Source organism: Mucilaginibacter sp. (assembly GCF_025359345.1).
GTDB lineage: Bacteria > Bacteroidota > Bacteroidia > Sphingobacteriales > Sphingobacteriaceae > Mucilaginibacter.
The window spans coordinates 1-57,671 of record NZ_JANYGQ010000014.1 but is presented as its reverse complement, the minus strand read 5'-3'; the positions used below and the strand labels follow the sequence as shown (position 1 = coordinate 57,671).

The 57,671-nt window shown below is 44.9% G+C and carries 47 protein-coding genes and 1 pseudogene (1 of these 48 running past the window's edge); 22 read left to right on the top strand and 26 right to left on the bottom strand.

The genetic code is table 11. The features are described 5' to 3' along the window. On the bottom strand, window positions 1–1,082 hold the start of the coding sequence (locus tag Q0R52_RS07770) for a TonB-dependent receptor (protein ID WP_295793686.1). Its footprint begins 1,471 nt before the window's first position; 1,082 of the gene's 2,553 nt are visible here — the first part of the coding sequence; its start codon is at window positions 1,080–1,082; the stop codon falls past the left edge of the window. Window positions 1,083–1,679: 597 nt separating this feature from the next. Here Q0R52_RS07770 and Q0R52_RS07765 point away from each other — a divergent pair. Next, entirely contained in the window at window positions 1,680–5,246 is a 3,567-nt protein-coding gene (locus tag Q0R52_RS07765; protein WP_295793684.1) for a cadherin-like beta sandwich domain-containing protein, read from the top strand. A 464-nt stretch (window positions 5,247–5,710) separates the two neighbouring features. Next, entirely contained in the window at window positions 5,711–9,331 is a 3,621-nt protein-coding gene (locus Q0R52_RS07760; RefSeq protein WP_295793682.1) for a cadherin-like beta sandwich domain-containing protein, read from the top strand. 176 nt (window positions 9,332–9,507) lie between these two features. On the opposite strand, the gene Q0R52_RS07755 is transcribed toward Q0R52_RS07760, so the two are convergent. The 3 genes from Q0R52_RS07755 to Q0R52_RS07745 all read right to left on the bottom strand — a co-directional run bounded on the left by Q0R52_RS07755 (window position 9,508) and on the right by Q0R52_RS07745 (window position 13,617). After that, complete coding sequence (locus tag Q0R52_RS07755) at window positions 9,508–10,005, bottom strand: thioredoxin-like domain-containing protein (RefSeq protein ID WP_295793680.1); 498 nt, start codon at window positions 10,003–10,005, stop codon at window positions 9,508–9,510. 42 nt (window positions 10,006–10,047) lie between these two features. Next, on the bottom strand, window positions 10,048–11,064 hold the full coding sequence (locus Q0R52_RS07750; RefSeq protein ID WP_295793679.1) for a Gfo/Idh/MocA family oxidoreductase: 1,017 nt from the start codon (window positions 11,062–11,064) through the stop codon (window positions 10,048–10,050). Between the two features lie 138 nt (window positions 11,065–11,202). Further along, the gene (locus tag Q0R52_RS07745) at window positions 11,203–13,617 is read right to left on the bottom strand and encodes a zinc-dependent metalloprotease (protein WP_295793678.1); all 2,415 of its coding nucleotides are present in this window, start codon (window positions 13,615–13,617) and stop codon (window positions 11,203–11,205) included. A gap of 181 nt (window positions 13,618–13,798) precedes the next feature. Here Q0R52_RS07745 and Q0R52_RS07740 point away from each other — a divergent pair, with 181 nt between their 5' ends. Beyond that, window positions 13,799–14,218, top strand: a complete 420-nt coding sequence (locus Q0R52_RS07740) for a response regulator (protein WP_252787802.1) — start codon at window positions 13,799–13,801, stop codon at window positions 14,216–14,218. Here Q0R52_RS07740 and Q0R52_RS07735 read toward each other — a convergent pair. Beyond that, window positions 14,215–14,985: an MBL fold metallo-hydrolase gene (locus Q0R52_RS07735; protein ID WP_295793675.1), complete on the bottom strand. Its 771-nt coding sequence runs from the start codon at window positions 14,983–14,985 to the stop codon at window positions 14,215–14,217. The genes Q0R52_RS07740 and Q0R52_RS07735 overlap by 4 nt on opposite strands. A 213-nt stretch (window positions 14,986–15,198) precedes the next feature. On the opposite strand from Q0R52_RS07735, the gene recJ reads away from it, so the two are divergent. The 6 genes from recJ (at window position 15,199) to Q0R52_RS07705 (ending at window position 21,715) form a co-directional block, all read left to right on the top strand. After that, complete coding sequence (recJ, locus tag Q0R52_RS07730) at window positions 15,199–16,911, top strand: single-stranded-DNA-specific exonuclease RecJ (RefSeq protein ID WP_295793672.1); 1,713 nt, start codon at window positions 15,199–15,201, stop codon at window positions 16,909–16,911. A gap of 121 nt (window positions 16,912–17,032) precedes the next feature. Beyond that, a complete protein-coding gene (lptB, locus tag Q0R52_RS07725; RefSeq protein ID WP_295793671.1) occupies window positions 17,033–17,797 on the top strand; it encodes an LPS export ABC transporter ATP-binding protein in 765 nt (254 codons plus the stop codon). A 109-nt stretch (window positions 17,798–17,906) separates the two neighbouring features. Then, window positions 17,907–19,427 (top strand): GH3 auxin-responsive promoter family protein, encoded by a 1,521-nt coding sequence (locus tag Q0R52_RS07720; protein WP_295793669.1) that lies wholly within the window; start codon window positions 17,907–17,909, stop codon window positions 19,425–19,427. A gap of 271 nt (window positions 19,428–19,698) precedes the next feature. Then, window positions 19,699–20,763: a type I restriction endonuclease gene (locus tag Q0R52_RS07715; protein WP_295793667.1), complete on the top strand. Its 1,065-nt coding sequence runs from the start codon at window positions 19,699–19,701 to the stop codon at window positions 20,761–20,763. A 128-nt stretch (window positions 20,764–20,891) separates the two neighbouring features. Beyond that, window positions 20,892–21,284: a hypothetical protein gene (locus tag Q0R52_RS07710; protein ID WP_295793666.1), complete on the top strand. Its 393-nt coding sequence runs from the start codon at window positions 20,892–20,894 to the stop codon at window positions 21,282–21,284. Between the two features lie 11 nt (window positions 21,285–21,295). Continuing rightward, window positions 21,296–21,715 (top strand): hypothetical protein, encoded by a 420-nt coding sequence (locus Q0R52_RS07705; RefSeq protein ID WP_295793663.1) that lies wholly within the window; start codon window positions 21,296–21,298, stop codon window positions 21,713–21,715. On the opposite strand, the gene Q0R52_RS07700 is transcribed toward Q0R52_RS07705, so the two are convergent. Further along, the gene (locus Q0R52_RS07700; RefSeq protein WP_295793661.1) at window positions 21,716–22,210 is read right to left on the bottom strand and encodes a GNAT family N-acetyltransferase; all 495 of its coding nucleotides are present in this window, start codon (window positions 22,208–22,210) and stop codon (window positions 21,716–21,718) included. Window positions 22,211–22,214: 4 nt separating this feature from the next. Further along, window positions 22,215–23,066, bottom strand: coding sequence for a dihydropteroate synthase (gene folP, locus Q0R52_RS07695; RefSeq protein WP_295793659.1), 852 nt, complete (start codon window positions 23,064–23,066; stop codon window positions 22,215–22,217). Between the two features lie 103 nt (window positions 23,067–23,169). Here folP and Q0R52_RS07690 point away from each other — a divergent pair, with 103 nt between their 5' ends. From Q0R52_RS07690 to Q0R52_RS07680, 3 genes are all read left to right on the top strand, one after another. After that, window positions 23,170–24,339, top strand: a complete 1,170-nt coding sequence (locus Q0R52_RS07690; protein WP_295793656.1) for a BT_3928 family protein — start codon at window positions 23,170–23,172, stop codon at window positions 24,337–24,339. Beyond that, complete coding sequence (locus tag Q0R52_RS07685) at window positions 24,340–25,398, top strand: ABC transporter permease (RefSeq protein ID WP_295793653.1); 1,059 nt, start codon at window positions 24,340–24,342, stop codon at window positions 25,396–25,398. Between the two features lie 63 nt (window positions 25,399–25,461). Further along, entirely contained in the window at window positions 25,462–25,998 is a 537-nt protein-coding gene (locus Q0R52_RS07680; RefSeq protein WP_295793651.1) for a shikimate kinase, read from the top strand. A gap of 152 nt (window positions 25,999–26,150) precedes the next feature. Here Q0R52_RS07680 and Q0R52_RS07675 read toward each other — a convergent pair whose 3' ends face one another. The 12 genes from Q0R52_RS07675 to Q0R52_RS07620 all read right to left on the bottom strand — a co-directional run bounded on the left by Q0R52_RS07675 (window position 26,151) and on the right by Q0R52_RS07620 (window position 34,775). Continuing rightward, complete coding sequence (locus Q0R52_RS07675) at window positions 26,151–26,660, bottom strand: phosphoribosyltransferase family protein (protein ID WP_295793650.1); 510 nt, start codon at window positions 26,658–26,660, stop codon at window positions 26,151–26,153. 157 nt (window positions 26,661–26,817) lie between these two features. Continuing rightward, window positions 26,818–27,216: a hypothetical protein gene (locus tag Q0R52_RS07670; protein WP_295793648.1), complete on the bottom strand. Its 399-nt coding sequence runs from the start codon at window positions 27,214–27,216 to the stop codon at window positions 26,818–26,820. A 138-nt stretch (window positions 27,217–27,354) separates the two neighbouring features. Next, window positions 27,355–28,761: a 23S rRNA (uracil(1939)-C(5))-methyltransferase RlmD gene (rlmD, locus tag Q0R52_RS07665; RefSeq protein ID WP_295793646.1), complete on the bottom strand. Its 1,407-nt coding sequence runs from the start codon at window positions 28,759–28,761 to the stop codon at window positions 27,355–27,357. Between the two features lie 395 nt (window positions 28,762–29,156). Further along, window positions 29,157–29,828 carry a hypothetical protein gene (locus Q0R52_RS07660; RefSeq protein ID WP_295793644.1) on the bottom strand — a complete coding sequence of 224 codons (672 nt, stop codon included), beginning with the start codon at window positions 29,826–29,828 and terminating at the stop codon, window positions 29,157–29,159. Window positions 29,829–29,838: 10 nt separating this feature from the next. After that, on the bottom strand, window positions 29,839–30,279 hold the full coding sequence (locus tag Q0R52_RS07655; RefSeq protein ID WP_295793642.1) for a hypothetical protein: 441 nt from the start codon (window positions 30,277–30,279) through the stop codon (window positions 29,839–29,841). A gap of 62 nt (window positions 30,280–30,341) precedes the next feature. Beyond that, a complete protein-coding gene (locus Q0R52_RS07650; protein WP_295793641.1) occupies window positions 30,342–30,803 on the bottom strand; it encodes a hypothetical protein in 462 nt (153 codons plus the stop codon). Between the two features lie 68 nt (window positions 30,804–30,871). Beyond that, window positions 30,872–31,306 carry a hypothetical protein gene (locus Q0R52_RS07645; protein ID WP_295793638.1) on the bottom strand — a complete coding sequence of 145 codons (435 nt, stop codon included), beginning with the start codon at window positions 31,304–31,306 and terminating at the stop codon, window positions 30,872–30,874. A 42-nt stretch (window positions 31,307–31,348) separates the two neighbouring features. Then, window positions 31,349–32,710: a cell envelope integrity protein CreD gene (gene creD / locus Q0R52_RS07640; protein ID WP_295793635.1), complete on the bottom strand. Its 1,362-nt coding sequence runs from the start codon at window positions 32,708–32,710 to the stop codon at window positions 31,349–31,351. Window positions 32,711–32,773: 63 nt separating this feature from the next. Continuing rightward, window positions 32,774–33,523: a ferritin-like domain-containing protein gene (locus tag Q0R52_RS07635; protein WP_295793633.1), complete on the bottom strand. Its 750-nt coding sequence runs from the start codon at window positions 33,521–33,523 to the stop codon at window positions 32,774–32,776. A gap of 51 nt (window positions 33,524–33,574) precedes the next feature. Next, window positions 33,575–33,796 (bottom strand): hypothetical protein, encoded by a 222-nt coding sequence (locus Q0R52_RS07630; RefSeq protein WP_295793631.1) that lies wholly within the window; start codon window positions 33,794–33,796, stop codon window positions 33,575–33,577. Window positions 33,797–33,819: 23 nt separating this feature from the next. Beyond that, on the bottom strand, window positions 33,820–34,125 hold the full coding sequence (locus Q0R52_RS07625; protein WP_252787777.1) for a transcriptional regulator: 306 nt from the start codon (window positions 34,123–34,125) through the stop codon (window positions 33,820–33,822). Beyond that, a complete protein-coding gene (locus tag Q0R52_RS07620; protein ID WP_295793627.1) occupies window positions 34,122–34,775 on the bottom strand; it encodes a hypothetical protein in 654 nt (217 codons plus the stop codon). Before Q0R52_RS07620 ends, Q0R52_RS07625 begins: the two co-directional genes overlap by 4 nt. Before the next feature lie 156 nt (window positions 34,776–34,931). Between Q0R52_RS07620 and Q0R52_RS07615 the strand changes: the two genes are divergently transcribed. Further along, window positions 34,932–35,705, top strand: coding sequence for a leucine-rich repeat domain-containing protein (locus tag Q0R52_RS07615; RefSeq protein ID WP_295793625.1), 774 nt, complete (start codon window positions 34,932–34,934; stop codon window positions 35,703–35,705). 231 nt (window positions 35,706–35,936) lie between these two features. Here Q0R52_RS07615 and Q0R52_RS07610 read toward each other — a convergent pair whose 3' ends face one another. The 4 genes from Q0R52_RS07610 to kbl all read right to left on the bottom strand — a co-directional run bounded on the left by Q0R52_RS07610 (window position 35,937) and on the right by kbl (window position 39,381). Next, the gene (locus Q0R52_RS07610; RefSeq protein ID WP_252787770.1) at window positions 35,937–36,518 is read right to left on the bottom strand and encodes a TetR/AcrR family transcriptional regulator; all 582 of its coding nucleotides are present in this window, start codon (window positions 36,516–36,518) and stop codon (window positions 35,937–35,939) included. Window positions 36,519–36,613: 95 nt separating this feature from the next. Beyond that, a complete protein-coding gene (locus Q0R52_RS07605; RefSeq protein ID WP_252787769.1) occupies window positions 36,614–37,027 on the bottom strand; it encodes a hypothetical protein in 414 nt (137 codons plus the stop codon). Next, window positions 37,024–38,058, bottom strand: coding sequence for a phenylalanine--tRNA ligase subunit alpha (gene pheS, locus Q0R52_RS07600; protein ID WP_295793622.1), 1,035 nt, complete (start codon window positions 38,056–38,058; stop codon window positions 37,024–37,026). The genes Q0R52_RS07605 and pheS overlap by 4 nt, the downstream gene beginning before the upstream one ends. A 132-nt stretch (window positions 38,059–38,190) precedes the next feature. After that, window positions 38,191–39,381, bottom strand: a complete 1,191-nt coding sequence (kbl, locus tag Q0R52_RS07595) for a glycine C-acetyltransferase (protein ID WP_295793621.1) — start codon at window positions 39,379–39,381, stop codon at window positions 38,191–38,193. Between the two features lie 229 nt (window positions 39,382–39,610). Here kbl and Q0R52_RS07590 point away from each other — a divergent pair, with 229 nt between their 5' ends. From Q0R52_RS07590 to Q0R52_RS07550, 9 genes are all read left to right on the top strand, one after another. Then, window positions 39,611–40,570 carry a rhodanese-related sulfurtransferase gene (locus Q0R52_RS07590; protein ID WP_295793619.1) on the top strand — a complete coding sequence of 320 codons (960 nt, stop codon included), beginning with the start codon at window positions 39,611–39,613 and terminating at the stop codon, window positions 40,568–40,570. 221 nt (window positions 40,571–40,791) lie between these two features. Beyond that, window positions 40,792–43,680, top strand: coding sequence for a triple tyrosine motif-containing protein (locus Q0R52_RS07585; protein ID WP_295793618.1), 2,889 nt, complete (start codon window positions 40,792–40,794; stop codon window positions 43,678–43,680). Between the two features lie 266 nt (window positions 43,681–43,946). Further along, complete coding sequence (locus Q0R52_RS07580; protein ID WP_295793616.1) at window positions 43,947–46,964, top strand: TonB-dependent receptor; 3,018 nt, start codon at window positions 43,947–43,949, stop codon at window positions 46,962–46,964. 12 nt (window positions 46,965–46,976) lie between these two features. Then, window positions 46,977–48,458: a RagB/SusD family nutrient uptake outer membrane protein gene (locus Q0R52_RS07575; protein ID WP_295793613.1), complete on the top strand. Its 1,482-nt coding sequence runs from the start codon at window positions 46,977–46,979 to the stop codon at window positions 48,456–48,458. A gap of 21 nt (window positions 48,459–48,479) precedes the next feature. Continuing rightward, on the top strand, window positions 48,480–49,313 hold the full coding sequence (locus tag Q0R52_RS07570) for a LamG domain-containing protein (protein ID WP_295793610.1): 834 nt from the start codon (window positions 48,480–48,482) through the stop codon (window positions 49,311–49,313). A 90-nt stretch (window positions 49,314–49,403) separates the two neighbouring features. Next, a complete protein-coding gene (locus Q0R52_RS07565; protein ID WP_295793607.1) occupies window positions 49,404–51,077 on the top strand; it encodes a glucoamylase family protein in 1,674 nt (557 codons plus the stop codon). Window positions 51,078–51,227: 150 nt separating this feature from the next. Beyond that, window positions 51,228–52,568: a glucoamylase family protein gene (locus Q0R52_RS07560; RefSeq protein ID WP_295793602.1), complete on the top strand. Its 1,341-nt coding sequence runs from the start codon at window positions 51,228–51,230 to the stop codon at window positions 52,566–52,568. A gap of 265 nt (window positions 52,569–52,833) precedes the next feature. Then, a complete protein-coding gene (locus Q0R52_RS07555; RefSeq protein ID WP_295793600.1) occupies window positions 52,834–54,579 on the top strand; it encodes a discoidin domain-containing protein in 1,746 nt (581 codons plus the stop codon). Window positions 54,580–54,844: 265 nt separating this feature from the next. Further along, window positions 54,845–55,639 carry a prolyl oligopeptidase family serine peptidase gene (locus tag Q0R52_RS07550; RefSeq protein ID WP_295793598.1) on the top strand — a complete coding sequence of 265 codons (795 nt, stop codon included), beginning with the start codon at window positions 54,845–54,847 and terminating at the stop codon, window positions 55,637–55,639. Between the two features lie 182 nt (window positions 55,640–55,821). On the opposite strand, the gene Q0R52_RS07545 is transcribed toward Q0R52_RS07550, so the two are convergent. From Q0R52_RS07545 to Q0R52_RS07535, 3 genes and pseudogenes are all read right to left on the bottom strand, one after another. Further along, entirely contained in the window at window positions 55,822–56,565 is a 744-nt protein-coding gene (locus tag Q0R52_RS07545) for a hypothetical protein (RefSeq protein ID WP_295793596.1), read from the bottom strand. Next, complete coding sequence (locus Q0R52_RS07540) at window positions 56,552–56,767, bottom strand: DUF2442 domain-containing protein (protein WP_295793595.1); 216 nt, start codon at window positions 56,765–56,767, stop codon at window positions 56,552–56,554. Before Q0R52_RS07540 ends, Q0R52_RS07545 begins: the two co-directional genes overlap by 14 nt. 187 nt (window positions 56,768–56,954) lie before the next feature. Then, window positions 56,955–57,671: pseudogene (locus Q0R52_RS07535) on the bottom strand (YebC/PmpR family DNA-binding transcriptional regulator); the annotation flags it as partial.

Genomic DNA, 57,671 nt, shown 5'->3' with positions numbered 1-57,671 from the left:
CGCTGCAACAGGCTATTGTTCTGGCTGATCAGCGTACCGCCGGTTTGCGTGCGGTCGCGGTCGCGGATGTTGATGTTATCCGAAAAGCCCAACGTGGTTTTATCATCAAGGTTGATATCAATGCCGCTGCGGATGTTATGCCCCGTAAACGTAAACGATTGGTTTTGAATTTGATTCTGGCTTTGCAGCAGGGTATCCCCCACGTTGGTCAGCTTGTTGGAGAAGCCATCGCCAATGCGCGTGCCCTTGCGGAAGCTGTAGTTGGCATATATGTTCACCTTGCTGTTTTGGTAAGCAATGGCGGCGTTAGTATTTACAGTGTTTTGCGTACCCACCGTTGCCGAAACCGACCCGGTAAAGCCCTTCTGCGCATTCTTTTTCAGCACAATATTGATGATCCCCGACTGCCCCTCCGCATCGTATTTCGACGACGGGTTGGTAATCACCTCAATGGTCTCTATCGCACTCGCCGGTATCGACTGCAAAATATCCGCAATATTCCCGCCCGTCAGCGCCGACGACTTCCCATTGATCAGCACCTTCACACTGGTCGACCCGCGCAGGCTCAAATTGCCATCCACATCCACCTGTACCGATGGCACATTCGCCAGCAGATCCGTAGCCGAGCCGCCCTGGCTCACAATGCTTTGTTCCACATTGAACGATTTTTTGTCGATACCCAGCTGTATCTGGCTTTTTTGGGCGGTAATGGTCACCTCTTTCAGCACACCTTTAGCCGGGCTTAGCTTTATGTTACCAAGATCAACCTGGCGATTGGCAGCTGATATATTAATGTTGCTGTTTAAATAGCTCAGGTAGCTTACATACGTGGCCCGTAGCAGGTATTGGCCGTCGTTGATGCCCGTAAGGCTGAAATTGCCCTGCAGGTCGGTTTGCATGCTTTTAACAGTATGGTTATCCACCTTGCTCACCAATGATACAGTAGCAAGCTCCAATGGCTGGCTATTAGTGGCATCAACCAGTTTACCGCTAACGGTGCCGCCGGTTTGCTGCGCTTTAACAGCTATAAATGAAAATATAAAAAGCGAAAAAAAGACTGTCTTTATCAAATTGGGGTTCATGCCGCAAAAGTGTGATTTTTACTTTTTACCACCCAGCAACCCATGTAACTTTGTTGTTGGGATGACGGAGATTTTGGTAAATTTTTGGTGACAGGGGGGGATGATTTGAAGATGTGTTGATTTGATGATTTGAAAATGAAGTAAGATTGGCGATGCAAGGGTTCTGAACGCCCGGCTACCAACTGCCAACTGATTATCATGGCGTTCCCGGCTGATATAAGCCGGGCCGTGCTATCCTTTCATACGCCTGCAGGCCTTAGGCGCGGCCTGCGCTGAGGCACTCGAAGCGGCCGGTATCCACTGCTATCACTAACGCAAGGGCATGGTGGCTGGCATTCAGCCATGCCGGAAATATTATCGTGTTATTGTAATTATTAAAAAAATTGAATAAATTTATTCGCCTTTTAATGAGTGTATTACGGGTGCTATTTACCCCGAATAGCAATGGCCTGTGCAAAAAGAATATAGTGGTAAGCGCGAATAAAAAATACACCCCGATATCAGGCGTATTTTATAGTTTATAAAAACAAGATGCCTGATTTTAGATGGCAGACAATATTTATACCGACAATTTTTTTCACATCAAAAAAATTCTGCATGAAAAACCTTTTTACAAAACTCACCCTTATTTTCATTTTTGCCGCCGGCGCCTTTTCGACGCTAAAAGCGCAAAATGTAACCGAAACATTCGACAGCTACTGGAGTACCGATCAGGTTGTCAGTAAGCCGCACACTTACGGTCCGTTTATATATGACACTGATGGCGATCTGGAACAACTCCCCGGCCCGAACGCACTCTCGCTGAGTTCCGGTAATCCAGGGTCGTTTTTTTCGATAAAAGCCGCGAGTGGAAACGCCTTTCAGCTGATTAGTTTAGGCCTGGACCGGGATGGCGGCTTATCCGGCGACGTAAATGCCATCGTTACCGGGTTTCGTGGCGGGTCGGCGGTAACCGGTGGAATACCCATCGCAATAAAAGGCAATGAAATTAGTTTCGATTTTTCCGGTCAATCTGGTTTTAACAACGTAGATGAGGTTAGGATTACCGGAACAAACATCTCTTTCTTTATAGAGGATTGGACATATGACCTGACTGTTCCCACAAGCATCAGCTCGATAGCCAGGGCAAATACATCGCCAACCAACGCATCGGGCGTAAACTATACGGTTACTTTTGCCGCCGGCATTGCGGGGCTTTCAGCAAGTAATTTCGCGCTGGCTGCCGGCAGCATAGGTGATGCAAGCATTACCAGTGTATCAGGTTCAGGAAATACCTGGACGGTGGCCGTAAGCACAGGAACAGGTGGTGGCACCATCGGTCTTAACTTTACAGATGCAACAGGCTCGTCGGGAGTAAGCAACAGCCTGCCGTTTGTTGGCGAAGTTTACACCATTGATAAAACTGCACCAACGGCAACTTCGCTATACTATCATTCAAACCACCCGGGTAATACCGACGTTGCTGTGACAGGCGATGTTGTTACGCTCGATTTCGGTACAAGCGAGGCGGTACAAACACCATCGGTAGTTATCGGCGGTCATGCAGTTACCCCCAGCTTCGTATCCGGCACAACCTGGACCGCAAGTTACACCATGACCTCGGGCGATGCAGAAGGCAGGATACATTTCACCGCCCAATACTCAGATTTAGCGGGCAATGCCAGCGTTGTTTATAACGATCTTTCAGCAGGCGACGACATCGAATTTGATAACACGCCTCCCGCTGTTACTTCAACGCCGGTAATGGCGGCGGCGAGCGACAGCGGCACGCCGGGCGACAACATTACCAATGTTACCACCCCAACATTTACCGGCACAGCAGAGCCGGAATCAACTGTAACGCTTTACGATACCGACGGTACAACCTCGTTAGGAAGCGCTACAGCCACAGGCGGCAACTGGTCAATAACAAGCTCGGCTTTGAGTCAAGGCAACCACACCATAACTGCAAAAGCCACAGATGCTGCCGGCAATACAAGTGGGGCATCAGGGGGGCTGGCTGTAACCATCAATACCACGCTTCCGCATGTAATACTATCGCCGGTGCCAAATGTCGAGGAAACATCAACCTCGTTCACTGTTAGCTACAGTGATGTAAGTGGCGCGCCCAATTTGTACTCGGTGGTGGTAGCGGCTACTAACCAAATGCCCGGCTTTAGCCCAATAAGTAATTTTTCGCTCAATTCGCCAAACCCGGTAACTATACCCATACCTGCAACCGTAGCCGGCACTTACGATTTTATTTTTAGCGTGCGCAACCAGGCTGCCGGCAACTCATCGGCCGATATACCATTTTCGGTAACAGTAAATGCGCCGCCGCTACCTGCAACGGTAACATTAACCGGCACGCTAAACGCATTCAACAGTTGCGCGGGGAGTCCCTCGACTGAACAGAGTTTCAAGGTATCAGGCACTAATTTAACAGCCGATATTGTGATTGATGCGCCATCGGGCTACGAAATAAGCAAAACAACAGGCAACGGGTTCGCCAGCCAGTTAACATTTACTGAAACCGCGGGCGTGGTGAGCCAGCAGGACGTTTTTGTTCGCATTGCCGGATCAGCAACAGGAACACCAGCCGGAGATATTACCGTAAAATCAACAGGTGTAACAGACCAGGCTGAAGCTGTTAGCGGCACGGTTAACGATTTGCCTACCATAACCGCGGGCGCAGTAACGCCTGTAACCACAACGGCTACTACTTTTGCGCTGCCTTACAGTGGAGTATCCGCAGGTAATTATATTTACTTCATAACAACCGGCACACGGGTAATGACAGGCTTCAGCACGGTAAATGGTTTTACGCTTGTGCCCAACATATCGGTTAATTTACCTTCGGGCCTTAAAGCAGGCACTTACGATTTTAATTTAACCATTCAAAATACAGCTACCGGGTGCATATCGGCGGTTTCTCCGTTTACTGTAACGGTTTTATCGAAAGACGCTCTTCTAACCACGCTCACTTACAGCCCTACCTTGGCAAAAACACAGGTAGCCGGCCCTGATTATAGGGATTATACCGCAACGGTGGCCAATAAGGTAACCACTATTACTGTAACCCCAACTACACAGGATGCAACTGCCACGGTTACCGTAAACGGCACAATCGTAGCATCTGGCTCGGCATCAAACCCAATAACGCTGAACGTTGGCCTCAATACCATTAACACCATAGTTACCGCGCAAAGCGGGGCAACTAAAACGTATAGCATAACCATAAGGCGACAGTCGTCGGCACTGCTAACCAGGTTAAATTACAGCCCGCCAATGGTACAAACACTGGTGGCCGGGCCCGATTACCAGGATTATACAGCAACGGTGGCAAATTCGTACAGCTACATTATAGTAAGGCCAACAGCGCAGGACGCCGCTGCTTCAATATCGGTTAACGGCACAACGGTAGTATCGGGCACCTCATCAACCCAAATACCATTAAACGTTGGCCCCAACACTATAACCACAATAGTCACCGCAGCCGACGGTCTTACATCAAAAACGTATAGACTGGTAGTGACCCGTCTTCCATCAAGCCTGTTAACCAGCCTTAAATATTACCCTGCTTTGGTGCAGACACCGGTAACCGGTCCCGACTATAAAGACTATACAGCAACGGTATCGAACAGCTTCACCATTGTTAAAGTAACCCCGACAACTGAAGGCGCCGGAGCAACAGTGAAAGTTAATGGCGCCACAGTAGCCCCAGGTGCGGATTCGGACCCGATAGCGCTGAACGTGGGTGCAAATACTATTACCACCGTGGTAACCGCCAGCGATGGTTCATCATCTTCAACCTATGTTTTAACCATAACCAGGCAACCTGCACCTCCGGTTGCTGTTGTAATGCAATATCAACAGCAGGAGCCGCCGATTGCAAACAGTGCAATTGTGGTGCACCAAAACGTTTCGCCTAATGGCGATGGCAAGGGCGACGCGCTGAAGATAGATGGCATAGCGGCTTATCCCAATAATACATTACAAATAATGAACCGCAACGGCGAACTGGTTTACCAGGTAAAAGGCTACGACAATGTCAACAAAGCATTCGACGGGCAGTCAAACATCAATGGCAAATTACAACAGGCGGGTACTTATTTTTACTCCTTAGAATACAAGGACGGGAATGAGACGAAGCATAAAACCGGATTTATTGTGTTGAAGTATTAGGGTTAATTGATCCCTGCGGCAAGAGGGAGAGAACCTGCAAACCTGCCTCTATATTAAAGCCTTATGAAGTTTATAAGCTTTGTGAGGCTTTTTGCTGTTTTCTGATATTTCTGAACAGGTTTTAGCTATAGAAGTCTTTGTCTATTTTAATATATTTCCAAAAAAACAATAACTAACTGGTGATCTATTACAAAAGCAACTTGCAATAACATTTTTTTTTAATACATTAGCCTACAGTTTTCTAACCAAGCTATATTATACCTACTATCCCCTGGTTTTCAGTTGGTTTATACTTTCAGTGATTTTAACAGCTATTGTTTAAAATAGACAAAAATTTAGGTTTTTGGCTAATATTTTGCCGGGATTGTATTTTGATTCGATAAAATCATAAAATATTATGCGCATTTAAAGCGTATAAAAACGTTCAAGGCTCCAATATATTCCCAATTTTAAAACTAAACCTTATGAGAAGATGCTTTACCACAATGTGTGCTGCAGTTTTCGCAATTATTTTGTTTGCAGCACTACCACTTCAATCCCGCGCCCGGGTTTACGGGTATTTTGAAGGCGCCATAGTCAACGCCACCATTAATTCAATTAGCCGGGCAACTACAAGCCCAACCAATGCAGCATCAGTAAACTTTACTGTTGTATTTGGAGTAGCTGTAACGGGGGTAACGGCAAGCAATTTTAGCTTAACAGCTACCGGCATAAACAACGCGATTATCGGCACGCCTGTAACCGGCGACAATATCACATGGACAGTGCCTGTAAGCACCGGCACAGGGGATGGCACTATTCAGCTAAACCTGGCTAACGACACAGGTTTATCAGTAACTATAAGCAATTCACTGCCATTTAACGGGCAAACTTATACCATTGATAAAACGGCGCCGTCAATTTCCATCAGTCACCCCTCTTTGAGTCTTACCAGGGGCGGCCCGATAACCTATAGGGTAACTTATGCCGACGCCAACTTTAACAGCAGCACATTGGCTGCTGGCAATATTACCTTAAAAGCCACAGGGTCGGCTAATGGCATCGTGACTGTTACGGGCTCTGGCCTGATACGTACGGTAACTATATCGGGTATCACCGGCGATGGTATTTTGCGTATATCAATTGCTGCAGGCACCGCCAGCGATCTTGCCGGTAACACGGCTGCTGCCACTGGCCTGTCACCAGCATTTACGGTTGATAACACTGCGCCTACAGTTGTTTCCACTGCCGTTTTTACCGGCAGTGACCTCTACGGTGTACAAACAGGGATTTATTACCAGTTCACCTTCAGCGAACCGATAACAGGCGCTGACACCAGCGATTTTACGGTGATTACAACAGGAGACGTTAAAAGGAGCGACATGGGAATAATTCCGGTAAATTCTACAACCTTTTACGTTGCTATAGATCTAACAGGTAACGACGGCACCATCAAGGTTAATCTGAATGGCTCAGGTGTGGGCATAATTGACGCGGCAGGTAATACTGCTCCGGGGTTTACCGGCGGCGTTGTTGATATCATCGACCATATTGCACCAACAATAATTTCAATAAAAAGGGTAGACCCTAACCCAACCAAGGCATTAGACCTTCACTATATAGTGACCTTCAGCGAACCCGTAACGGGCGTTGATCCCAGCGACTTTACACCTTACACGACAGGCCCTGTTTTCGGCCTGGTGTCCGGATTTGATGGTTCGGGAACTACCTACTATGTTACTGTTCATGTGTATAGATTCAACTATGGCGATGGCACCGTGGAGCTTGACGTGGTGCCTAACGACCCTAACCCTGACGACCCGACTGATCCCCGCGACGACCCCCACGACTTTGCCATCTTTGATGCTGCGGGCAATGCTTTTGACTCTGGTTTGACGGGGCAATATTATACTGTTGACTTTACAGCGCCGCAGTTTAAGTTCGGCAGTCGTATCTGGCAGTCGAACAATGCTGAGGTTAACTGGTCAAAAGTGGGTGACCAGCTGACATTGCAATTTGCCTATAGTGAGGCTGTTCAATCCAGCGCCGTTACCATAGCGGGACATTCTATAACACCGACCAGCAGTGACGGTGGCGTAACCTGGGTTGCAAACTATACGATGACCCCGGACGATACTGAAGGCAATGTGCCTTTCACATTTCAGGGCACTGATTTTGTAGGATATACCAGCCAGCAATATACTTCCAGTGGTGTCGGACACTTCCTTGGTTTCGACAAGACCAGGCCTTCAATAAATATTAGCACACCTTCACAAGCTTCAATTGGTACCGGTACAGCTGGCACGGTCACGTATAATGTTACTTATGCCGACGCATACTTTCACGCCAGCACCCTTTCCCCCGGCGACATTAAGCTGAACACCAGCGGTACAGCCACTGGTATATTGAGTTTAAGCGGTTCGGGCACCAGCTACGTTGTAACAGTATCGGGCATTACCGGTTTAGGTACCCTGGGCATATCGATAGCTCCGGGCACGGCAAACGACGTTGCAGGTAATATCGCCGATGCTACAGGCCCGTCAACAACGTTTTCAGTGTTCCCGGACGCTTCACTGGCCAGCCTTGCAACTTCTGCAGGTAAGGTTAGCCCGGCATTTAATACCAATACAACTACAGGCTATACCGTAAGTGTGCCAAACGCTATCACCACCATAGCGGTAACTCCAACTGCCACAGACCCCAACATCAGCGATTTGGAGGTACGTGTAAACGGTGGCGCCCCGGTATTTGTAGCAAGCGGCACCCAATCAGCAGCTTTGCCGTTGAACGCAGGCAGCAATACCATAGCGATACAGGTAACCGCCCACGATGGTATTACTACAAAAACTTACACCTTAACAGTTAACCGGTCCCTTTCTGCCAATAACGTGTTAACCACACTCAAGTACCTTCCCGGCATAACGCAAACCAAAGTGAGCGGCCCTGATTACTCAGACTATACAGCAACAGTGGCCAATACATTTACATCCATTACGGTAACCCCTGCGACGCAGGACCCAACAGCTGCCGTTAAAATAAATGGGATAACAGTAGCCTCTGGCGCCACATCGGCCCCGATAGCGCTGAATGTGGGTCTTAACATCATAACCACAGTGGTGACCGCACAGAATGGAGCGGCAAGAACTTATAAATTAACCCTAAGGCGCCAGTCGTCGGCATTCCTAACACAGCTTAACTACAGCCCGTCGATTACAAAAACAATAGTAACTGGCCCTGAATACCAGGATTATGTAGCAACAGTAGCTAATTCGTACAATTATATTATTGTAAACCCCGCTGCTGATGACCCGGCTGCTGCTATCGCGGTTAACGGCACGACGGTATCTTCAGGCGCGTCAACAGCCCAAATACCTTTAAATGTTGGCCCCAACACCATTGCTACAACGGTAACGGCAGCCGATGGCCTTACGTCAAAAACGTACAGCCTGATAGTGACCCGGCTGCCGTCGAGCCGGTTGGCTTCCCTTAAATATTCTCCAGCTTTAGTGCAAACACCGGTAGCCGGCCCCGACTATAAAGACTATACGGCAACGGTGGGCAACAACTATAACACCGTAAAAGTAACCCCGACAACTGAAAGTGCCGGAGCGACTGTGAAAGTTAATGGCGCCACGGTAGCTTCAGGTGCAAATTCAAACCCGATAGCGCTGAATGTGGGTGCAAATACCATTACCACGGTGGTAACAGCCATCGACGGTTCATCAACTTCAATCTATGTTTTAACCATAACCAGGCAACCTGCACCTCCGGTTGCTGTTGTTATGCAGTATCAACAGCAGGAGTCGCCGATTACAGGCAGCGCAATTGTGGTACATCAAAACGTTTCGCCCAATGGCGATGGCAAGGGCGATGCGCTGAAGATAGATGGTATAGCAGCTTATCCCAACAATACATTACAAATAATGAACCGCAGCGGCGAACTGGTTTACCAGGTAAAAGGGTACGACAATATCAACAAAGCATTCGACGGGCAGTCAAACATTAACGGCAAACTACAGCAGGCCGGTACTTATTTTTATTCGTTGGAATACAAGGACGGGAATGAGACGAAGCATAAGACGGGTTTCATTGTTCTGAAGTATTAACAATTATGATCCGCATCTAAATTTTTAACACTAAACCCGGTACACTGTTGAGTATACCGGGTTTATTTTTAACCTACAGTCGGCGCACACGTGCCGTTGCAATAGGTAGGATGGCTGGGCACAGCAATGGCAAGGTGAGTAAATTCACAAGCAATGTTAAAACCCAGTTGTCCCTTTTACAACTTTTTGGTTGCCGCTAATATATCCGCAACCTTAGGGTCTTTGTCAATATACTTTACAGGCTTACCATTTTTATCATAAATGGCAATGTACGGGGTAGTTGCTACATGGTAAAACTGCTGCACTTTATAGGTATAACCTTCGGTGCCAACGGTCCAGTTGGGCCATTTTTTTAGATCGAAATCGCGATAAAAAGTCTGGATAGCTTTTATCTGCTGTACAAATGTTATCATTTCTACCTGCACATTTTTAAGCTCCTTCATGTGTGGCTTTAACTCAAACATCAGGTGCTGACAATGGCTGCAATCAGGCGCGAAATAGATGATCATGGTAGCCTTATTCTTTTTCAGGTTGGCCGGGGTAATGGTTACACTGTCGGTAGTTAAAATACTATACGGAGGGATATAAGCCGGCGGGGTAAACGGCGTTTGTGTTTGCGCATTGGTGCAGCCAACCGCTGCTATAAAGCATAAAAAAAAGAATAGTTTTTTCATTGTGTTCAATTGCATTTTTTAGGGGACATATATACGATATTTTTAAGCTTCAAGCAATTCTAATTGCCAGGCAACATGCTCTTCAGTTACAGGGAATAACGCATTATTGCGGATTGTATGATAAACCGCTTCAAATAAACCCGGGTAATCGCCTTTTGGCGCGGTTAACCATTCTGTAATTTTTTTGTTATCAATATCCATGGTCACAAGTTTGCCATCGCAGCCTTCCGGCTCAATGCCATAGCCGGCGTCGGTTGGCAGCATCCCGCCGTCAAGCTGGGCTTCCTGTACATCGTTGCGGTCTTTTACAAAGCTGCCGAGGGTACCGTGTACCACAAAGCCGGGCAGGTGTTCGGCAATTAACAGGCACGATGTCAAATAAACATTCAGCTGGTTTGGATAGATGAGGTGGTAATTAAAATAGTCGTTCACCTCTGAACCTTCGCGGTAAATTCCGGTAGTTTTATGAAAGTTAAGCGGCCTGCCAAAAAGAGCGATAATGTTATCAATCAAATGTGGCCCAAGGTCGTAAACCAAACCGTTTGCCGGGTTTTCTTTTTTCTCCTTAAATGCTTTTACCCCTAACGCTGCTTTATAGCGGTCGAAACGCATATGCACCTCTATCAGCTGGCCCAGGCGGCCGCTTTCAATCACATCGCGGGTAAGCATAAAGCCGCTGTCGTACCGGCGGTTTTGGTACAGCATCAGGTGCAGGTTTTTGCTCCGCGCCAGGTCGAACATTTGCTTTACCTCGGCACTTGTCGCTGCTGCCGGTTTTTCGAGCAGTACATGTTTACCTGCGTTTAAGGCCCGCATGGTAAAATCAAAATGGGTATTGTTGGGCGTGTTTACAATAACCAGTTCAATTTCATCGTCAGCTAACAGTTCATCTATCGAGCCATAGCTTAGCACATCCGGGTAACGGGCGGCAGCTTTCTTTTCGTGCCGCTCCACAACGGCCTTAAACTTAAAGCCCGGGTTAGTAGTTATAAACGGCGCATGAAATATACGCCCCGACATTCCGTAGGCCATCAGGCCGGTTACTATTGGTTTTGACATAGGTTATGATGTAAAAATCATGTCATTGCGATCCGCTGGCCAGCAGAGGCAATCGCAAAACTATGCATGACCGTTTTGCAAAGTTCGCGATTGCTTCGTACCCCGCAATGACAATTGTTTATTTAAATCCGTTTTTTATTACTGGCCTATTGGCGAACCGTCCGGCATTCCCACTGGCGCAGCGGGCTTAAACTGTCCCGGTTCTTTTTCAAATGCAGCAATCTGCGATAAGCCAAACAACAAATTAGCCTTTTGATTAGTTACCGAAGTCTTAACTGCCGCCTGCATCCATGTTTTCAGCCCGCTTATCTCAAGCAGCGCAATGCCGCGTACACTCTCGGGTGCACTGCCATCAGCGGCTAAAGTTAGTAGTTGCTTCACGGTTAAATTATTCACCAGGCGTTGCAGTTCACCTTTGTAGCCGGTTGGCTGCGGGACCTTCCAGGTTTGGGCAATCAGCTTATCCAGCACAGCAATTAATCCCGGCTGGGTGTTATCGCGCGAGTTATATTCAACCAGGCGCGCACAGCGCTCAGGATTCAGCATAAACTCAAGCGTGGTGGCAGCGGCTCCTTCGGCAGCGCCAATCGGGTCGAACGTCAGCCCGGTCCGCGATTTAAACAGCTCCCTTGTTCTTGGGTAGCCATCGGGCCGCGGCGGTATTTTTGCTATCAGTTTTTCGGGCAATGCCAGCGCGTTGGGACTAATGGTTAACATCAGCGCATTAAACGCCTTCCATTGCTCGGCAGGGGGGATAAACCGGGTAACAGGCTGCCCATCGTTTTTAATAGCATAGGTGTAATACAAACCGCCCAGCATTTTTGATGCTGCCTCAACCTGGTAGCGGTGCAACAGGTAAATTGGCACCAACGGTTCTTCTATCATTGCCATTGGCGCATCCTGTCTGATGGCTTTTTCCGAAAAGTTATCCAACAGTTTTCTGCGGATATCCATCAGCCGGTTAAGCTCGTCGGCGGCATTTTTGCCGTTGTCCCAAAGGTGGGCGAGGGGATGGGCGCCGCTTGCGGGCCTTGCATCTTCGTCAGTGATAAATACCTGGCCTTGCTTAAGTGTTTCTGTTAATATTCCCTTTAAGGCCTCATCCTCGTTTGTTCCCGCCGGAAAGTCCTGGTAGCCGTATAATATGGCGCGTTTGTCCCATGTGCCAATTTCGGTGGTGTAGGCGTTCGATAGATCTACGGTGCCATCCGCAGCTAGAGTAAACGCAGGTGGCGGGTAATCCATTACCGATGCGCGGTTGTTGGTGCTGGCGGCAAAGTTATGCTGCAGGCCCAGTGTATGCCCAACTTCGTGCGCGGCAAGCTGGTGCAGGCGGGCAATGGCCATCTTCAGCATCTTATCGCTCGTTGGTTTGGCGTCTTCATAAGGTTGCAGTAAGCCCTCTGCAATCAAAAAATCCTGCCTGTCGCGCAGCGAACCTAGTGATACCTGGCCTTTAATAATTTCACCCGTACGCGGGTCGTTGATCGACGACCCATACGACCATCCCCTCGTCGAGCGGTGTATCCATTGGATAATATTGTAGCGTATATCCATCGGATCGGCGTCCTCGGGCAGCAGTTTTACCTGGAAGGCATTTTTATATCCTGCCGCCTCAAAGGCCTGGTTCCACCAGGCAGCGCCCTCCATCAGCGCGGTGCGCACAGGTTCCGGCGCGCCGCGGTCAACATAATAAACAATCGGTTTTACCGCCTCGCTCATAGCTGCCGACGGATCCTTTTTTTGCAGTCGATGACGGCTAAGCATACGTTTTACAATAGGCTGGTCGATAGGGGTGGCGTAGTCCATGTAGTCCACATCATAAAATCCAGAACGAGGGTCGAACTTGCGGACTTTATAATTATCATCAGGCAGTTTTATAAACGAGTGGTGCATGCGCACGGTAACAGCATTAGGGTCGGGTGTTACGGAGCTGATTTCGCTGCCTCTTCCGCGCCCCGCAAGCGTTATGGTAGCCTCAAATTCCGAATTATCCGGAAATGCTTTTGAGTTAGGCATATACACTGCCGAGCGCGATTCATCCAGGCTATAGTTTCCCTGGCTGCCCAGCCTGTCGGCAATATGATGGGCATCGCGCAGCAAAAATGGTGTAAAGTCAATTAAAATTTCACTGCCTTCCTGTGCTTCGGCCTTAAATCCCCATAAAACTGATTGCGCAAATGCTTCCTCTACCGATTTCTTTTCATCGGCATTATTGCTGACTGCGCGGTAGGCATAGTTGGGTTGTACCAACAGTATTTTGGGGCCGCTTTTTATAAACTTTACAATGCGGCTGTCACCGATCTGCCCGCGGTCGAGCCCCAGGTCGTTCGACCCGATGCCTGCTGGTAAGGAGTTTACGTATAAAAACTCGGTATTAAGCTTGTCAACCACCAATAATACCCGGCCGGTGCTTTCATCCCAATAAAAATTAAAATAACCGGTATACTTGGTAAGGTTCTTCGTTAGCGTTGCCATGTCGGCAGTTTTTTGGGCGTTGGCGACCATCAGTATGTTAACTGAAAGTAAAATTAACAGGCAAATTTTTTTCATATTAAGCTATTGGAATGTTCAGTCTAAAGTATTAATTTTAATCAATATTACCCAATTAACTGACGGCCCGGGCAATTCAACGTTACTTCTACCGTTTTAATCGCTCTGTTTAATTTATTCGTGCAAGGTGTATAACCTTTTAAATTTTTGTTGCGTATAAAGCATATCATAATTTAGTTATATGGAATTTAATAGCAGATCCGTTAGTATTTTACTTGTTGATGATGATGAAATTAACAACTTTATCTCCATTAAACTGATAAAGAAAGCGCTAATGAATACCGAGATCATGGCCTGCCTCAACGGTAAATATGCTATAGATCAGTTAATGGATATACAAAAGGTCGATCCTGAAAAACTACCGGACTACATCCTGCTCGATATAAATATGCCCATAATGAACGGATGGGAGTTTTTGGATGAATTTAAACGCCTTAACATCGACCCATTGGGCAAATGCAAAATTTATATCATTTCGTCATCAGTATTCAGTAACGATATCAACAAAGCGCGCTCATACCCGCTGGTAAAAGACTTTATCTCAAAACCTCTAAACGTTGAAAAAATAGTTGAACTTTTTAAAGTGGAAGATCCCGCTTAACCAGGTATTACCTGGAAATGCTCATCGTTATAAACAACCGTTCCTACACACGTCGATTTTGCATGGTAAAATAAACAGGTCCAGCCCTCTGTTGCCGCTATTTTACCATATTGTTCCCTTAGTTGCATAGCTTTTCGCCCGTCAAAATCATACTTCGCAATAAATTTCCGGATAAGTTGCTCTGGTTCAGGTAATTCATCGCCGCCAAAAAAACATTTGCCTTCACGGTCCTCAATCCAAATTACCATGTGGTAAGGTGAATGTCCGCCCGAATGCTCATAACGTATACCCGGCTTAAATTCGCCGCTGCCTTCAACAAGGGTTAGGTTGATATTACCCTGTAATGCTTCAAAAATTTCTTTGTGATAGGATGATGAGCCGCCGCTAAGTCCCTTTTCCCATTCCTGTTTTGCGATAACATGCTGCGCCTGCGGAAAGCTTGGCACCAGTTTGCCGCCACGCTCAACCACCAGTCCGCCCGAATGATCGTAATGCAGGTGCGACATAATAACCAGCGTAACTTCTTCCGGGTCGAAACCCGCATTGCGGATGTGCTGGTGTAAAAATAATTCGTCCCGGGTATCTTTATAACCCAGCCCGGTGTCCAGCAATATTAAGTCAGTATCGGTTTGCACCAAAAACGGGTTGACATGTATAAACAGCGAGGCCGGCCTGTCCTTCGGGCTATCCGTTTCGGGGTTAAACGGGATAAACTTTTTGGTAGCATCAACAGAGTAGGAGCCTTCGGCAAGGGTGAATATATTCATCGGATTAATAAAATTAAATAGTCCATTTTGTCATTGCGAGCGAGGAACGAGCGCGGCAATCGCAAACTATACAGGGCGGCCCTGCATGGCGACGAGATTGCTTTCCCGAAACAAAGTCGGGACAGGCTGTTCGTCGCAACGACAAATTGGGTTTACGCGATAAAGAAAATATAATTTCGTTTATCTTTATCGCCATTTACAGGTACAAAGATAATGAATAAACGGTGGGCTATAAGGGATAATGCTGATGAACAGCTGGTGAATGAACTGGCTGCCACATTAAAAATTGATACCGTTTTAAGTACCTTGCTGGTACTCAGGGGAATTAAAAGTTACGAAGAAGCCCGTCTTTTCTTCAGGCCCGATTACCGCCACCTGCACGACCCCTTCCTGATGGCGGATATGGAGAAAGCTGTTTTGCGAATTGAGGCAGCAATGGCCGCCGGCGAGAAGGTTTTAATTTATGGCGATTATGACGTGGATGGCACCACTGCTGTATCATTAGTTTACAGTTTTTTTAGTAAATTTTACAGCAACCTGGAATATTATGTGCCCGACCGTTACCTGGAAGGCTACGGTATATCGACCAAAGGAATTGACTACGCCGCCGAAAATGGTTTTACGCTGATTGTGGCTCTTGACTGCGGCATTAAATCTGTTGATAAAATTGCTTATGCCAATACGCTTAACGTCGACTTTATCATCTGCGACCACCACTTGCCCGGCGACGAACTGCCCGCCGCCGTCGCGGTGCTCGACCCAAAGCGCGCCGATTGCGGATATCCATTTAAAGAATTATCAGGCGCAGGTATAGGTTTTAAGCTGATACAAGCCTATGCCGAAAAGAACGATATCCCGTTTAGTGAGGTGGAATGCTACCTTGATTTGGTGGCCATCAGCATTGCCTGCGATATTGTACATATAACCGGCGAAAATCGGGTGCTGGCACATCTTGGACTAAGTAAAATAAACAGCAACCCCTGCATGGGCGTTAAAACCCTGATGGAAGTTGCCGGGCGGGGAACCTATTATACCATATCTGATGTGGTGTTCCTGCTCGGTCCGCGAATAAACGCTGCCGGGCGGATTGATCATGCCAAACACGCGGTGGAACTGCTAATAAATACAGAACACGCGGGCGCAACCGAAAAAAGCGAACTGATAAACATCCACAACACCGAACGAAAGGGGCACGACCTGCAGATAACCGAGGAAGCCCTGGGAATGATAGACGGCAACGAGGAGCTGATCAACCGGAACTCTACCGTGGTGTTTAACGAACAATGGAACAAAGGCGTTATCGGCATCGTGGCATCGCGCCTTACCGAAAAATATTACCGGCCCACAATCGTGTTAACCCGCTCTAACGGGCATGTGGCAGGTTCGGCACGGTCGGTGCTGGGGTTTGATCTGTACGAGGCCCTTTGCGAATGCAGCGATTTGCTCATACAGTTTGGCGGTCACCGCTATGCTGCCGGGCTAACTATGCATCCCGAGAACTTGCCGGCTTTTATCGATAGGTTTGAACAGGTAGTGAGTGCAACCATAAAACCCGAACAATTAATACAACAGATACAAATTGATGCAGAATTACGTTTAAGCCAGGTGGATGCGAAATTTTTTAGGGTGCTGAACCAGTTTGCGCCGTTCGGTCCAGAGAATATGGCGCCCGTGTTCATCAGTAAAAACGTGTATGTTTGTGGCGTGGCTAATATAGTTGGCCAAAACCATGTGAAGATGACGGTGATGCAAGCCGGATCGGCCATGTTCGATTGTATAGCCTTCGGTCACGGCGAATACCTGCCCAAACTGGTTGCAGGCGCACCGTTCGACATGTGCTACACCATCGAAGAAAACGTTTGGAAAGAACGACGGACGATACAATTAAATGTGAAGGGGATAAGGTTTAACGAGGGGAGTTCATAGTTAATGGGAAAAGACCATGGACGATAGACCATAGTAAGAATCACGAAAATCCTCAAATCAAGAAAATTAAGGTTCAGAGAATAATCAGCGAAATCAACGTAATCAAACAAATCAACGGTTAATGATACTTAGAGCAGAAAATCTATTAAAAAAATATAAACAGCGTACCGTTGTAAACGATGTGAGCTTTAACGTAGCACAAGGCGAAATTGTGGGTTTGCTGGGGCCGAATGGAGCCGGGAAAACTACTTCGTTTTATATGATTGTGGGCTTGATAAAGCCTAACGAGGGCCAGGTGTTTTTAGATGATGTGGATATTACCCAAGATCCGATGTATCGTAGAGCCCAAAAAGGCATTGGCTATTTAGCGCAGGAAGCATCGGTATTTCGTAAGCTTTCTGTCGAGGATAATATTAAAGCCGTTTTGGAAATGGGCACTATGCCTAAAGACAGGCAAAAGGACAAGCTGGAAGAACTGATTGACGAATTCAGCCTGCACAAAGTGCGCCGCAACCGGGGCGATTTATTGTCGGGTGGTGAGCGTCGCCGTACTGAAATTGCGCGCGCCCTGGCTGCTGAGCCTAACTTTATTTTGCTGGATGAGCCCTTTGCCGGTGTTGACCCTATTGCCGTGGAAGAAATACAAACCATGGTAGCCAAGCTAAAAACCCGCAACATCGGCATCCTGATTACCGACCACAACGTGCAGGAAACCCTGTCAATTACCGACCGCGCCTACCTGTTGTTCGAAGGCAAGCTGTTAGAATCGGGCGTGCCTGAGGTACTGGCCAATAATGAGATGGTGCGCAAAGTTTACCTGGGCTCAAATTTTGTATTGAAGAGAAAAGTTTTCAATTTTGATAAACCTGTGGTTAAAGTTGATTAAAGATTAGAGACCAGAGATTAGGGGAGGACTATTGATTTTAACTACCTTTAAGTAAATAACTTTTTAAAATCACTAACTCACTAAATCAGTAATTCACTAACTCCCCAACATGACCATTTTTAACTCCGTATTTACCTGGTTCATGAAAAAGCGTATCCACCAGATAGAGCTTTTTATGAAATATCCCAATGAAGTACAGGAGGAGTGGTTTGAGCAACTGATAAACGCAGCAGAAAATACCGAATGGGGCCGAAAATATGGCTACAAATCCATTACCCATTTAGAGCAGTTTAAAGAGCGCGTACCCATACAAACTTACGATACCTTAAAACCCTACATCGAGCGTATGCTGCGCGGAGAGCAAAACGTGCTTTGGCCGTCGGAGATACGATGGTTTGCTAAATCATCGGGCACCACCAGCGACCGCAGCAAATTTATCCCGGTAAGCGAAGAGGCACTGGAGGAGTGCCACTTTAAAGGCGGCAAAGATCTACTAACCATATACTTCAACAATACGCCCAACGCCCGGATGTTTACCGGCAAAATATTAACCCTTGGCGGCAGCTACCAGGTGAGTCAGTTGGGCGCCGATACATCATTTGGCGATCTTAGTGCAGTGCTGATGAAAAATCTCCCCCTCTGGGCAGAGCTGCACCGCACGCCCCACATGGATATTGCCCTGCTGGAGGATTTTGAAGAAAAGATTGAAAAGATAGCCCAAGCTACCATCGATGTTAATGTAACCAGCCTGAGCGGCGTACCCACATGGAACATTTTATTGTTTAAACGGATACTGGAAATAACCGGCAAAAAAAATCTGCTGGAGGTGTGGCCCAACCTCGAAATGTACTTTCATGGGGCGGTAAATTTTACACCTTATCGCGAGCAGTTTAAAAAGCTGATCCCGAACGATGACATGTACTACCTGGAAAACTATAATGCATCCGAAGGTTTTTTTGGCATACAGGATACCCGCGAACCCGGCGAAATGCTCCTGATGCTTGACTATGGTATATTTTACGAGTTTTTACCACTGGAGCACCTGCACGACGAAAACCCGCAGACGCTTACGTTAGATGAAGTGGTGCTTGATAAAAATTACGCGCTTATCATCAGCACCAATGCGGGTTTATGGCGCTATTTAATAGGGGATACTGTGAAATTTACTTCACTATCGCCTTTTCGTATCCAGGTTACCGGGCGCACCAAGCATTTTATAAACGCTTTCGGCGAAGAACTGATAATTGACAATGCCGAGCGCGCTTTAGAAGAAGCCTGTCAGCAAACCGGCGCTATCATCCGCGATTATACTGCAGCTCCGGTTTACTTTAACGGCGATGAGTGCGGCGCCCATGAGTGGGTAATAGAGTTTGAAAAAAAGCCTGCCGAGTTTGAACGCTTTGTTGATATTTTAGATGAAACCCTGCGCCGCATCAATTCCGACTACGACGCCAAGCGCTTTAAAGATATGGCCCTGCGCCGCCCCATAGTGCGCAAAGCCCCCGAGGGCACGTTTTTTAACTGGATGAAGGAAAAAGGCAAACTCGGTGGCCAGCACAAAGTGCCACGACTGGCCAACAACCGGGAATATATCGACGAGATTTTGAAGGTAATGGAGTTGGTGGGGTAGACTTTGGTTGGAGAGCTTGTAGTGGTTGTGGTATACTTGTCAATTGTTTAGCCATATTTGGCTACACTTGTAAGCATACTTGCTCCGTTAGGAGCAAAACATTGGTGGAAAAAATAAACAAACGATTTTTCGCTCCGTAGGTGCGTCACATCTTTTATTTAATAGTATTTATTCCGATATAATAGCATTCTGCACTGCACCAGCAAGGAATTAGGTTATTAAATATAAATTGGTTAGATTTAATATCTCATTAAACCAAACAAATTATCACATGGATTTTAAAGACCAAATTTTGCAACTCGCTTTGCGTGCGGAAAAAATGCTCCCGCAACTTCAAACCGAAGAAGCTACTAAAAATGCCTTAATTATGCCGTTCATCCAAATTATGGGTTACGATGTTTTTAATCCGTTTGAGGTGAATCCCGAGTATATCGCAGATATTGGCATAAAAAAAGGCGAAAAGGTCGACTACGCGATAATGAAGGATGGGGAACCGGCTATATTGATAGAATGTAAACATCACCTGGAAAACCTTGATCCGCACAATTCGCAGCTATTTAGATATTTCCACACAACCAAAGCCAAATTTGGTTTATTATCAAATGGGATGACCTACCGTTTTTACACGGATTTGGTTGAAAAAAATAAGATGGATACCACGCCATTTTTTGAGTTTAAGCTAACTGAAATAAAGGACGTCGAAATTGCAGAACTTCGGAAATTTCATAAATCTTATTTTGATGTTGAGAATATAACTAACACTGCAAGTGAGCTTAAATATCTAAATGAATTTAAAAATATCCTCACCAAGGAGATGGATTCTCCATCTGAAAACTTTGTGGCGTTTTTCACAAAACAGGTTTATCCGGGCGTATTAACTGCGAAAATTAAGGAGCAATTCCAACCAATCGTTAAGCGTTCATTTAACCAATTAATTAACGATACGATTAATGAACGGTTAAAATCGGCGCTGAACCAGGAGAAACAAAAAGATGCCCAGGAAGCAGCTAAAATAGAAGTTGTACCGGATAATCCCAGTGCAAATATTGTTACCACTGAAGAAGAATTGGAAGGGTTCTATATTGTGAAATCAATATTGAGGCAAATTATCGATGCAAAGAGGATTACTTATAGGGACGCCCAATCTTACTTTGCTATCTTACTTGATGATAATAATAGGAAAACAATTTGTCGTTTATATTTAAATACCAAGAAATTGCTGGTTGTGTTAGATGAAAATAAGAAAGAAATTAAACATGAAATCAGCGGGATAGATGAAATATTTAAATACAGTGATGTATTGGTGAAAACAGTTGAAAAATTGGATAAAAAATAAAAGACACTTAGATTTGACAACTTTTTAAAAGTTGTCAAATCTCCCCGGCAAACTCGCCAGATATAATTTTTATAACCTACTGTAGCGTTGCGTATTATCGCCCCGTAATACGTAATAAATAAACCGCCATGAAAGCATTTTTATTTATTTTTTGTATATCGGCGACAATTGTGGGCTGCACAAAAACCGGTGTTGCACCGGGCAATTTAGTTGGCACCTGGGAGTTGCGACATTACTCGGGCACCATAGCCGGGGTTAACAAGGACGTCCCCGCCGGGAATGGCAGCCTGTTGCAATTTAAAGCAGACAGCACCTTCCAGCACTTTACCAATTTTAAAGCTGATAACAACGGACGTTTCCGGATAATAAAAAACGGCGTTAACTGGGGCGATGAAAAGCATGATGCCATTTACCTGGGCGAAAATGACTCCCCCAATTTCTTAATCGTAAAGGCTGACTCGTTAATCATCGGCAACACCTTCCCGGATGGCGTAACGTCATTGTATTTACGAACTAAATAACTAAATACATCATGAGACTGATAAGGTTGTTTTTATTTGTTTTTTGCGCGGCGATTATGTCAACGGGCTGTAAAAAAGACTTGCAGGATACTGCTAAATTAAAGGCTGCGGCTAACAGCCCGTTATTTGCAAAATGGGAGCTTAGAATTGAACGGGGCGGACTTCAACCCGACAGGAATTTTGCAGCGGGTAACGGCAACATCGTACAATTTAACGCCGATAGCACTTATGCATTTTATGTAGCCGACGCCATTACAAAACAAGGCACATTTCACATAGCAACGCAAACTTATGCACAGGGGAGCGAAAAGTATTACCTTATTTACTACGATGGCAGCGCAAACGGCGAAGTAATTGATGTGCAAAACGATATGCTCACTTTAGGGACCAGCATTGCCGACGGCCCGTCGTATGTCTACGCAAAAAAATAGTCAGTCCTGCGTTATTTTACGCTGCAGCGCTTCAATATCATCCCAAAACATCCAGTGCGGGTTTAAATAGCCTGCGTCCTGTTTCAAATAGAACGCCTGGTAGGGATTAGTGCTGTCAATTCCCACGCAAAGGCTGGTAGCCCGCTGGGTTTGCAGCCAGCCTAAAAATTCAGTCAGCAATTTCGCACCGATCCCCTTTCGCTGGTACTCTTTTAAAATATAAAACGACTGAATTTCGGCATCCTTTTCATATCGTGTGGTAAGATGTCCCGCAATATAGCCCACTATTTTACCATCAATTATCGCCTTATAAACAACCCGCTGCTGCTTTGCACTGGCCGGCGATTGCCCGTTAAAATAAGTATTCCACCTGTAATAACGGGTATCATAGTCAATAGCGACCGGCTCATTATCCGTAAATGATCGCAGCTTGCTTTCAACTTCTACATTGGTAAGTTCATCAACATCTGCTATGGTTGCTATAACTATTTCCACTTTATCATTTACAAGCTTCCCAAATCTTTACCGCCTCAACCGCTTCCTTCACATCGTGCACCCTTAAAATATTGGCCCCCCTGGTTAAAGCGACAGTATTTAAAGCGGTTGTCCCATTCAAAGCCTCGGCAGCGGTAATATTTAGTAATCCGTATATCATTTTTTTGCGCGATATGCCTGCAAGTATGGGCAATCCCAGCATTTCAAAATCTCGCAGCCGGTTCATTAATGCATACCCGTTTTCCGGCTTTTTGGCGAAACCAAAGCCCGGGTCAATGATTACATCATGCACGCCTAACTGTTTTAGTTGGTGGTATTTGTCAGCAAAATAATCGTAAACCTCCGCAAATACATCATCATAAACAGCCAGCTGGTTCATGGTTTTTGGGTTGCCTTTCATATGCATCAATATGTACGGCACCTGCAGGCGGGCAACAGTTGCAAACATCGCATCATCCAGTTGTCCGCCACTTATATCGTTGATAATGTGAGCGCCCGCGTTTATGGCGGCTTCAGCAACCGGCGCGCGAAAAGTATCTATAGATAAAATTGCATCCGGGAAACGTTTTACTATCGCCTCAACTACAGGCTGTAACCGGTCGGTTTCTTCCTGCATGCTTATATCATCAGCACCCGGGCGGGATGAGTATGCGCCAAGGTCTAAAAAATCAGCGCCTTCATTCAGCATTTTTTCAGCCTGTTGCAGTGCCGCGTCAATACCTTGTTTGCGACTGCCTGCATAAAACGAATCGGGCGTGAGGTTGATAATGCCCATCACTTTGGGCCGGCTTAAATCAATAAGTTTACCCCCTGCATTCAGCGTTACCTTTTTCTGAAAAAATGTATCTTTAGCCACGCGTTGTTGTAATGTTTAAAAGTTGTAAAGTTGAAATGTTATTTAGCGGTTTCTCAACCTTCCAACGTTTCAACCTTACAACATTACAACTTCTAAATAACAAATGAAAAACAAAACTTCCGCATCACCTTTACTTTGGACAGCCCGCATTTTAGTGGGCTTGCTTTTTATATTCTCGGGCCTCGTTAAAATAAATGACCCGCTTGGTTTTTCGTACAAGCTTGAAGAATATTTCGAGGTGTTCCATATCACATTTTTAAACGGCTTTGCGCTCAGTATTTCCATCATACTTTGCTCGCTCGAAATTATACTGGGCTTTGCTTTGTTAATTGGCGTGCGCGCTGTATCGGTGGCATGGGGACTGCTTTTGTTGATTATTTTCTTCGCCTTTTTGACGTTTTATTCGGCTTATTTCCAGGTGGTGCAAACCTGTGGCTGCTTTGGCGATGCCATCCCGCTGACCCCTTGGCAATCATTCAGTAAGGATGTGGTATTGCTGCTGCTTATCATCGTAATATTCAAAAATAGAAGGGATATCAAACCATTATTTAGCGCCAAAACAAGTGATAATTTACTGATTGCTTCAGTAGTGATGTCAGTTGGATTTGGTTTATACACGTACAACTTCTCGCCGGTGGTTGATTTTCTCGCCTATAAGGTCGGTGCAAATATCCCCGAAGAGATGGCAACCCCGCCCGGCGCCAAGCCTGATGAATACGAAATTACTTACAACCTGAAAAATAAAAAGACGGGCGAAACCAAAACCATGACGAATACCGAATACATGAAAACCGGCATTTGGAAGGATAATAATTGGGAAGTGGTTCAGGGTAAGTCTGAAAGCCGTTTGGTAAAAAAAGGTTTCACTCCCAAAATTCGTGACCTCGCAATACAGGACGCGCAGGGCAATGATTATACAAAAGAGCTGGTATCAAATCCATACAATAACGTCATCATCGTGGCCAATGATTTAGCTAAAGCCGACGAGGAAGCCATTGGGCGACTGAATGCCATGGCGATAAACCTTGCGCAAAATTTTAATACGCGTACGGTAATGCTTACCTCAAACTCGCACCAATATACCGAAGCTTATGCTAAACAGCACAAGCTGATGTTCGAGATATTTTATGCTGATGGGGTGCCGTTAAAAACCATGGTGCGTGCTAACCCTGGCATCCTGTTGTTAAAAAATGGCGTGGTTTTAGGCAAGTGGCACTACCATTCCATGCCTAAGTACGATGATTTGGTAAAGAAATATTTTCAGCAACAATAAATGATCAGCTACCTCATCCGCAAGCTATTTTACGGGATTGCTGTGATGCTCGGCATTGTGGTGGTGGTATTTTTCCTGTTTAATATTTTGCCGGTGGACCCTGCCCGGATGACACAGGGCCAGCGCGCTGATGTGCAGTCGTTACAGGCTATCCGCAAAGAATTTGGGCTTGATAAACCTGTTCCGGTTCAGTTTGCATATTATTTGAATGATCTTTCGCCAATTGGGCTGCATGCCAATAATAAAGAGGAGCGGGAGCGCTATCATTACGTAAAACTATTTGGTGTGCCCGGTAACAATGTAATCGCCCTTAAATGGCCTTACCTGCGCCGTTCTTATCAAACGCATAAAGAAGTTGCCCGCTTGTTGATGGAAGTTATCCCCAACACGCTGGTGCTGGCTACCACGGCGATGATCTTTGCCATCATTATTGGTGTGTTTTTAGGGGTGATAAGCGCCGTAAATCAAAACACCTGGATTGATAAGCTGGCTATAGGTTTTTCCACGCTCGGCGTATCGGCACCGTCATTTTTTGCGGGAATAATTATTGCCTGGATATTCGGCTTTGAGTTGAGTAAATACACCGGCCTGAACATGTCTGGCAGTTTGTACAGTTATGACCCGTTCAAAGGCGAGGTAATAACGTGGAAAAACTTAATATTGCCCATGGTGACGCTGGGGCTGCGGCCGCTGGCGATAATAGTGCAGCTTACCCGCAACGCCATGCTGGATGTGCTGGGACAGGATTATATACGCACCGCTAAAGCAAAGGGTTTAAGCAATAATGCCATCATCTATCGGCATGCGTTAAAAAATGCTTTAAACCCGGTTATAACAGCTATTGCCAACTGGTTTGCGTCACTATTGGCAGGCTCGTTTTTTGTGGAGTATGTATTTGGCTACAATGGCTTGGGTAAAACCACTGTTGATGCGCTGGAAATGTCGGACTTCCCGGTGGTAATGGGTAGTATCCTGTTTATCGCTTTTATTTTTGTGGTGATAAACATTTTGGTGGATTTGATTTATGTTTGGGTCGACCCGAGGGTGAAATTGGCGTGAAGTTCGTAGAAGGTAGTAGCAGAGGGGAGTAGCAGTAGCAGTCTTCCGGGTAGAAAAATTGAAATGGATAATTTAGAAGAAGAAAATTCCGAAGGTTTAGGTTTGATATTCCTTATCGGCTTTATGGGTTGCGGTAAAACTACCTTGGGGCGCAAACTGGCTTCCAGGATGGGCTATATGTTTATCGACCTTGATCATGTGCTGGAAGCGCATGTTGGAATGACCATAGCCGAATATTTCAGCGCCCATGGAGAGGCTGCTTTCCGCAAGCTTGAATCTGAGATATTACAAACAACACCTTATCCCGACAATGCCGTTATTTCAACAGGTGGCGGACTGCCTTGTTTTTTTGATAATATGGAGTGGATAAATGAGCACGGCAGATCGATATATATCCAACTTGCCCCTAAAATACTTGCCGACAGGCTGGAGCACGAAAAAGTAACCCGCCCCGTGCTGCAAGGCAGGCATGGCGATGAGTTGATCGCGTTTATTGCTGATAAATTGGCTGAGCGGGAGGTGTTTTATAAACAGGCAACGATTGTCACCAATGGATTGAGCTTGACTGCAGAGAAGGTGGAGAAATTATTGCAGCCATGACCCCACTTTGTCTTTGCGAACGAGGAACAAGTGAACCAACCTCGTCGTTAGGTTTTCGAACTTACAGGTATTGAACTGATATGTTGTATACTTAGCAGGCGACGAAGTTGCCGCGCTGCTCTCGCAATTGACAAGATTTTATATTTATTCATCTACCTCAAATAAACCCCATCTTCTTCGCCTTCTTCGTCCAGAACCACATCAACAAACTCCTTTAATACGGTGGATAAGGCCATTCCGGCAAAATCTGTTATCATGGGGAAACGTTTGTGGTTACGGTCGATAAGTACAGCTGTGCGTAGTTTTTTTAGGGGGACATCGCGGAAAACGCCAAAGCCGTAAGCCAGGGTTTTGCCGCTATTGAGTACATCGTCAACCAAAATAACAACCTTGTTGCTGCAATCCTGCACATTAAAGTTAATGGTAGCTTTTAAACTGGTGCTTTGCTTATCCAACTCGATACCAATGAAAGTGCTTTTAAACGGCGCAATATCATCCAGGATGGCTTTTATGCGTCGCGCAATTTTATCGCCGCTGGGCAAAATGCCGGCAATTAAAATTTCCTCTTCCTCAAAGTTATCTTCCAGTATCTGGTAGGCAATACGGTCAATTTTTTGCTGTATTTGCTGGTGGTTTAATATCAGGAGGTGCTTGTCAGACATTGCTTTGTTGCTTTATTGTTGTATTGCTTTATTGTTGTATTGCAATGCAGTTGTTGGATTTATATCAGCGGTAAAATTAATCTTTTAACGTTACGACAATTTAAAAATAACAATATTAATAACCATTCAACAATTTAACAATAAAACTATCCCTTTCCTACTTCAAATACGGTACATATACAAAATTCGCCCCTTCAGGCACTACCACAAAAACGCACATATAATCGTGCGGGTTTTTGTAGCTGTTGATGAAGCGGTCCTTCAGTATTTCCTTTACCACACCTTTTTCAACAAACTCTTCCAGCGTGCTGGCGTGTATGCTCCATTCGGTGTTTAAATCGAAACGGTCGAGTATCAGCTCGCCTAATGCCAGTTCGTGCTGGTGGGCTATAAAAATGGGGTATTTGGAAAGCCCTTCCACCATAATCTCCACCGCCACCTCGCGGATTGATTCATTAAAGAATTTCAAATCCTTCTCCAAACTCAACAGTGGACTCTCTTTTTTTGGCCCATCGCTGTTTGTTCTGTCTTCGTTTAAAAGCTCTTCCGGTTCCATGTACTTATTCTTATTATTAACGTCATGCTGAACTTGTTTCAGCACCTCATTTGCTTGGTAGCCTTCATGCCGGCAACCTGTACTGTGGGTTCCCGAAATAAGTTCGGAATGACAGTTCTTTTAACAAACTTCTGGCCTCTAATCCCTCAAAACTAATAACACCACATTTTCCACATGCTGTGTGTGCGGAAACATATCCACCGGCTGAATTTTCACGGTATCATATTTCTCCTTCAATACCAGTAAATCGCGGGCCTGGGTTGCGGCGTTGCAGCTTACGTACACAATTTTTGGTGCTTCAATTTCCATCAGGCGGGCAACCACGTCGGGGTGCATGCCGGCGCGCGGCGGGTCGGTTATGATTACATCGGGCTTGCCGTGTTCGGCCACAAAATTGGCTACCAGTACATCCTTCATGTCGCCGGCAAAAAATTTGGTGTTGGTGATGTTGTTGATGGCCGAGTTTACTTTAGCATCCTCAATAGCCGTTGGCACATATTCAACACCTACAACCTCGCGTACATTACCGGCTATAAAATTGGCGATGGTGCCTGCGCCGGTATACAAATCATAAACCAGTTCGTTGCCGGCAAAACCTGCAAAATCGCGGGCTATTTCGTACAGCTTTAAGGCTTGTATTGAATTGGTCTGATAAAACGATTTTGGTCCGATGCGGAACTTTATGCCATTCATTTCCTCATGGATATACTCCGGTCCTTTAAAAGCAACCACATCCTGGTCAAAAATAGTGTCGTTCTTTTTTTGGTTGATGATATACAACAGCGAAGTTATATCAGGGAAATTGCTGTCGATATAACTCATCAGCTTATTCACTTCCTCTTCACTCGCGTAAGCAAAAACAACTATCACCATCACCTCGCCGGTCGAAGAGGTACGTACCACCAGGTTGCGTAGTGCCCCTTCATGGCGTTTTAAATCGTAAAAGCTGTAGCCTTCACGTATCGCAAACTCGCGGAGCGTATTGCGTAAAGTGTTTGATGGCTCGGCCTGCAGCCAGCAGTGGTTTACATCCAGTATTTTATCAAACCTGCCGGGGATATGGAAACCCAGCGCATTCATGTTCAGTTCTTCGTCTTCGCGGTTCTCGCCATCATACAGCCAGCGTTTGTTGCTGAAAGTATATTCCAGCTTGTTGCGGTAGTATTTATCGGCAGGCGAGGGGATAATGGCATCCATGTGGTCCACATCAATCTTTGCCAACCGACCAAGCGCATCAGCCACCGACTTTTGTTTAAATTTCAGCTGCGCTTCGTAGGTCATGTGCTGCCACTTGCAGCCGCCGCAGGTACCAAAGTGCTCACAAAATGGCTGCGTACGGTATTCGGATGCTTGTTTTAACGTAACTATTTTACCTTCGCCAAAGTTTTTCTTGCTGCGATAAACGGCCACGTCGGCTACATCGCCGGGCACAGCTTTTTCCACAAAAAGCACAAAATCATCGGCTTTGCCTACGCCTTTGCCTTCTTCGGCAATATCAATAATGGCAACATCTTCAAAAAACCTTTTTTTAGCAACTTGATTCATCAGGCTGCAAAGGTAATAGTTTTGTTGTAAGGTTGGAATGTTGTAAAGTTGGAACGTTAAGGAAGCCTGCTGTTGCTGTGCAAAGCGCTGGCGGACAATTATTCCGCCTCTTGCATAACACCATCAACTACGGAGATCACGGCGCAACAAGTTATGGGCGACCGTGCAAGGTCAGTCACCACGAGTAAAAGGGTCACAGCTAAATAAACATGTTTACTATCAATTGCCAGAAATTATCAGGCTCAATAGTGGGCATGTCAAACTGTGCATCAATCATTTCTGAAAATTCAAACAGCTCCCGGCTCATATAATAATGTCTTATTATTACAAATTAAGGTATTTATATACCAAAAACCAAATTGGTATTTCGTTTTTATTTTTTTCAATTTATTCACCTACTCAAATTCCAGGTCTGTTTTTAAACGCCTTAAACTGTAAATCGCGCGTGCTTTTATTTTAAATCCCTTAATTATATGCCCAACCGTATCTCCACTAATCTTTGATCGCGAGGTATCTGCAGGGGCGGGTAATTCTGTCCTTTCCAGTTGTTCCACCGTTATTTTATCGCCGTTGCACCTTGTAATTATCATCCCTTCTTCTTCGTCAAAAGTGCCCAGGTATTTTCTGAAACTGACGGAATCTTTCAAATACCTTGAATCTTCATCGCCACCCCATGCTCCTCCGCCAAATACCATGTAAGTTTCAAGGTATAATCTGCAATTACACCCTTTTTGATATTCGCTTAAATCGATAGTGTAGCCGTGGTAATGCTTGCTGAAATTGCTGGAAGGGAGGATACATATCAACAATGACGTAGCGACGTTAATACCTAAGGGAAAGTAAGGCCGGCGGCAAGTTTTGGCGTGGGTTACCCAAAAAACAATGCTTTTAAACAAAACCTTTATGTACAATAAAGATGCGCATAGGTTAACGCATATCAGCACAATCCACCATGCGGCGAAATAGTTAAAATTAAGAAGATAAACAACCATGGCAATTGCCATGGTTGCAAGCGGCCATTTATATGACGAGGTTCGGGTTATTTTATCTTTTTCAGAAAATTCCATGTGTTGTATCTTACGCCCAATTTAAATATTCCGGCGGGCGCAACTCATAAAACCAACTACCTGAACCGATAAAGAAGCAATTGGCAATCATTAAGTAAGCAAAGCCGCTGTTATCATTAAATAATCCGTCCTGCAATAAGGTGAGTTTAAACGTTATTATAGTTAACACAATGCCCGTGATGGAAATTGTTGATAACCGGGTGCGATGAATGTGTATGCGCTTTACAATCAGTAATATAATTACATAAAATACCAGCCATGTTGCTATTGAAAACAATAACTGGAATCCGGCAAAAAATAACCAGTCGGAAAAAAATGAGCCGGTGGCCTGCCAAAAGCTTTGTGAAAGGCTCGGCTCTTTAACCATGGTTATAAGCACGAAAGCCAACGCAGCGCCAACAACACTGGTTAGCCATACGCGTAAGGAGTATTGGAAGATATTTGAGTTCATGATTTACTTAGATTTTGAGTTTTTAAAATGAAGTGTATTGCAAATTTTATTGAGGGGACTTCCTAGGGAAAGACTGCACCTGACCGAATTTTCTCAACTTTTTTTTCAATTGCCCTTAATAATGGTAATTTATATACCCAAGACCCAATACAGACGCAAAAACAGTTGAGCAGCATGAGGTATATAAATTCATCATCAACAAATCCGTCATCATAAATAGCTAAACGGAACATGATGACTGTGAGAGTTACACTACCTACACAGTTTATGGCTTTTGCTATAGTAAGATTTGCAGAATACCGGGTCGAAAGCGTTACGATAATCCAAAATAAGAATGAAGATATAAATGAAAGTAGCGTGCCGATAATTACATATACTATATACCTAAAGATGATGGAATCGCCGTATGTCTCGTTGGGTAAATCATTGATTGTTTTGTAATTGGTGATGATGAGGAATAACGCCGGGGTTACTAATAAACCGGTAAGCCAAACTTTTAAACTATATTTAATATTACTTGCCATTAAATTCGTTATGATACTTATTAACCACTGCTTTAAATGATTGTCAAATACCAGCGGCCCTTCGTTATTTAATAGTTAAGCTTTTCGTTCGTCCCCAGTCGGTAAAACCAACTGAACCAAGCAATACACAGGCAACTTGCAATCATCGAATAAATGAACACATTTGGTGTGCCGCCACCCATAAGGAAAAAGAAAAGTTCGAATGTACCTGCGACCAGTGCGATGCCCAAAACAGATATTATACTCTTTATCCTGACTATTGAGTTGGCGTAATTGATCGTTATCTTTATAAACAGGAAAAAAAATATGTAGGTTGGTAACGAGCATATACCACTGAACAACACTATAGTCGGGTACGCTGGCAGCAGGTCGAAATTACCATGATATGGAGATGGCGGAAGAACGCTGTTTTCTGCGTAATCACAAATCATCACAATAACCGGCGCCACAACCATGCTTGTTACCCACACTTTTAAGCTGTATTTAAATTCGGTGCATTCCATTTGATAAGATTGAAGGGGCAGGGAGCGCCTGCCCCATATTTGCTATTGCCTGTCCCAACTAATTTTCCTTGAGAAATACATCAGCGTTGCTACGATCACAAACAATGCAACACTGCCAAACAACAGCGATAACTCTTCCAATTGGATAATGATAAAGATGAATCCGTAAAATATTCCGAGGATAAAGGAGAAGGTTACCGCCACCATCCGGTTGTTTAGTAACGATGCGGTGAAAATCGCGATTAGTGCTATAGTTGATACCGAACTGATAAAATACGCCCAGTTATAACCCACCTGTTCTGAAAACGAGAGCAGCAGCGTGTAATAAACCACCATTGCAGCGCCAATAAGTACGTAGTTAAATACATGCACACGTTGTTTTTTAACCATTTCAGCTAAAAACAGCGAGATGAAAGTAAGCAGGATAATGAGGGTTGAATACTTGGTGGTGCGCAATACTTTGCGGTACTGATCGATAGGTAATTGCAGTTTTACACCAAAAACTGCGTCGCTGCCACCGCGCTTTTTAACCAGTTCCTGGTTGTTGTTTACCCATTGCTGCGGAAAAGGCCGGTTATAATATACCATGTGCCATTTGGCGTTAAAACCCTGCGCGTTTATAGCCTTACTATCCGGCTCGTGGCTACTAAAATCGGGCGATTTCCAGTCACTGCTTATTTCAACATCGGTGGTTTTACCGGTATGCAAAAAGTTCAGTTGGTTGCTGCCTTTGAGGTTTAGCCGGTAGCTAAAAGCAAAGCCCTGCCCCGGCTGCAGGTTAAATTTTACCTGCAGGCCTTTATCAAACGGTATCGCATCCTCAACGGTGGGCTCGGGCGCATAGGTTTGGCTTTGTATTTTCACCGCCGGGTTGTTCATCAGCCCCTTATTGTCTGATATGCTGAAAACCAGCCTGGCCTTATCATACATCACTGCCGATGGGTCAATGCCTGCCAGTGCCAGGTCGGGCTTATCAAAATCGCCGGTGATGGCAATATCCGCACTGTAGCCGGTAGCATCGTAAACGCCTTTTGTAAATGGTTGTGTTTTAACGGCTGCTTTCGCCTGTAGTGTTTGCGGCAAAACATACAGCGTGTTAATTACCTCGCGGGTGCTGGTTTTTTTATTGCCGTCGGTTTCGGTTACCTGTTTTTTGTAGGGTAATAGTAGCACTGGGCCCTGTACCAGTTGCGTGTCGGCCCAGGTGTTTGCCATACCGCCACGTTCTATTTTTTGGTAGCCTTCGCGCTCAATTACCAGGCTTTGTATCCACGCCGAAGGGATAAGCAGTAAAATTATCAGCGTTGCAATAATGCCGAGTTTAATCAGCACGGAGTCGGTGTGCCATTTTGCTGGCGATGGCGGGGTAGTAGGTTGAAAGGGGTTTTCTGGTTGTTGATTCATGATTATGTCGATTTAAATACACTTTGTATTTCAAAGTAAATGGGTAAAAAAATGGGCAATTTATTATATTCCAAAACTTATTGCATTGGTATCGTATTTTACGGGGCAGGTGATGGCTTTAATAGTTTTGGCGTGCTTGTAGTCCATCTTTCTCATATAATCCTGGAAAGTATTACCGCCGGCGTTAAAAAGTTTGCTATGTGCAAACCATACCATCAATGATGTCGCGTAGAAAAAATACTTGTACACCATTTTTCGCCAGCTCTTTGAAAAAGCTGATTTATTTTCAAAAATTGCTGTGAGCCGTTCGGTTTGAAACGTGATATGCCTGGCTTCATCAATTAGTATATCTGTGCAAATTTCCTTTAACAAAAAACAACCGGTCGCATCTTTAAGCGACTGGTAAAATATCTGCGCTGCGCTTTCAACTACAATAACAGCCAGTGTCCATGATTCCATGCTGGTATTCAAATGCCTAGCCTTCCTGAACAAGGTATCGCCCCAGTTTTGTTTAATTCTCGGTTGCCCAATTCTGTCTAAATACAAACCGAGGTTATTGCCGTGTTTTTGCTCTTCTTTAATAAATAGCTTAGTGCAGTACACATAGTCCGCGTCCTGCGTTTTATCGGCATATTTTTCGGCAGCGGCAATCAATTGCTTACCCTCCGATGTTTCGCCCAATTGCCAGGCCTGCAGCGACTTCAAGATGGTGTCAATTTCTGTAGCCGTGATGTTAGCAGGTTGGTTCCAGTTAATTCTTTTTTGGAGAGCATTTGCCTTGAAATGCGTTATCCAGTAACTACTTGTGTGCATTGTGGTTTTGTTAAAAGTACTTTGTGTTTCAAAGTAAATAGGTAAAAAAATTTAGTTTGATTTATTGGTTAGCATATTCTCCCTGTCGAGAGATGTTAGTACCAGGTATGAGTTTAAAGCAAGCAGGCATATTAAAAACAGGCAGGAAACAATTTCAGGCAAAGTGCCGCGAAAGCCCTCGTGTATGGCATTGTAAATTATCCAAAGTATAAACAGTAAGTTGCCGAACACGGCCATAAATCGCATAAGTAGTTGGGCGTTTTTTTTCTGCATGATTTTTGGGGTTTAGTTTGAAATTAAATTATTTTTTGCTGTTTAATTAATTGTTCCAATGCATCCAGGTGCTGTTTAAAGGCTTTCTTTCCCTTTTCTGTCGATTCATAGGTTGTATTAGGCTTGCGGCCCAAAAAAGCTTTGTGTACCACAATATATTCCTCTTTCTCGAGGCCCTTCAAATGCGAAGCCAGGTTGCCGTCGGTAGTGTCCAGCAGTTCTTTAAGCGAGTTAAAGTCGTACCGGTCGTTCACCATCAGCACACTCATTATCTGCAACCTTAAGCGGTTCTCAAATGCTTTATCGAGTTTTTCAAAGGGAACTTTCACCTATCGTATTTTAAGTACATTATGCTGCCGTAAACAATGTGCAGCCCACCAAAACCAATGGCCCAAAATAGTAAACCATAACCGGGTAAGCAAGCGGTAACCAGGCCTAATATAATATCGCACAGCCCAAGGTACTTTACGTCGGTAAAGGTAAAATTGCTGGCACCAACTAACGACAGGCCATAAAAAATCAACGATGCCGGCGCAACTATGCTGTAATGACCGCGGTAGATAAAAATTAAAATCAATAGCCCACCCGTAACTAACGGTGTGGCCATATAAAACAATAGCGACTTGCTGGTTTTACCCCAAATTGGCTGCCCTTTACGTTTTGCTTTGCGGTATGATAATATAATACCCGTAAGCACCGAAAGCAGCAGCACTACAAAGGCTATGGCTATCAACTCCCATTCCAGCAACCGGTAACTGCTGCCGAAGAAAAGCCCGGACGACTGCGTGCCGTTATCCACGTAACCCCTGCCAGTAACAGGCGTATGGTCGTAAATAACATGATAAGCCAATGCCGCGCCAATCAGCGCATACACCCCGGCCAATATCCCCGACAGGCCGCTAAGGGATATAAACTTCGACGACCGCTCCATCAGGTTGCGGATAGAGGCCAGTTCGTTTTGAATTTCTTTTTCTTCCACGTAAAAGTACTTTGTTATTCAAAGTAAATGATAATAATTGAGATGTGCAAATAAATTTTTATCTGGGATAGCGAATAGCTCATTTTAATTACGAGAGCGATTTTCTGTATGAGATTAGAATATGACTATATTTGATTTAGTAAGATGCTATCAAAAATGAAAAATATAGGAATGAACAAAACGGTTGTGATTTTTTTCTGTTTGATGTGCATTGGGGTAAAGTTGTTTTCCCAAACAAAAGTTCCTGAAGATGTAACTGAAACTCTAAAAAAATATAAGGTGAAGGATAAACCCGGCACCTATATGTATTATAACTTTTATAAAGCTAAACGTCATCCTACTAGTGTAATCGATTTAAATTTATTAGAGTCTGGGCTGAAAACTGTTCCGGAAGAAATTCGAAATTTTAAAAATATCGAGGTACTTGATTTAAGTTATAATGACATATCAATACTGCCTGCTTGGCTTGGTGAATTAAAGAAACTAAAAAGGCTTGACATTGGTAGAAATAAAATAACTGATATCCCTGATTTTGTATTTAAGATAAAATCACTTGAGTATATTAGCTTTTCCAGCAACGAAATAAAAGGATTAGAGATACCCGTCACGAATGGAAGTAAATTAAAAGAAATGGATTTATCTTTTAATTTATTGTCAGATATACCTCGATCCCTGCTGAATCTTAGTGATCTTAAGATTTTAAACTTAAGGAATAATTTATTGACATCAATTCCTGTTGTACTGGCGGATATGAAATTTTTGCGATTTTTATCTTTAGATAATAACCATATCTCAGATTTTAATCCAACGGTTGCAGGTGCCACATCTTTAGAAACGTTAGCGTTGGTAAACAATAACCTGTCTGAAAATAAACAAAAGGAATTGATATCGTTGTTGCCTAAATGTAAGGTCTTATTTACATTTCTTTAAATTGATATACCCTAATTGACATTGCCGGGTAGTCATGATTAACAATCATCCGTATTCAGGTTCGCACGAGACAAAGGTACATGAATGTCCTATGTAGAGGTTGCTTCGTTCCTCGCAATGACGTGTCGGTTAGGTATTTACGCTAAAAAAACCGGAGTAATCCCCCTCAAATCGGTGAAATCCAAAAAAGAAAAAAATCAACGCAATCAACGCAATCAAAAAAATCAGCGGTTAAATAGTTATCGCCGCTTTCACCAAATAAGGCAAAATCTCTTTTTGAAAGGATACAAAATTCTTCCGCACATCGCTGTCGCTTACCGAGGTAAAGGCAAAACTGAACACGATGCTCTTGCTGCATTTGATGAGGAAGCGCAGGCGCTGCTGATAGTTTTCCTGTTTGCGCAATTCAGTAAGCTGCGAGAACACGCTTACCAGCATTTCTTCCAGTTCGTTGGAGAGGTTTTTCAGAAAATCCTGGGAGTTGGTTGATTCACGGATAAAATCCCAGCCGATAAATTCATTACACACGGTGTAGCTTAGCCGGCAGGTTTTCATAATCAGCATATTCAGGTGCGCCTCTTCGTCCATTTCCGGCCCGTTGGTATGTATCAGGTCGTCCACGCTCACTTTAATATAATCCATCAGCAGGGAGTGTAAAACATCTTCCTTGCTTTCAAAATATTTGTAAATAGTGGCTTTGGCAATTTTTGCCTTTTTGGCAATTTCGTTTACACTGGTCTTATGGTAACCGAATTTCCGGAACAATTCCTGCGCTGCCCGCTTTATACTTTCTTTTATTTTATCGGCTTCCATGTATCAATCAGGTACAAATATCTCAAAATAACTGACATTTGCGGTATGCCTTTTTGAGGAATTTAATAGTAAAGGCTTTTAAAATTTACAAATCGTTAATTTGATACGTATATTTCAGAGGCGCTCACTGTCACATAATAGCTTCGGAGAGATTTGGTGGCGGGCGCCTTTACCGGTGTGCCATCTGCTAATGAAAACTTTGAGCCGCTGCATGGGTCAGTGGCGGTAAAACCCGATTCATCAACATTTACTGCACAATGCTTTTCCGGTTGATAACTGCTGCATCGGTCATACGCAACATAACGCCTGTCAGCCGTCCTGTATAATATTAACCCGGCAACGCCATAACCGCTTATTACAACATAGCCCCCGCTTGCGTTCAATGGTGCTATCCGGGGGTCGAATAGTGATGCTGTAAAGTTTACTGGTACGCTGGGTACCACATTGCCGCTTTTACCGCAGGATAGGAATACGATCGGCACCAACAATAAAAGCAGCAGTTTTTTCATATAATATCAGCCTGGAATTGCTTTAAAAAACGAACATCGTTTTCAGAGAATAAACGCAAATCCCGTATCACATATTTTAAGTTGGCAATTCTTTCTATACCCATGCCAAAAGCAAAGCCGGTGAACTTGGCGCTGTCTATCCCGCAATTCTCCAAAACATTAGGGTCAACCATGCCACAGCCTAAAATCTCTACCCAGCCGGTGTACTTGCACATGTTGCAGCCCGAACCGCCACAGATAGTACACGAGATATCCATTTCGGCCGATGGCTCGGTGAACGGGAAATAGGATGGGCGGAAACGGACTTTGGTGCCTTCGCCATAAAGTTCCTGCACAAAGTGATAAAGCGTTTGTTTTAAATCGGAGAAAGAAACATTCTCATCAATATACAAACCTTCCACCTGGTGAAAAAAGCAATGTGCACGGGCCGATATTGCTTCGTTGCGGTAAACCCGGCCCGGCATAATAGCGCGGAACGGCGGCTTGCCATTCTCCATCATGCGTACCTGTACCGACGAAGTGTGTGTGCGTAAAGCAATATCATCCTTGCCGCTGTTCTTCTTGATAAAGAAAGTATCCTGCATATCACGTGCCGGGTGTTCTTCCGGGAAATTTAATGCAGAGAAGTTATGCCAATCGTCCTCAATCTCCGGCCCTTCGGCTACCACGAAGCCCAGTCTTTTGAAAATATCTATGATTTCTGTACGGATCAACGACAATGGGTGGCGCGACCCAACAGCAAAGCCATCGCCCGGTAGGGTTAAGTCAAGTCCTAAGTCTTGAGTCTTAAGTCCGGAGTCGGTGGCGTCTTTTAGTTCGTTGTATTTTGCTTCGGCTACTTGTTTAAACTGGTTAAGCACTTTACCGAAAGTCCGTTTTTCTTCGGGGCCTACAGATTTGAATTGCTCAAACAGGTCCTTAATAATTCCTTTGGTGCCTAAAAATTTTATCCGGAACGCTTCCAGTTCATCTGCATTGGCAGGTGAGAAGGCGTTTATCTCGGCGGTATATTGATCTATTTGAGCTTGCATTATGGTGTTCTTGTGTACAAATTTAACAAATTATGTCATTGCGAGCGAGGAACGAGCGCGGCAACCGCGAACTATGCATGGCGGATCTGCAAAGTTCGCGGTTGCTTCGTACCTCGCAATGACAAACGGGGTTTATTTTATCACTCCCAATTCTTTCCCCACCTTAGTAAACGCTGCAATGGCCTTATCTAAATGACGCATGTCATGCGCTGCCGATATCTGCACTCTTATTCTCGCTTTGCCCTGCGGCACTACCGGATAATAAAAACCAATCACATAAATACCTTCCTCAAGCATTTTGGCTGCAAACTCCTGCGCCAGTTTGGCTTCGTAAAGCATAACCGGAACAATAGGGTGTACACCCGATTTTATATCAAACCCAGCTTCAGTCATTTTTTGGCGAAAGTATTGGGTGTTGCTTTCCAGTTTATCACGCAGGTTGGTCGTCTCGCTAAGCATGTTTAATACAGCTATTGATGCGCCGGTGATTGAAGGCGCCAGCGTATTCGAAAACAGATATGGCCTCGAGCGCTGGCGCAGCATATCGATAATTTCTTTGCGGCCCGATGTAAAACCACCAGATGCACCGCCCAAAGCTTTGCCAAGTGTACCTGTAATAATATCAATTTTGCCCATCACACCATGGTGCTCATGCGTACCACGACCCGTTTTACCCATAAAACCCGAGCAATGGCTCTCGTCAATCATCACCAAAGCATTATATTGCTCTGCCAATGCACAAATTTTATCAAGCTGGGCAATGGTCCCATCCATACTGAACGCGCCATCGGTAACAATAATACGGTGACGGCAGCCGGCGGTAGCTTTTAACTTTTCTTCCAAATCGGCCATGTCATCGTGTTTATAACGCTGGCGCTGGGCTTTGCACAGGCGCACACCGTCGATGATTGACGCATGGTTCAACTCGTCGGATATGATGGCATCCTGGTCGTTAAACAAAGGTTCAAACACACCGCCGTTGGCATCAAATGCTGCGGCATATAAAATGGTATCTTCAGTCCCTAAAAACTCAGCGATCTTTTTTTCCAGTTCTTTATGTATGTCCTGTGTACCGCAAATAAAACGTACCGACGATAGACCGTAGCCATGGGTATCCATAGCAGCCTTAGCCGCTTCAATTACCTTCGGATTGTTTGATAAGCCAAGGTAGTTATTGGCGCAAAAGTTTATTACTTCTTTGCCGCCCTGTACAGTAATATCGGCGCCTTGTGGCGATGTGATAATGCGTTCGCGTTTATATAAACCGGCATTTTCAATTTCGGTAAGCTCCTGCTGTAAAACCGGCTTCAGTGTGTTATACATAATGTGTGGGTTTTTGAAGGTGCAAAATTATCCTATTATTTCGGATTTCGGAATTTCCATTTCGGATTTTTAATAGCTGATTTAAGTGATTGTGCTGATTTTTAATACTAAATTCTCAAATTCTAACAATCTTAATCCAATAATAATTCCGAAATCGAACATCCGAAATCCGAAATTCCTTATCTTTGCACCTCATTTACCACCGTTTGCAGCGGTATCAATGAATGTTATGGCAAAATATAATACACTACTATACTATTGTTATTCAACAATAGCCGATGCGGAGCAATTTGCTGCCGACCATTTAAAATTTTGTAAAGGCCTTGATTTGGCGGGGCGAATTATCGTTGCCGAAGAAGGTTTAAACGGCACTGTATCCGGCTCGCCCGAATCCTGTAAAATTTATATGGATACCCTGCATGCCGACCCGCGCTTCGCAGCTATCGATTTTAAGATTGATGAGGTAGATACGCCGTCGTTTGTAAAAATGCACGTGCGCTACAAATCCGAAATTGTGCACTCAGGTCTGCGCGACCCGCACATTATCAACCCGCAACAAAAAACGGGCAAACACCTCGAGCCAAAAGAGTTTTTGGCGATGAAAGATGCCGAAGATGTGGTGATACTGGATGTACGCTCAAACTATGAGCATAACCTGGGCAGATTTAAAAATGCCATTACATTGGATATTGAAAATTTCAGGGACTTCCCCGAAATGATAAACCAACTGGCTCAGTATAAAGACAAGAAAGTTGTTACCTACTGTACCGGCGGCATCAAATGCGAAAAAGCTTCGGCGTTGTTGCTGCACGAGGGCTTTAGCGATGTATACCAACTACATGGCGGCATCATCAAATACGGCAAAGAGGCCGGGGGAGAAGACTTTGAAGGCAAATGCTATGTATTTGATAACCGGCTTTCTGTAGATGTAAACAGCGTTAACCCGGTGGTAATATCAACCTGCCTTAATTGCGGCAAGGTAACCCCCAAAATGATTAACTGTGCCAACCCCGAATGCAACGAGCATTTTACCCAGTGCGATGAATGCGGAACCGCTATGGATGGCTGCTGCAGCGATGCCTGTAAGGAGCATCCACGCAAAAGAGTTTATGATGGCACAGGTTATTATGTGAAAATACCGCAGCCTGTTAATACCGCGAAGAGGGGAAAGGTTCAGCTTTCTGAATAAACACCTTTAATTTTATATCTTCACATCGTCATTGCGAGGAACGAAGCAACCTCTACACTTGCCAATCAACGCACTGTAAACATTGTGATTAGTAAAATGCAAACATGCTTTCCGATTTTCACAGGAATTTTGGTTCTTGAATGTTCTACGCAGAGGTTGCTTCGTTCCTCGCAATGACGCTGGGTATTTACCCTGTTGTATGTTCATCACCAAATAGACCTATGCGTAAAGCGCTCCTATTATTTATTTCCTTAGTCGCATTTACCGTATGCACCCGTGCTGCCGATATCAAAAGCATTGGCGTGCCTTACGTGCAAAACTATACCAAGGCGCTGTATCAATCGGGTAACCAAAACTGGTCCATCACGCGTGATGAACACGGCATAATGTACTTCGGCAATTCCGATGGCCTGTTAACTTTCGATGGTAAATACTGGCAATCGTACCGCATGCCAAATGGTTTGATTGTGCGCTCCGTAGCTGCAGATGGTAAAGGTAAAGTGTACTCAGGCGGCTTTGGTGAGTTTGGCTATTGGGAGAACAATAAAAACGGCTCACTAAAATATCACTCGTTAACGCAGCTTGTCCCCAAAAAATACCAACCTGTTAACGAAGAAGTTTGGAAGATTTATATTGATAAAGGGCAGGTTATTTTTCAATCTTTCGGCTCTATTTATATTTATAGCAACGGCAAAATAACCGTTGTAAAAGGGCTTTATCCTTTCTTGTTTTTGTACAGAGTAAACGGCCATTATTTTGTTGAACAGGTAAACAAAGGGTTATTTGAACTTAAAGACAGCAAGCTAACCTACATTGAAGGCAGCGACAAGATAGGCAACAGCGGTGTGCTTTCCATATTGGCATTGCCTCGTAACAAATTCCTCATCGGCACCGCCCGCAATGGCTTGTTTATGTATGATGGTAAACAAATAAACGCATGGGTCAACCAGGCCGACGAGTTTTTGAAAACCTACCAGCTTAACAACGGCGTAATGTTCTCGGGCAAATACATTGCCTACGGTACCATATTAAACGGCGTTATTATTATTGATACTGCAGGCAATGTTGTGCAGCATATCAACAAGAGCAGCGGCCTGCAAAACAATACCGTTTTAAGTTTATTTATCGATAACGAGCAAAACCTGTGGGCAGGGCTTGATAACGGTATTGACCGTATTGAAGTAAACTCGCCGTTGTACTTTTATTTTGATAAAAGCGGTCGTTTCGGCACCGTTTATTCCAGCATAATTTTTAACAATAAAATATACCTGGGCACCAACCAGGGCCTTTTTTACAGCGATTGGGTGGAGAACGGCAACAAACGACTTTTCCAATCGTTCGATTTTAACCTGATACCGGGCTCGCAGGGGCAGGTTTGGGAGCTATCGCTGCAGGATGGACGGCTGCTTTGCGGCCACAACTCCGGCACTTTCCAGGTAAACGGAAACACCCTGTCGAAAATAACCGGCATAAGCGGCGGGTGGACACTAAAAAAACTGAACGCCAACCAACTGATACAGGGTACTTACACCGGGCTTGTGTTTTATAAAAAAGATAATGCCGGCAATTGGGCTTTCGACCATAAGCTGGATGGTTTCGGTGAACCATCGCGCTATGTGGAGCAGGATAATAAAGGTGAGGTGTGGGTGAGCCATGCCTACAAAGGTATTTACCGGGTTACGCTCACCGCCGATTTGAAGAAGGCCGCTGCGGTAAAATACTATGATAAAAAGGCAGGTCTGCCAGGCAGCTATAATATTAACGTGTTTAACCTGGATAACCGGATAGTCTTCTCGTCTGATTCCGGGTTTTATGTGTACGACGATATCAGCGACCGCTTTAGCAAGTACCAGCAGCTCAACAAAATGTTGGGTACGTTTTCATCGTCAAACAAAATAATACCCGCGCTTGGTAAAAAATATTGGTTTATTAACCACGGCAGGGTGGCTTTGGCCGATTTTTCGACCGCAGGCAAACTAAGCATCGACTCCAACAGGTTTAGCATATTGGATGGCCGGATGGTGAAAGGCTATGAAAACATCAGCCGGATAAACAGCGCGATATATTTAATAAGTGTCGACGATGGTTTTGTGATATTAAATGATGAAGACGCCTTGCTGCGTAACGACATTAAATTGCCACCAGTACTAATACGGCGGATCGAAAATATTACCGACCGGGTAACGCCGATTACTGACGATGGCGACCAAAAAGACATTGAAATATCGTACGCACAAAATAACATCCGGATATCGTATTCGCTGCCGTTTTACAGGCAGGAAAAGGTAAAATTTCAATATTACCTGGAAGGGTACTCCAAGCAGTGGAGCGATTGGAGCACGCAAACTCAGAAAGAGTTTACCAATCTTAACCAGGGTTCGTATACTTTTAAGGTGAGGGCGAAAATAAACGAAGAAAATGTTTCGCCTGAAACTACGCTTGCCTTTACAATACTGGCGCCATGGTACGCAGGTAAAATAGCGGTGTTCTGTTACATAGTGCTGATTATTGTAGCTTACTTGCTGGCAACCAAATATTACCAGTTGAAACTGAAACGGCACCAGCACAACATACACGAAAAGCTACATAAGGAAAAAGAGGAGTTTTTAAAACAGGAAGCCATTATTAACGAGCAGGAGATAGTGAAAATTAAAAATGAGCAATTACAGGCCGACTTAGCCAGTAAAAGCCGGGAGCTGGCAAATTCGGCCATGAATATTGTTTATAAAAACGAACTGCTTCAAAAAATAAGCGACGAAATTGCCCACCTTAAAGATAGTCATGGTAAACCCCTCGCCGAGGAACAGCTGCGCCGTATTCAAAAGGTTATTGATGAAGGCATGACCGATGACCGTGACTGGAACATATTTGAAAGCAGCTTTAACGAGGCACACGAGAATTTCTTCAAAAAACTAAAATCTGACCACCCAGACCTGGTACCAAACGATCTTAAGCTATGTGCCTACCTCCGCATGAATATGAGCAGTAAGGAAATGGCATCATTGCTCAATATTTCCCTCCGTGGTGTTGAAATACGGCGTTACAGGTTGCGCAAAAAGCTAAACCTGGAGCATGACAAAAACCTTGTTGAGTTTCTCATTGAGCTTTAACACTACATCATTACCTCTCATATTACTTTTTAAATGTACTAACCGTGATAATGCCAGTGTAGTATGTAAATAATACACTATCTAATTGTAATTGGTTGACTTTTAATTAATTATAAATTATCTAAAACAAAATGAGCAAGTGCATACTTTAGTGATGTATTAATGTTGAGTTAAATTTTTTGTTAAAATCGTATTATCTCATCACCTTCGACCAAAGAAAAACCAATTTTTTTAATCCTACTTACTCAAAATTTTAATTAACCACTATGAAGAGAATTTTTACAATCTCAGGGTTAGTACTGTTATGTTTTTTATTTGTTAATGCAGCGATTGCCCAGAACGTTACCGTTAAAGGTAAGGTTACTGATGCAAGCACAGGCGAAGCACTTATAGGTGTTAGCGTTGCAGTAGCCGGTACATCATCAGGTACTCAAACCGACGTAAACGGAGCCTTTAGCTTAAGCGCTCCCTCAAACGCAACTTTAAGGGTTTCCTACTTAGGATACACTACAGCACAAGTGGCCGTAAACGGCCAAACCTCTATCGACATTAAATTACAACCCAGCGCCAATGAATTGCAGCAGGTGATTGTTGTTGGTTACGGTACACAACGCAAACTGGATGTTACCGGCTCGGTATCAACAGTAAAAGGCGAGGAAATTTCAAAACAATCATCAACCAATGCGGTAAGCGCACTACAAGGTAAAGTTGCCGGTTTGCAGATAACAAACTCCGGCTCACCCGGCTCATCGCCGCAAGTAACTATTCGCGGTTTAGGTACCATATTTGGTAACACTGGTGTGTTATATGTGGTCGATGGTGTTTGGTATGATGATATCAGTTTTATTAACCCAAGTGATATTGATAACATAAGCGTGCTTAAGGATGCATCGAGCACATCAATTTATGGTTTACGTGCCGCAAACGGCGTTATTTTGGTTACCACCAAACGTGGTAAAAAAGGTGATACACGCGTTACTTATGATGGCTACGCAGGTTGGCAAACAATCACCAACCAGGTTAAAATGGCTAATGCAAATCAATATGCCACTTTAATAAATGAGCAATATAATGTAAGCGGTACCACGCCTTTACTTTTTCCCGATCCGGCAAAATATGGAACAGGTACCGATTGGTACGGCCAAATATTACGTGATGCGTTCAAAATGAACCACAACGTATCGGTTAGCGGCGGAACTGAAAAATCAAACTATAACTTCTCGTTAGGTTTTCTTGACCAGGACGGTTTGGTAAAAAACAACAATTACAAACGTTATACGGCACGTTTTGTAAACGACTATAACCCAATTAAAGGATTAAAATTAGGTTATACCGTTGGTGGCGTATTTAGCCAGTCGAAAGATATTGATGGCGGCATTTTCCACCAATTATTTGGCGCGGCACCGGTATTGCCGGTATATTATGCCGATGGAAGCTATGGCGACCCAAGTGACTTTAACCTGGGCGGCGGTAACAACTACAACCCGCAGGCTACGCTTGATTTTTACAACCACAATTCAAAAAACTACGGCTTTACCGGTAATGCTTATGCCGAAGTGAAGTTTTTAAAGCACTTAACCTTTAAAACAAGCTTTGGCGGCGAAATTGCGCAGGCTGAGGCAACAGGTTATACTCCGGTTTATAAAGCAACACTTTTACAGGCAAACACTGTTAGTGTTTTATCAATCGGAAGAACGGATACCCGTAACTGGATAGCTGAAAATACCTTAACGTATGATAATACCTTCGGCGACCATAAAATAACAGTGTTGGCCGGCCAAACAGCGCAGCGTTATAAAACATACTTTATAAATGCATCGGCGCAGAACGTGCCAAACAGCAGTGCAGGTGATCACTATCTTACATTGGGCGATGTTAATGGCCGCAACGTTAGCGATGGCGGAAGTCTTACAACGGCGCTTTCATACTTTGGTCGTGTAAACTACTCGTTTAAAGATAGATATCTGTTAAATGCCTCTATCAGGGCCGACGCAGGATCGCAGTTTTTTGGATCAAACCTTTGGGCTTATTTGCCTTCAGTTGGTGCAGGCTGGGTTATCTCGAACGAAGACTTCATGAAAGATCAGAAACTGTTCAGTTCATTAAAGCTGCGCGGAAGCTGGGGTAAAGTGGGCAACGCAGGAGTGCCGATCAACCCAACAACTTTAACAGTTAGCCAGGATCCTGGTTACACAGCAATATTTGGTGCCGATCAGCACGCCAATACCGGTGCAAGCGTTGTATCTGTTGTTCCACCGGCTATTTTGGTTGAACGCGGCGTTGGCGCCGATGTAGGCATTGAAGGTGCATTGTTAAATGACCACTTAACATTTGAGGCTGATTATTATAACCGTACTACACAAAATGCCATTTTCGGTATCAATATCCCATCATCAGTGGGAACTGCTTCGGGCGCTATTATAGCCAACCAGGCTGATATTGTGAACAAAGGGCTTGAGTTCTCCGTTGGTTACAGGGGCCAGGCCTCGCATGATTTTACTTATGCGTTTAACGCCAACTTTAGCATAAACACCAATAAAGTTACCAAAGTTATATCGGGCAAAAACCCTATCTATTCTGGTGGCAATGGTATAGCAAACGGCGCCCTGGCAACCCGCACAGTTGAAGGCGAGCCAATTGGCGAGTTTTTTGGCTATAAAGTAGCCGGCATCTTCCAAAATCAGTCGCAAATTACCGGCTCGGCCCAGCCTAATGCACGCCCAGGCGATTTTATGTATACTGATTTAAATAACGACCACGTGATTGACGGGAAAGACCGCGTTGATCTGGGTAACCCAACCCCTAAATATGCATACGGCTTTACAACCAACTTAGGTTACAAACATTTCGACTTATTGGTTGCTTTGCAAGGTGTTGCAGGTGTTAGCGTTTACAATGCCAATACAGCTTACAGGTTTGGTAACGAAAACTACACCCAGGATTTTTACGACCACCGCTGGCATGGTGAAGGTACTTCAACTACCTACCCTTCAGCAGCAGTTGGTTCAACAGCAAACGCAGCACCTAACTCGTTTTTTGTTGAAAGCGGCGCTTACTTCCGTATCCGTACAGCACAGTTAGGTTATACGGTTCCTTCGGCGTTCCTGTCAAAATGGAAAATTCAAAAGATCCGCATTTTCGCAAATGCTGAGAACCCGCTTAACGTATTTAAATACAAAGGCTTTAGCCCCGAAGTTGGCGGCTCGCCTACCAATGCAGGTATAGATGCAAATGTGTACCCGCTGTCAGCAACTTATACATTCGGTGTTAACGTTAGTTTTTAATAAGATATAAAAATGAAGAATAGAAAAAATTACTTACAAAGAGCACTGGGATTAAGTCTTTTTGTATCTCTTGTTGTAGCCGCAGGCTGTAAGAAGAGTTTTTTGGACGTGCCGCCACAGGCGACGCCGCCCGCAGTTACATTTTGGAAAACTGCCGGCGATGCTGATAAGGCTGTAAATGCAACTTATGCCAACTTGCACGAATGGACAAACATAGCATTTGCGCCTATTGCTGTTGAAAGCATGGGCTCGGACGATGCCGAAAAAGGCAGCAGCCCGGATGATGCATCGTTTATGAACGATTTTGACACTTTTACTGCTTCGTCAACTGAAGGGCAGATTGCCGATTTTTGGAGTGGCGAATACAAAACCATTAACCTTGCCAACCAGGTGCTTGACAACGTTCCGGCTATAAGTATGGACGGCAACTTAAAAAATCGCTACCTGGCCGAAGTTAAGTTTATAAGGGCTTATGCCTATTTCAGGCTGGTTAGGGCTTTCGGCGATGTGCCTTTACGCTTACACCTGCCAAAAGATGCGAGCCAATATAACATTCCGCGTACACCAAAAGCGCAGGTATGGGCAGCCATCGAAGCTGATTTAACCGATGCAGCTGCAGTATTGCCGCAAAGTTATGACGCTAATAATTTGGGCAGAATTACCAAAGGCGCTGCTTTAGCTCTGCATGCAAAAGCTGCCATGTACCAGGCGAAGTGGGCAGATGTGTTAAACTATACTAACCAGGTAATGAGCCTGGGTTATACCCTATTTCCTAATTTCGAAAAACAATTCAGGACTGATAACGAAAATAACTCTGAGTCGGTGTTTGAAATTCAGTGTGCATTTATTGATGGTAATGGTGGTGCTTCAAATTCTCAATATTCACAAGTACAGGGCGTTCGTGGTGTTACCGGCGGTGGCTGGGGCTTTAATGTGCCAACCCAAAACCTTGTTAACGAATTTGAAACAGGCGACCCACGAAAGGAAGGTACAATTATCTTCCGTGGTACTACCACTGCTGAAGGAGACCCAATAGCTGCTGTTGGCGATAACCCGATGTATAATTACAAATCATACGTACCGTTCAGCCAGTTCCATAATGGCTATAACGAAGGCTGCCAGCAAAATATAAGGGTAATCCGTTTTGCCGATGTATTGCTGATGAACGCCGAAGCTGCCAACGAACAAGGTAACGCTACACTGGCGTTAACATCTCTTGAAAAAGTACGTGCACGTGCAAGGAATGGTAACGCTGCTATATTGCCCGCCGTTTCGACTACCGATAAGGTTGCTTTGCGCACAGCAATATGGCACGAGCGCCGTGTTGAACTTGCTATGGAGTTCGATCGTTATTTCGACGTTATACGCCAAGGGCGTGGTGCTGCAGTTTTTGGTCCTAAGGGATGGAAAGCTAACAAAAACGAAGTTTGGCCGGTGCCACAAAACGAAATTGACCTGAGCGCACGTACACTGACTCAAAATCCTGGTTATTAATAATTAAATTATAATCGAATTATGAAAAAATTAAATATTTATGTTTTGACTCTGGCGCTGGCAGGCTTAGGTTTATCATCGTGCAAGAAGTCATTCGATCCAAAATCATATGCGCCACCGCTAAGTGTTGGCGGGTACACAAGTGTTAAGGAGATTGCTGCATCAAACCTGGTAGCCTATTATTCATTCGACGGAAGCCTGGTTGATAGTGTTTCAAACAGCACCGGCGTTGGTACCGGTACCTCATTTACTCCCGGTTTCGAACGTAAAGCCCTGCAGGGCGGTGTTAATAGCTATGTTTTGGCGACCCCTTCGGCAGCGGTTGCCGGGCTAAAAAGCTTTACGGTAACAGAATGGTATAACTCACCGCCGCCAAGCACAGGTATCATCGGTATCTTTACCCTTGCAAAAACTACTGCATTCTGGGGAAATATCGAAGTTTTCTTCGAAAACGGTAGCGACAATACCAATGGCAAAGTACGCATCCACATCGCAAAAGGTGGTGGCGACTACACCTTTGCAGTTGATAACGTGCTTAACCTGTTTGGAAAATGGAATAACCTGGCGTTTTCATACGATGGTGCAACATCAATAGCCACCTTGTATGTTAACGGTTCAAAAATTACTGCCGCTGCTGTGCCTGGTTTAACCGGCGATGCGAACTTTACCGACGTTGGTAAGCTTACATTTGGCTGCGTTCAGTTTATGACCGAGCCAAGCCAGACCACTGCAACCGGCAGGCAGGATTGGGCAAACTTTTTAACAGGCCAGTTGGATGAGGTTAGGATTTACAATAAAGCACTAAGTGGCGCCGAAGTAGGCGCTATAGTAGGCCTTGAAGGCCGCGGAAAATAAACAGTTGATTGATTATGAGGTTGCCTGGGTAATCCGGGCAGCCTCTTTTTTTGAAACTTAAATGGTAACGGCGTTTTCTTTGATTTAAGCATGAAAGATATAAGGAATTTTGGCGGGATGGTGGTGTTGGCGGTATTAATGTCGTGCGGCAAAGGAAAGACAGTTATCCCGGTAACGCCTGTAACTCCTACACCTGCAAGTTTTAGCTTTAACGCGCTAAAGGTAAATGGTGTTTTTAACGGTTATAACTACACAAACATTAACAGTAAACCGGTAATAAAAATATCGTTTTCGGCACCTGTGGATCACAGTTCGGTAACAATGAGTGTAAACATACGCTCGAAAGACGGGGCTGCGGCAGCATACGCTGCCAGTTACGAAAATAGTGACAGTACCGTAGTTTTAACGCCATCGGGGCTACAGCCAATTACGCAATATTCACTTTCTGTTTCAACGGGTTTACAATCTAAGGCTAAAGGCTCATTACAATCCGAAATTGATGTACAGTTAACCACTGCTATCGATTCAACCAACAAATTCCCGGTAATTACCGACGACCAGTTACTTGACTTGGTTGAAAAGCAAACCTTAAAATATTTCTGGGAATTTGGCCATCCGACCAGCGGCCTGGCGCGCGAGCGCAATACCTCCGGCGACGTAGTAACCACCGGCGGCTCAGGCTTCGGGATAATGGCAATTGTTGCAGGCGTTAGCCGCAATTTTGTGTCGAGGGCTGATGGTTTGGCCCGGATGCAAAAGATTGTATCGTTTTTAAAAAATACGGCCCAAACATTTCATGGCGCTTATCCGCATTGGATGAATGGCGCTACAGGCGCTGTTGTACCTTTCAGCGCACAGGATGATGGCGCTGATTTGGTGGAAACATCATACCTGATGCAAGGGTTACTCACCGCACGCCAGTACTTCAATGGCGCGGGCACCGATGAATCCAATTTGCGCGCTGACATCAACACAATCTGGAACAAAGTGGAGTGGGATTGGTTCAGGCAGGGCAACCAGGATGCGTTATACTGGCACTGGAGCCCGAACAATGGCTGGGCAATAAATATGAAAATTAACGGCTGGGATGAGGCTTTAATAACTTACGTTATGGCCGCATCATCAACCACGCACGCCATTCCAAAATCGGTTTACGATAATGGCTGGGCGCTAAATGGGAGCATTAAAAATGGTGCCAGCTATTTTGGCATTACTTTGCCATTGGGACCTGCACAGGGCGGCCCGCTGTTTTTTTCGCAATATTCATTTATGGGGATAAACCCGAACGGGTTAACGGATGCTTACGCCAGCTACGATGTGCAAAATAAGGCGCACGCGACTATTAACTATAACTATTGTGTTACAAATCCCAAAGGCTATAGCGGTTATAGCGCCGATTGCTGGGGACTCACAGCCAGCGACATAAAAGGTGGTTATACCGCCAGTTCGCCAACTAATGACGTGGGTGTAATTGCACCGACCGCTGCAATTGCTTCGCTGCCATACACGCCGGCACAGTCAATGAAAGCTCTAAAATTCTTTTACTATAAACTGGGTGATAAAACCTGGGGACAATATGGCTTTTACGATGCCTTTAACCTTACTGATGTTTGGTTTGCCGATTCGTACCTGGCTATTGACCAGGGGCCGATAATTGTAATGACCGAGAATTACCGGAGCGGACTTTTGTGGAACTTGTTTATGAGTTGCCCTGAAGTAAAAACCGGGATGAAGGGGCTTGGGTTTACGAGCCCGAAACTATAGAGATTTCGGGCTTCGGAATTTCGATTTCGGAATTTTTTGAATGCGGAAGTCGGAATGCCGATTTCGGAATGAAAAAATTTAAACATGGTGCAACTAAAGTTTCTTCGCTAATCAGCAGAGAGATTTAGAGGGCCCTAACCAATTAAACTAATGAAGAAACTATTACTTCCCTTATTAATATTACTGTCGGGCTGGGGTATGGCGCAGCCGCAGGCTGCCAAAGAGGACGGCATTAAGCCGGTAGGCATCATAAAAAACCTGACCGACAGCGCCCTGCTTGATGTGGTGCAGCGCCAAACGTTCCGGTATTTTTGGGACTTCGGTCACCCGGTTAGTGGGCTTGCCCGTGAACGCAGCAATAAATCGTATGATTATGGCGATGAAGTTGTAACCACCGGCGGCTCGGGCTTTGGCATCATGGCCATGCTGGTTGCCGACCACCGCAAATGGATTACCCACGAACAGGCAGTAAACCGCATGCTTAAAATATTAGACTTTTTAATGAAGGCCGAATCGTTCCATGGCGCTTTCCCGCATTGGATGAATGGAGCTACCGGCAAGGTTATCCCATTCGGACGCAAGGACGATGGTGCGGACATTGTGGAAACATCGTACCTTTTTGAAGGACTGCTGTGTGCCCGGCAATATTTTAAAGCGGACAACCAGCAGGAAGGCCGTATACGCGGCATGGTGAACAACCTGTGGGAAGAGATGGAGTGGAACTGGTTTACCCGCGACGGAAGGCCAAACCTTTACTGGCATTGGTCGCCCAATAATGGTTGGTCCATGAACTTTGCCATTCGGGGTTTTAACGAGTGTATGATAACTTATATCCTGGCCGAATCTGCCGAGCGGTACCCGGTAACCCCTGAAGTTTACTTCGGCGGTTGGGCGCAAAGCGATTTTTTCAGGAATGGCAATACCTACTACGGCCATAAGTTGCCGCTGGGTTTCCCCTATGGTGGGCCACTTTTCTTTTCGCAGTACACCTTCCAGGCGCTTAATCCAAAAGGACTGAAAGACCAATATGCCGATTATTGGGAACAGAATTTAAATCACACGCTTATTAACCACGACTACTGCGTTGATAACCCGAAAAAGTTTAAAGGCTATGGCGAAAACTGCTGGGGATTAACAGCGAGCGATAATTTTGAAGGCTACAATGCCCATGCTCCAAATAACGATTTAGGTGTGATAACACCAACTGCCGCGTTGTCAGCATTCCCTTACACACCCGAATATTCCATGAAAGCTTTGCGCCATTTTTACTATGATTTAGGCGATAAAATCTGGGGCGAATATGGCTTTACAGATGCTTTCAGCGAATCGCATAATTGGTATGCAAAATCGTATCTTGCGATTGATCAAGGGCCAATTGTGGTGATGATTGAAAATTACCGCAGCGGCCTGATCTGGAACCTGTTTATGAGTTGCCCGGAGATAAAACACGGTCTTAAAAAGCTACATTTTGAAAGCCCGGCGTTAAATTAGTCTGAACCGGGATTTTTCACAATTGGAATTAATTTTTAATCGGCGTTCAAGAATGCTTCGCAGTTAAACGGATTAAATGATTTCCGGGATTCGGCGAATCTGAAAAATCCAAAAATCCGCTTAATCCCGGTTCAGAAATTTGTGTTAGCGATAGCAGTGGATACCGGCCCCGAGCTTAATGCCTGCAGGCGTATGAACGGATAGCGCGGCCCCGCTTCTATCAGCGGGGAAACACCAACGAACTACTATACGAAACCTATAATAAATGAGAAGGTACATAATTATTTGCTTAAGCATTCTGCTTACAGCTGCTACTGCCACTGCGCAACAAAAACAAAAAACTTACTGCAATCCGATAAACATCGATTACGGCTACACGCCGATCCCCAATTTTGCTACTGAGGGCAAGCACCGGGCAACTGCCGACCCGGTGATTACGATGTACAAGGGTGATTATTACCTATTTTCTACCAATCAATGGGGGTACTGGTGGAGCCACGATATGTTGCATTGGAATTTTATTTTCCGCCACTTTTTAAGACCTGAGCATAAGGTTTATGACGACTTGTGCGCGCCGGCAGTTTGGGTACGCGGTGATACGCTGCTGGTGTTTGGGTCGACTTACTCGTCAAGTTTCCCTATTTGGATGAGCACCAACCCAAAGGCAAATGAGTGGAAGGAAGCTATCCATGAGTTTGAGCCCGGTGGCTGGGACCCAGCTTTTTTTAGCGACGACGATGGCAAAATGTACATGTACAATGGCAGTAGCAATACTTACCCGCTTTACGGCGCCGAGGTTGACCCAAAGACTTTTCATTTAAAAGCTTACCGCAAAGAGATGTACTTTTTACAGCCGTTCCGCTATGGCTGGCAGCGTTTTGGTGAGAATATGGATGATACTTTTTTGGACCCCTTTATAGAAGGCGCATGGATGACGAAAAACAATGGAAAATATTACCTGCAATATGGCGCACCAGGTACCGAGTTTAGTGGTTATTCTGATGGGGTAGTGGTTGGTGACAACCCGCTGGGGCCATTTACGCCGCAAAGCATGCCGTTTAGTTACAAGCCGGGTGGCTTCGCACGTGGCGCAGGCCATGGCAGTACCTATACAGATGCCTGGGGAAACTATTGGCATATTGCCACTATTGTCATCGGCGTTAAGAATAGCTTTGAACGTCGGTTGGGCATCTGGCCCACAGGATTTGATAAAGATGGTGTGATGTACGCCAATACAGCGTTCGGCGATTACCCTACTTACCTGCCCGATGGCAAGGAAGACCACCTGAAAAGCCACTTTACCGGCTGGATGCTGCTGAACTATAACAAACCGGTTTGGGTATCGTCGACTCTGGGTGGTTATATGCCAAACAACGCGGTCGACGAAAGCATAAAAACCTACTGGAGCGCCAAGACCGGTGACGCCGGTGAATGGATTGCCAGCGATTTGGGCAACGTGAGCACTGTTAACGCCGTGCAAATAAACTATGCCGACCAGGACGCCACCATCCTGGGCAAAGCAACTGACACCTACACCCAGTACAAATTGTATTACTCGCTTGATAATAAAAAGTGGCAGGTTTTGGCCGACAAAAGCAAAAATAAAACCGATGTGCCGCATGATTATATTGAATTGGAAACACCGGTAAAGGCCCGCTATATTAAGCTGGAGAACGTACACATGCCAACCGGTAAATTTGCGATAAGTGGTCTGCGGGTATTCGGGAACGGCGGTGGAGCCAAACCTGATACCGTGCAAAGCTTCATTGTACTGCGCACGGAAAAAGACAAACGCAGCGCCTGGATAAAGTGGCAAACCGTTGATAATGCCTTCGCCTACAACATTTACACAGGTACCGCACCCGATAAGCTGTATAACTGCATAATGGTACACACCGCTAACGAATACTATCTTAAAACGATGGATAAGGAAAAGGCTTATTACTTCCAAATTGAGGCGATAAATGAAAACGGTGTTTCGGAGCGGACGAAGGTGGTAAAGGTAGATTAGAGAGAACCAAATCCCCGGCGTCATTGCCAGGAACGAAGCAATATCTAAACAGGACATTCATGGCCCTTAATTGCAGTGGTAACCTAAACGCGGCTTTTAGGGCACCAAAATACTTATAGCCATTTGATTAGCAAGTGTAGAGGTTGCTTCGTTCCTTACAGCAATGACGCCTGGTGAGGTGCATACGTAAATCAGTAGTTCCCGCACTTTTTATCGTAGTTATCCGTTAATTTTTAACTTTGTTAAAACATCTCGCGTTCTGTTTATGAAAAAACTTACCCTGTCTATACTATTATTTGTTTGCTTCTTAGGTCCATTAATAACCAATGCCCAAAGCGCCGCGTCATACGACAGAGGCTTATACATTGCCAAAGGCGATACTTTACCCTACCGCATTTTATTTCCGCAGGACTTTGATCCCTTAAAAAAATACCCGCTGGTGATAGTGCTGCATGGCGCCGGCGAACGCGGCAATGATAACGAGGCACAGCTTTTATGGGGCAGCAAATTATTTTTAAAAGATACCATCCGCGAGCGGTACCCGGCGATAGTGGTTTTTCCGCAATGCTCTGCAAATGGCTGGTGGGCCAGTAATAAGTTTGAGGAAGACTCGGTGACTCATAAAACCAAGTTTATTTTTCTGCATGATGCGCCGCCGTCAAAATCAATGGTCAGCCTGCTGGGTTTGGTCGACCAGCTATTAGATAAGCCTTACGTTAACAAGCACCAGGTTTATATTGGCGGACTTTCGATGGGCGGCATGGGCACGTTTGAAATAATTGGTCGCAAGCCGAATTTGTTTGCAGCTGCTTTTGCCATTTGCGGCGGCGACAATACGCTGAATGCTAAAAAATATGCCAAAAAGGTGCCGATTTGGATATTCCATGGTGCGAAGGATAGCGTAGTGCCGTTTACCCACTCAGAAGCTATGGTGGCCGCCATTAAAGAAGCCGGCGGCGACCCCAAATATACTCTTTACCCGAACGACGACCATAACAGCTGGAGTGATGCCTTTGCAGAGCCCATGTTTATGGCGTGGTTGTTTTCGCATAAGAAGTGAGAGGGTAATTCGTTGATAACGAACTGTTTACATTATGTCATTGTGAGGTACGAAGCAATCTCAAACTATGCAGAGCCGCCCTGTAAAGTTCGCGGTTGCCGCGCGCGTACCTCGCTCGCAATGACAAAATCTGTTACTTATTGGGGGATTATTCCTTAGCCTTTGGCGGTACAAAACGTGGCTTATAGGCCGGTTTCTTTTCTGTCGGTTCGGGGGGGGGGGACGAGTGGTTTTTCATCAGCAACAGGTGGCGCACTTTCTACCGACTCAGATTTAGGTTTCATTTTAAAGCGTGGTACAAAGCCGGCGGGTTTGACGGCAGCCGGTTCCGCAGGTGATTGCTCAAACGTGGCGGGTGCGCTTTCCTCTGCCTCAGCTTTGGGCTTCATTTTAAACCTGGGCGTAAAGCCGGCAGGTTTAGCAGCAGGTTCCCCGGGTAATTGCTCAACCGGGGCGGGCGTACTATCCTCTGATTCAGCTTTTGGTTTCATTTTAAAGCGCGGTACAAAGCCTGCCGGTTTGGCCGGGGCATTTTCCACGCTTTCAGCCGCAGGTTCGTTTGGCGTAGCTGGTACTTCTTCTTTTGCATCCCCGACAGCAGGTTTTGCAACATTAGCCGCCCTGAATTTTGGAGTAAAACCAACTTTACGTGAAGATGAAACAGGTGGGGTATGTTCGGTTAAGCTTTCTGTAATGGTTTGTTCGGCGATTGGGTTGGCAATCTGCGGCTTTTCGGTTTTAACCTCGGGCGCTAAAGGATATTGACGACGGGTTTTATTGAACCAGTATTTTTTGGTATGGTCGAAGCTTTTTTCGCCCATTTGTTCGTAATGGGTTTTAAATTCAGAAAACAAGGCGGGCTCGGTCTTTTCTAAGGCAACGAGATCGACTCTTTTCTTTTTAAAAAACTCATCAAAAGTTAACATCAAGGTCTATTTTATTAAAACGGATTCCTTTATCAGTCTGCGTCCAGTCTTCCCGCTCCTCATCCGTAGCATTCAACAGCTTCGGGAAAAACTCCAGCGGAAAAACCTGCTGCTTGCCATTGTCCCTTTCAACAAAAAGCAGGCCATTGGCAAAAGTAACTTTTACCTTTTTTTCCTGTTTACGTGAGGTGAATAGGGGCATATCTTGTTTCGACTTTAATTAATCAGCTCGTCATTGCGAGGAACGAAGCAACCTCTACGTAGGACAGTCAAGGACCGTAATGTTTGTGAAGACCTAAATGCTGCTGATAGGTTACCACATGTTTTTCGTTCCTTGATTAGCATGTGCAGAGGTTGCTTCGTTCCTCGCAATGACGCGTGGTGAGGCCTTACTCCGCCATATTATGGTATACCGCCTGCACGTCGTCGTCTTCTTCCAGGCGGTCAATCAGTTTCATTACATCGGCAACTTGATCTTCCGTAACATCATGGAACGACTGTGGCACGCGCTCCAGCTTAGCCGATTTTGGTTCGATACCCAAACCTTCCAGCGCTTTTTGCATTTTGCCGAAATCTTCAAAAGCGGTGTGTATAACTGCTATATCGTTGCCTTCTTCGTCGGCTTCCACAAATAAATCTTCAAGTCCTGCGTCAATCAATTCAAATTCAAGTTCTTCCAGGTCGCGGTCGCCGGGTACAAAGGTAAATACCGATTTGCGGGTGAATATAAAATCGAGCGAGCCAGTTTTGCCGAGCGTGCCACCTGTTTTTGTAAAGTAGCTGCGCACATTGGCTACAGTGCGGTTGGTATTATCGGTAGCGGTTTCTACTAATACAGGCACGCCGTGCGGGGCGTAACCTTCATAAACCAGCTCTTCGTAGTTTGATTCGTCCTTGTTTGATGCACGTTTGATGGCGGCCTCAACACGGTCCTTAGGCATATTAACCGCCTTGGAGTTTTGGATGATGGTACGCAGCCACGAGTTAGTTTCGGGGTTTGGCCCGCCGGCTTTAACGGCCATTACTATTTCTTTCCCCAAACGGGTAAACTGCACCGCCATTTTGGCCCAGCGCTAAAACTTTCTCTCTTTACGGAACTCAAATGC

Coding starts and splice junctions, on each gene's coding strand:
- Q0R52_RS07555 (WP_295793600.1), top strand. CDS start 52,834: ATGAGAAGGTACATAATTATTTGCTTAAGCATTCTGCTTACAGCTGCT.
- Q0R52_RS07540 (WP_295793595.1), bottom strand. CDS start 56,767: ATGCCCCTATTCACCTCACGTAAACAGGAAAAAAAGGTAAAAGTTACT.
- Q0R52_RS07615 (WP_295793625.1), top strand. CDS start 34,932: ATGAAAAATATAGGAATGAACAAAACGGTTGTGATTTTTTTCTGTTTG.
- Q0R52_RS07610 (WP_252787770.1), bottom strand. CDS start 36,518: ATGGAAGCCGATAAAATAAAAGAAAGTATAAAGCGGGCAGCGCAGGAA.
- Q0R52_RS07685 (WP_295793653.1), top strand. CDS start 24,340: ATGATCAGCTACCTCATCCGCAAGCTATTTTACGGGATTGCTGTGATG.
- Q0R52_RS07580 (WP_295793616.1), top strand. CDS start 43,947: ATGAAGAGAATTTTTACAATCTCAGGGTTAGTACTGTTATGTTTTTTA.
- rlmD (WP_295793646.1), bottom strand. CDS start 28,761: ATGAATCAAGTTGCTAAAAAAAGGTTTTTTGAAGATGTTGCCATTATT.
- Q0R52_RS07655 (WP_295793642.1), bottom strand. CDS start 30,279: ATGAACTCAAATATCTTCCAATACTCCTTACGCGTATGGCTAACCAGT.
- Q0R52_RS07565 (WP_295793607.1), top strand. CDS start 49,404: ATGAAAGATATAAGGAATTTTGGCGGGATGGTGGTGTTGGCGGTATTA.
- Q0R52_RS07545 (WP_295793596.1), bottom strand. CDS start 56,565: ATGTTAACTTTTGATGAGTTTTTTAAAAAGAAAAGAGTCGATCTCGTT.
- Q0R52_RS07585 (WP_295793618.1), top strand. CDS start 40,792: ATGCGTAAAGCGCTCCTATTATTTATTTCCTTAGTCGCATTTACCGTA.
- Q0R52_RS07745 (WP_295793678.1), bottom strand. CDS start 13,617: ATGAAAAAAATTTGCCTGTTAATTTTACTTTCAGTTAACATACTGATG.
- pheS (WP_295793622.1), bottom strand. CDS start 38,058: ATGCAAGCTCAAATAGATCAATATACCGCCGAGATAAACGCCTTCTCA.
- creD (WP_295793635.1), bottom strand. CDS start 32,710: ATGAATCAACAACCAGAAAACCCCTTTCAACCTACTACCCCGCCATCG.
- Q0R52_RS07670 (WP_295793648.1), bottom strand. CDS start 27,216: ATGGAACCGGAAGAGCTTTTAAACGAAGACAGAACAAACAGCGATGGG.
- recJ (WP_295793672.1), top strand. CDS start 15,199: ATGAATAAACGGTGGGCTATAAGGGATAATGCTGATGAACAGCTGGTG.
- Q0R52_RS07675 (WP_295793650.1), bottom strand. CDS start 26,660: ATGTCTGACAAGCACCTCCTGATATTAAACCACCAGCAAATACAGCAA.
- Q0R52_RS07570 (WP_295793610.1), top strand. CDS start 48,480: ATGAAAAAATTAAATATTTATGTTTTGACTCTGGCGCTGGCAGGCTTA.
- Q0R52_RS07605 (WP_252787769.1), bottom strand. CDS start 37,027: ATGAAAAAACTGCTGCTTTTATTGTTGGTGCCGATCGTATTCCTATCC.
- Q0R52_RS07750 (WP_295793679.1), bottom strand. CDS start 11,064: ATGTCAAAACCAATAGTAACCGGCCTGATGGCCTACGGAATGTCGGGG.
- Q0R52_RS07740 (WP_252787802.1), top strand. CDS start 13,799: ATGGAATTTAATAGCAGATCCGTTAGTATTTTACTTGTTGATGATGAT.
- kbl (WP_295793621.1), bottom strand. CDS start 39,381: ATGTATAACACACTGAAGCCGGTTTTACAGCAGGAGCTTACCGAAATT.
- Q0R52_RS07680 (WP_295793651.1), top strand. CDS start 25,462: ATGGATAATTTAGAAGAAGAAAATTCCGAAGGTTTAGGTTTGATATTC.
- Q0R52_RS07735 (WP_295793675.1), bottom strand. CDS start 14,985: ATGAATATATTCACCCTTGCCGAAGGCTCCTACTCTGTTGATGCTACC.
- Q0R52_RS07645 (WP_295793638.1), bottom strand. CDS start 31,306: ATGGAATGCACCGAATTTAAATACAGCTTAAAAGTGTGGGTAACAAGC.
- Q0R52_RS07755 (WP_295793680.1), bottom strand. CDS start 10,005: ATGAAAAAACTATTCTTTTTTTTATGCTTTATAGCAGCGGTTGGCTGC.
- Q0R52_RS07705 (WP_295793663.1), top strand. CDS start 21,296: ATGAGACTGATAAGGTTGTTTTTATTTGTTTTTTGCGCGGCGATTATG.
- Q0R52_RS07715 (WP_295793667.1), top strand. CDS start 19,699: ATGGATTTTAAAGACCAAATTTTGCAACTCGCTTTGCGTGCGGAAAAA.
- Q0R52_RS07630 (WP_295793631.1), bottom strand. CDS start 33,796: ATGCAGAAAAAAAACGCCCAACTACTTATGCGATTTATGGCCGTGTTC.
- Q0R52_RS07575 (WP_295793613.1), top strand. CDS start 46,977: ATGAAGAATAGAAAAAATTACTTACAAAGAGCACTGGGATTAAGTCTT.
- Q0R52_RS07550 (WP_295793598.1), top strand. CDS start 54,845: ATGAAAAAACTTACCCTGTCTATACTATTATTTGTTTGCTTCTTAGGT.
- Q0R52_RS07690 (WP_295793656.1), top strand. CDS start 23,170: ATGAAAAACAAAACTTCCGCATCACCTTTACTTTGGACAGCCCGCATT.
- Q0R52_RS07660 (WP_295793644.1), bottom strand. CDS start 29,828: ATGGAATTTTCTGAAAAAGATAAAATAACCCGAACCTCGTCATATAAA.
- Q0R52_RS07710 (WP_295793666.1), top strand. CDS start 20,892: ATGAAAGCATTTTTATTTATTTTTTGTATATCGGCGACAATTGTGGGC.
- lptB (WP_295793671.1), top strand. CDS start 17,033: ATGATACTTAGAGCAGAAAATCTATTAAAAAAATATAAACAGCGTACC.
- Q0R52_RS07720 (WP_295793669.1), top strand. CDS start 17,907: ATGACCATTTTTAACTCCGTATTTACCTGGTTCATGAAAAAGCGTATC.
- Q0R52_RS07590 (WP_295793619.1), top strand. CDS start 39,611: ATGGCAAAATATAATACACTACTATACTATTGTTATTCAACAATAGCC.
- Q0R52_RS07560 (WP_295793602.1), top strand. CDS start 51,228: ATGAAGAAACTATTACTTCCCTTATTAATATTACTGTCGGGCTGGGGT.
- Q0R52_RS07765 (WP_295793684.1), top strand. CDS start 1,680: ATGAAAAACCTTTTTACAAAACTCACCCTTATTTTCATTTTTGCCGCC.
- Q0R52_RS07650 (WP_295793641.1), bottom strand. CDS start 30,803: ATGGCAAGTAATATTAAATATAGTTTAAAAGTTTGGCTTACCGGTTTA.
- Q0R52_RS07635 (WP_295793633.1), bottom strand. CDS start 33,523: ATGCACACAAGTAGTTACTGGATAACGCATTTCAAGGCAAATGCTCTC.
- Q0R52_RS07760 (WP_295793682.1), top strand. CDS start 5,711: ATGAGAAGATGCTTTACCACAATGTGTGCTGCAGTTTTCGCAATTATT.